Consider the following 57263-nt stretch of genomic DNA (forward strand, 5'->3'; position numbering starts at 1 on the left):
GCACCTCGTTGATTTGTCAATCGGTTGTTTTCATCGTTTGATTCAAGCAATCGTTTTCAAATCACTCTTCCTGTTAGCGATGAATCCTCATCAGTTAACATTGGCTTTCTCGCTGGAGATCGTCCGTGGAAGAGGGGCACATTCTACGCGCTTAACTGCCAAAGTCAATAACAGTTATAAGACAGTAGTCTTTAATAAAACCGCTGATTATGCAAAGTATCGAAAACGCTGCATCTGGTAGGGAACAACCTTCGCTTCAGTCATACCATCCAGCCTTTCCTTTATTAGACGCTGCTCTTCTATTGCCTCTATACCAACGTTTTCATTTTTACTCAGTGGCGACAGATAAATAATATCTTTATTAGATAAGGCCAGCTTATTGATCATCATTATGGTTTGCTTAATATTTTCCTCTCGACTCTCCCCAGAGGCCGCACCCGTCAAAATGGTCAGCCCAATACCAATGCCAGCCGACCTTGCACCCTTTATAAACGCAATACATTTACTCAGATCGCCAGACTTCCCCAGCTTTGCTCTCAACACTTTCCAGCCCGTTTCAAGACCTACAACCACATGGCGAAGCCCAGCCTCTCTTAACTCCACCCAATTCTGCTCACTTCGCCTGGCACTGAAATCCGGATCTGCAAATGTGGCAACTTCTCGATTAAAGCTACCAAGCCTTTCCTTTATCAACTCAAGGCAAAACATCAGACGTCTTTGCGACAGCGCCATTGCATTCGCAGAACCAAGAAACACACCAGGGGAGGATAAAACCTTTGCACCATACAATTGTTTAACAGCCGTCAGATGTTGTTCAATCATATCCTCCTTCAACACCTTGTAGGGTTTATCCTTATAGAAGGCACAAAAAGTACACTGCCGATTGGGACACCCTATGGCCGGCATAATCACAATATCACCATAACGATCTGGCGGAAGGATGGTTACATCCTCTGGATATACAGAACGATAAAGACTGCCAATTTCCTTATAGTTTTCGAGATTCAACCCCTGACTGACTTCTATTGTTTTATTGTGACAGGGAATTGCATCAATCCAACTCTGAAACGCTTGGTGCACAGTCCCGGAACATTGCTCCGATACTGGCTGCGCACTGGCGCCTTCTACAACAGAACCATCCATGCATCGTCGATAGAATGCGTCTCTGATTCGAAACGAACACCAATACCCCTGGCCATTAATTCTTGCCGACATAAAACGCTCACTGTCTTCTATTTTGCAGCCATCACTCAGGTTGCGAAGCTCAATCGCCATTCAATACACTTCATTTGATTTCTGTTATCATAGAGCCAGCTTGAAACCCTTGTTGCGCTAGGGTTAAATACCGAAGGCATACTAAAGGACAAGCTTTTGCGAAAAATTACAGTATTCGTATTATATGTTCTCTTTTCCGGACAATTACTGGCTCAGACTCCTATTTGTAAAGAGATAGTTCTGACCGGCCATCCTGACCTCCCGCCTGTTAGCTGGGGTGATTATCAGAACACCCACGGCGCCGCTTCTGAACTGATCACCGAGATCCTTGAAGAAGAAGGCATCAAAGTCATCAATGATTATTTCGGTGGGGCCAATCGCGTCACCTACAAACTTCGTCAGGGCATCATCCATATAAACCCTGCCATGACCTATCAGCAAAAATACCTGAACGAGGTGTATCACATCTACCCTCCGGTCTACACCCAGAGCTACATGGTCGTGACTCGCAAAGATGATGACCGTGATATCCGAGAATGGACGGATATGATCGACCTCAAAGGCGTTGCACCGCGAAATGTTCGATTCAGCAAAGAATTTGAACGCTTTGCAGAGGACAACCTGAGTATTGTAAAAACATTCAATGCAAAGCAAGGTCTGAAAATGCTGGATGTCGGTCGTGTGGATTATGCCATCTATCCCCAGATTCAGGGTGACCTGTTCGTATCCCTGCTGGATCTGGAAGGTAGACTGGAAAAAATGCCGGTCGAACTGTCGCCTTTTGACCTCTATATAGCTGTCTCCAAAGAGCTGGGTTGCACACTGCCTGTCAATAAAATTTCTCAAGAATTAACCAAACGACAGGAATCCGGTTATGCCGATAAACTATTAAACGACAGTCTTTACAAATGGATGGGATTCAGTCTCGAAAAGAGACAACGCTCTTCAAACTAACCCAGTAGAATCCTTCGAAAACCCTACACCCTCTCAGAATATATTTCTGATTTTCCCACTTTAATCCACCTTAAATATATTTAATTGATCTGGATCATTCCTGAATCAGCCTTCGATTACATACAGTCTTTACATAAACACCATTTTTAAAAAATAGTAGTACAAAGAAGAGTCATTTATGAGTGTCAGTAAAGCCCCTCCAATGCCAGAGCCGATATCAGGCGATTCCAAATTAATGAATCGCTTTCTAAACGCCGTTGAAAAAGCCGGTAACAAACTGCCGGATCCAACATTATTGTTTGTTTATGCGTTGGTCGTCGTATGGGTACTTTCTGCCCTGATGGCTCAGATGAACCTGGATATGGTTCACCCAACCACCGGTCAAAGCGTGACCGTCAACAACCTACTTACTGGCTCTGCACTGGCCGCCTTTCTGGCCAGCATGGTGAAAAACTTTGCCGGTTTTGCGCCGATGGGGATTGTACTGGTAGCTATGCTGGGTATCGGAGTAGCCGAGAAATCGGGCTTCATTAACACAGGCCTGAAGAAAATGCTGGGCGTTACTCCGGCTAAGTTGTTAACGCCAATGCTCATTCTTGTCGCTATCGTCAGTCATACGGCGGCTGACGCTGGTTACGTTCTGGTCATTCCTCTGGGCGGTATCATTTTCCACGCTGCCGGGCGCCACCCACTGGCGGGTATTGCTGCTGCGTTTGCTGGTGTATCCGGTGGTTTCTCTGCCAACTTTATTCCTTCTGGTATTGATCCGCTGCTTCAGGGTTTCACCCAATCCGCTGCACAGATCCTGGATCCTAACTACCTGATGAACCCACTGGCTAACCTGTTCTTTACCGGCGCTTCCAGTATCTTGATTGTTGCTATTGGCTGGTATGTGACCGACAAAGTGGTTGAGCCACGCCTGCAAGCCACCACCACTCTGGATGAAGACGCAGAAAAAGCACCAGACCTAAGCTCTTTTTCTCCGGAAGAAAGCAAGGCATTCAATGCCGCGGGTTTGGCCATGCTGGTCAGCATCGCTCTGCTGGTTGCTGCCGTTATTCCAGAAACCTCCCCCTTGCGCTCACCGAATGGTGAAATCACAGCCTTCTCTGCGCCACTGATGCAGTCCATTGTTCCTCTGATTTTCATCCTGTTTGTGATTCCAGGCATTGTTTACGGCAAGGTTTCCGGTACTTTCAAAACCTCTAAAGACACTGTTTTGGCCATGAACAGCACCATGGCGACCATGGGCTCTTATCTGGTGATGTCGTTCTTCTGCGCCCAGTTCCTTTATGCATTCTCTCAGTCCAATCTCGGTACTGTACTGGCTCTGAGCGGTGCGGAAGTTCTGCAATCCATGAACCTCGCAGGCGAAATCACTGTCGTTGGTATGATTCTACTAACCGCCACCGTTAATCTGGTCATTGGTTCTTCATCCGCAAAATGGGCATTGATTGGTCCAATTCTGGTACCGATGTTGATGGCCGTGGGCATTGCGCCTGAACTGTCCCAGGCCGCTTATCGTGTGGGCGACTCGGTTTCTAACATTATCTCGCCACTGATGGTGTATTTCCCACTGGTTGTGGTTTATTGCCAGCGTTATGTGAAGGATTCCGGCATCGGCTCTCTGGCCTCTATGATGATGCCATTCTCCATCGCCATGCTGATCGGCTGGACCATCTTCCTGCTGGCTTACTGGGCACTGGGTCTGCCACTGGGTATTCAAGCATCCTATACCTACCCAGCGATGTAATAGCTTTCTCACAGAAGACAATCAACTCACTCTTTAAGGGGCTTCGGCCCCTTTTTTTTGTGCTTACACTGGAACGTAATTAACTAAAAAGTGTCTATGCTTCTAGAGCCGTCAGAAATGCGCTGTAGAAGAGGAGTTCCACCCAGTGTTCAACCTGATAAAAATCATTGATGGAATGACCCCCACCAGCTGGATCATCGCTACTGTCTGCCTGCTTTCATGGATTGTGATTATTCATTATGCAGGCAAAGCAACCGAAAAACGCTGGGGGGATCGTGAAACGGGCGCATTAGTGGGTTTTTTTGTTCCTGGTTTCGTTATGATCAGCCTTCTTTACCTTCTATAGTTTTTTCATTTAAAAACCACTTTAGTCACCTCAGGTTTGGAAATAACCCTCCATTATTTCCAAATCGTTGACTTTACGCGTTTGAAAAATCATTACTACCCAGCCAGACTTCTCTACACCTATCACCCCTATCTCTATGAGATAGCTTGTTTTTTTCTCTGTTCGGATTTCCCGAATATCGACGTGTGGAATGAGGTAATCATCCATGGCTGAAACTTCTCCCTCTGGCAGCAGTACGAAAAAGCTCACGGTTGTCACATTGGCAATCATGAACATTGTTGCAGTCGTCAGCCTTCGCGGCTTACCTGCGGAAGCAGAATACGGGCTCAGTTCTATTTTCTACTACATTTTTGCAGCGATATTCTTTTTGATACCGGTATCACTGGTTGCTGCAGAATTGGCAACGGGCTGGCCCGAAAAAGGCGGTGTGTTTCGCTGGGTTGGTGAAGCCTTTGGTCCTCAATGGGCTTTTTTGGCCATGTTCATGCTATTTATTGAAGTCAGTGTGTGGTTTCCCACTGCACTGACGTTTGGCGCTGTTTCCCTGGCCTTTATTGGACCCGATCAAACTTGGGATCAGGCATTGTCTTCCAATAAATTTTTTGTTCTCGCCATCGTGCTGGCTATTTATTGGCTGGCGACATTTATCGCTTTCCGTGGGGTTGATGCTTTTTCCAAGGTTTCAAAATGGGGCGGCATGATCGGCACCATTATTCCTGCCACAATTCTGATTATCCTTGGTTTCAGTTATCTGGGCAGTGGTGAACCGGTTCATATCGAATTGACGTGGGCGGATGTTATCCCTGATTTCAGCAATTTCAGTAATATTGTACTCGCGGCTAGTATTTTCTTGTTCTACGCCGGCATGGAAATGAACGCAATCCATGTCAAAGAACTGGATAATGCGTCTAAATCATACCCAATGGCCATTGCCGTGGCATCGATTGGCACAGTAGCCATTTTCATTCTCGGCACACTGGCCATTGGCTTTGTGATCCCTCAGGCGGACATCAATCTCACCCAATCACTCCTTGTCGCATACTACGATATGTTTCACTGGGCAGGTGTCGGATTTCTTGCCCCCATCATGGCGGTATGTCTGGCCATTGGTGTACTGGCAGGGATCGTTACCTGGGTAGCAGGGCCCTCTTCTGGCTTACTGACCGTTGCCAAAGCGGGCTACCTGCCGCGCTTCTGGCAACATACCAATAAAAACGACATGGCTACGCATATTATGTTGTTACAGGCAGGCTTGGTCACTGTATTATCCATTCTCTTTGTGGTGATGCCTTCTGTTCAGGCAACGTATCAAATACTGAGTCAGCTGACGGTAATTCTTTATCTGGTCATGTATCTACTGATGTTCGCTGCCGCTATTTACCTTCGCTTCTCTCAGCCCAACCGCCCCAGACCTTATAAAATCCCGGGCGGAAAAGCTGGTATGTTTCTGGTGGCCGGTATTGGTTTTATTGGGTCACTGATTGCTTTTATTTTCAGCTTTATCCCTCCAGGCCAAATCGCAGTGGGTAGCCCAACCAACTATGTGTTAATTCTCATTGCTTTGACGGTCTTTTTTGTCGTGCTTCCTTTCATTATTTACGCCAACCGAAAACCTCACTGGAAAGATGAAGAAGCAGACTTTGCCCCATTCACTTGGGAAATTGAAAATTCACACCCAGGCATACCTAATCATTCCGACACACATACCACTCACCTGACAAAGAAACACCTCCAATGGCTGCACAAAAAAAAGGCTGTTAATAGAGGAGAAAATGCATGAGTTACGATATCAGCAAACTCCAAAGCCTTGTGGATGAAGCGTTATCTCTTGGCAAATCCTGCTCTGGTGGCGCCAACGCAAATTACATCCCGTTCCTTGCCAGCGTTCCACCCGAATTGTGTGCAATATCCATAGTCTGCTGCAGTGGAGAGATCGTTCATGCTGGCGATTATGACTACGGTTTTGCCCTGGAGTCCATCAGCAAAGTGTGCTCCATGTCGTTGGCCATGCAGCAAAAAGGCGCTGAACAAGTACGAGAAAAAATAGGTGCAGAACCAACAGGGCTTCCTTTTAACTCGGTTATGGCTCTGACCGTTCATCAGGACAAACCCCTGACCCCTCTGGTCAATGCCGGCGCCATGGCGACTGTCAGCTTTCTGGATGCACCGGATAAAGAATCCCGGTGGCAGCTGGTTTTAGATTTTCAGCGGAAAATGATGTCCAAAAACGTTCACCTTTCTGAGGATGTCAATACATCAGAACAAGAGACAAACTTCCATAACCGTGCCATCGCCTGGTTGCTATATGCAGCCGGCAATTGCTTCAGTGATCCGATGGAAGCCTGTGAGGTTTATACACGACAATGCTCAACTTTGGTGACCTGTGATGACTTAGCCACACTTGGAGGCACTCTGGCCAATGGTGGCGTCAACCCAATCACCAAAGAGAAAGTCATTGACCCAGACAATGTTGCGCCCATTCTTGCAGAAATGACCATGGAAGGTATGTACGACTTTTCCGGAGACTGGGCTTTTCTCGTTGGCTTGCCCAGCAAGAGCGGCGTGGGTGGCGGAGTGATTGCAGTGGTACCCGGAAAGATGGCTATTGCCGGATTCTCCCCCCCACTGAATGAAGTGGGAAACAGTGTACGTGCTCAGAAAATGATCCAGCATATTGCTAACCGCCTGAACCTCAGTGTCTACAGCCCATCACCATCCTTGTGATATTGACAGGAGAGCAGATCATCGATCTGCTTTCCTCACCCCACTAACCATCGTTTGCCGTAAAATACTGTAAGAAGGTAAGCTCAACGGATATGATGGAAGTCGATGGTCTCCTCTTTCACCCCTGCTTCAGGGTCGTAAAAGACATCAACATCCATCGCGCCTTCTGATTTTGCGACAATACAGGTGACTGCACAGTCACCTGTTATATTGACGGCGGTTCTCACCATATCCAAAAGACGATCCACACCCATCACCAGGGCGATTCCTTCCAGTGGCAACCCAACCTGCTTCAATACCATCGCCAGCATAACCATGCCTACACCCGGTACACCTGCCGTTCCTATTGAAGCCAGCGTGGCAGTCAATATGACGGAAAGATAGTCACTGATCGTCAGCTCTATACCAAACGCCTGAGCAATAAAGACCGTCGCAACTCCCTGCATAATGGCTGTACCGTCCATATTAATGGTACTGCCCAGAGGGATGGTGAAGGAGGCAATTCGATTGGAGACACCAAACCGATAGGTCACTGTTTCCATGGTCACGGGGATTGTTGCATTACTGGATGCCGTACTGAATGCAAACATGGCAGCGTCGTCCATTTTCGACAAAAATGTTCTCGGACTGAGCCCCGTGAAAATTTTCAATAAAGAACAATACGTCACCAGTGCATGTATCAGCAGAACACACAACAGTAAGGTAAAGTATTTAGCCAAGCTTACAATGGCTGATAGTTCAATGGTCGTAAACAGCTTGGCCATCAAACAAAACACACCATAAGGCGCAACATTCATTAATAGCGCCACCAACTTCATCATCACATCGTTCAACGCATCAAATAAACGAGCGATCTTGTCGCCAGAATCACCGGCGGCACCAATGGCAATACCAAACAGCACGGCAAATACGATAATTTGTAGTGTATTACCGCTGGCCATGGCTTCTATTGGATTATCAGGAAACAGGTGTATTAACACTTCACTGATAGCTGGTGCTTCTTTGGCAGAAAAGCTGGAAACCGCTTCCAGATTTGCCCCCACACCCGGCTTAACAATCAATGCCGAGACAATGGCTAAGGTGATGGCAACTGCGGTGGTAAATAGATAAAGAGCCAGTGTCTTAAAGCCCAGTCGCCCCAACGTTGAGGCATCCGATAAGGAGCTGGTACCACAAACAATAGAGGTAAATATCAGTGGCACAACGAGCATTTTCAGGGAAGATATAAAAATCTGCCCAATAATATGAAACAAGCCATCCGTTACGTACTGAGAGACAAAAACGTTCTCACTCAGAAACGTTCGAGTCAACACACCTGTCGCTAAACCGGCAACCATGCCAACCAACACTTTTGTGGTTAGCGAATATTGACTCCAGTGCTTAATCATAGGACAACCAGGACGACACTATTTAGGGTAAAAGACAGAAGCAGATGTTTGTCAAATAAGAGACAAACAACAGTGCTCTTACATTGCTTGAAACCAGGCATAGATAATGAACAGCACTACCCATCGACAAAACAGACAGTGAACAGCTGGAATAACACATTCCCGATGATGATTACCCAGTTTAGCAGAAGATAAACCACTGTCTTTTATCGGCATTCTTGGTAATCGAATACCAAAGTCGTCTGGCCTGCGCACAATTTGACTTAGCGCCAGCAGTTTAGCCACATGTCGTCGTGTTTCACCGGGCAGATCCAGCACCCAGAAGCCATTCAGCGTGTAATTCTGCTTAGATTGATTTACCAGCTTTTTAACCCGGTAAAGGCCTGCGTTATAGGCCGCAAATGTCAACAGCCAGTCATTCGTTTTACCATGAACATCCTGAATATAATCTAAAGCTGCTGCCGTTGATTTTTCGAGATCGACTCGTTCATCATCGAGGATTGAAACTTCTAACCCGTAGGCTCGGGCCGTTCTTGGCATCAACTGCCATAGCCCTTTTGCCCGTGCTGATGAATGCGCATTAAGATTCAATTCGCTCTCGATCAGTGGCAAAAGCGCTAACTCTGAAGGCAGCCCTCTTTCCTGAACTTTCAAAATAATAAACTGTTGATAGGATTGAATTCTGTTGGAGTGTCTATTGAAGTAGTATTGAGGAAAGGCTTGCAGCTGATCTTTTACTCTTTTGGCATCATAATGTTCAGCCAGCTCAAAACCATAGCGAAGTGACTGCCAGCCATCACCTGGATTTTTAAGACAAACCGGTCGGCTTATCGTCTTCGGCCACTGACTTTTCTCAGAAAGGTCAGCCTGCAAGGCATACACCTGCGAACAACACCCATTTGTGACATATATAAAGAAAGACAACACTGCTGAGCTAAACAGCCGCTCTGAAATACCAACAGATCGTATCCATTGGAACACCCGTATACATTCATCACATATCAGGATCAGCAGGACTTTCAATGAATGCCCTGTACTCACTAGCATTAACAGATAGTCAGCCTCGCGCATAAAAGAAAACAACCAAAGGCTGCTAAGAACAACATCATCAGGGATGTCTGAAAACAGGAAGCTCATCTAATATAGTCCATACTTTCAAGAACTTGGCTCCCCATGTAGATTAACCAATTGTGATTTTTTTGAAAAAAAGGCCGCTTCCGGTTCAACTGCCACTAAGGCTGTGCCATTATTGAGCAGATCCTATTTAACTTTAATCCTGATAAGGGCACGTGCGTCCTGGCCGATATGGTTCTTTGGCCAAACACAATGGAAACTGATATGAAAAAGGTTATGAGAATTTCTGCCCTGGCTGCGGCCGTGTTATTGGTAGCGGGCTGTCAGGATACTGCGCAAGAAGCGCCAAAAGCAGAAATCAAAACAGAACTGAAGACCGATGAGCAAAAAGCCGCATACGCTATTGGCGCATCCATCGGGAATTTCGCCAGCCAGACCCTAAAGCAGCAAGATGAGCTGGGCGTTGCACTGGATCGTAATCTGGTCAAAACCGGCCTTTTGGACGCACTGGCTGGCCAGGAAATGATGAGCGAAGAAGAAATGGGTGCAGCCCTTCGTGCTCATGAGCAAAAAATGAACACAGTCGTTCAGGAAAAAGCCAAAGAAAAGCGTGAGGCAACTCTGCAATCTGGCGCTAAATACCTGGAAGACAATGCCAAGAAAGAAGGCGTTACTGTCACAGATTCTGGCCTTCAGTATGAAGTGGTTAAGCAGGGCGAAGGCGCCAAGCCAGTGGCCGCAGACACCGTTACTGTTCATTACACCGGCAAGCTGACCGACGGCACTGTATTTGACAGCAGTAAAGAGCGCGGTCAACCCGCAACCTTCCCTCTGGCTAATGTAATCAAAGGCTGGACCGAAGGTGTGGCTCTGATGCCAGTCGGCTCTGAATACCGCCTTACCATCCCTGCTGAGCTAGCTTACGGCGATCAGGAAGTAGGCTCTATTCCTGCCGGCTCCGTTCTGGTGTTTGATGTTGAGCTGATCAGCATTGAAGGCAAATAAGCTTCAACTCTTGATTTGGGCAAAGCGCTTAGCTTTGCCCAATCGTTGTAAAGAATCCTCATGAAACTGATATCAATCCTCGTCATCCTGTTTATCAGCCTGTTTGTTGTCGTCAAACTCACTGAAAAACACGGCAAACCAATGACTGCTGAGCAGCAAAGCAAGCTGTCGCGCATAGCCATGGTTCTCATTTTTGTCATGATAGTCGCCGGACTGATCAAGTCTTGCACATAAAATTCAGTCAAAAATAGTTGAGTTCACATCCCTTCAGGCACTGGCCAAGCCAACAACTCCCAATCACGAAATGATTAACCAAACCTTAACAGCCGTTTGATTCAAGGGGTAACCCATATACAAACCTTTTATTGCCCGTAATAGGGTGTAGCCCTCACATTCAGGATTTTGGAAATAAACTAGGAGGCTGACCGAGAATAGCGCCCGTAGCGAGGATGGTAGAAAATTGAGGATAAAAAATCCGTTCTGTGAAGTGATTAGTGGTGCTATTTGCTGAGCAAAACGGATTTCTTAGACCAATTTACTACCACCGCACGACTGCATGGATGCAGGAGCAGTTGCCGCGTAGGGCAACCTATTCTCGGTCAGACTCCTAGGCTCTTTGCATTTTCCAGCTTCCGTTATCGTTCTGAACCAAGAATCATAAAGGTCTTATAATGTTACGGTTATTTGTTGTCATTATCCTAATCCCGCTCTTTCTTAGCGGGTGCGCTACGTTAAATAAAGAAGAATGCGAAACAGCCAACTGGAATCAGATTGGCTTTGAAGACGGTGTCAGTGGTTCCTCACTGACGATGGTTTCGTCCCATCGAAAAGCCTGTGCGAGCCATGGCATTGGGGTCGACCTCAATGCCTATAAACGCGGTCACGCTGAAGGCGTTCTGGTATTTTGCACACCTCGAAATGGCTTTGAACAAGGAAAATCAGGCTACGCCTATTCCGGAATATGCCCAACAGAGATTGAGCGCAATTTCTTGAAAGCATACGACTCTGGCAAAAAAATCTACAGCGCACGAAGCTTGGTTAGTACGCTTGAGTCTGAAAAATGGAGCAATGAAGAAGACATCAAACGTCTAAAGAAAAAAATCAATAAAAAAACCGGCTTAATGCTTTCAGACCAAACCCGCGTAGAAGACCGGTATCGTCTGAATCAGGAGATATCGGATATGCAGAAGCAGCAAGGGGCTTTGGAGCAAAGAAAGCTTGAACTGATTTCAAAAATCACCAAAGCCAATACCAACCTGAAGCTAACTATCAACAAGTACAGTAACTACTAAGAAGCTGTTCATGATCTTTTGCGAATAGCGAAAACGAGGAGAAAATGTTCCTGTTTTTCAGTTTTTTGAGGCGCATAGTGGTGCTACGCAACGTAGAAAACTGGAAAACAGGAAAACAGGAAAACAGGAAAACAGGAAAACAGGAAAACAGGAAAACAGGGGCGTTTTATCATCGTTTGCAGCTCGCAGAAAGATTGTGAACAGCTTCTAAGTACCCGGCCATTTGGAATCGAATATTTCTGGCTTGTTGATCAAGTTCTCTGCAAGGCGCAACGCCGGGAGCATAGCGAGCTATGTGACCAGAGTTGCAACGCAGCCAGAGAGCCTGATCAATGAGTCAGAAAATATGATTTCATATGGTTGGGTACTTAACTATACCCAAAGGATTTCAAGTTGCTACGCGGCAGCAAGCAAGAGCAACGAACAAAGTAGCAACTTGAAAGGCGACGGCGATAAGTGCGTCATAAAGCGGCGCTATTACCATCGCCTATGCGTCACAACTATATGGGTTTCCGGCATGACGGGCTTTGCATTGCCTCTGGATGCTTGAACCTATTCAGAATCCTTATTCAAAACGTTTCATCCTCTCCTGAACAAATATTGATCTGGATCGATAAAAACACTCGGTCGATAGGTCATGATGATGCATACCTTCGGAAAACATCCCCTGATAAAGGAGCTGCACAATGAGTGACAGTGAAGTGTTTCATCTTGGCCTGAATCGCGAAATGCTTACAGGCGCAGAGCTGGCTATCGTTCCTGGTGATCCGGAGCGGGTTCAACGTATTGCTGAACTGATGGACAACCCTGTCAAACTGGCAAGCCACAGAGAGTTTGTTACCTGGCGAGCGGAAGTGGACGGCAAGTCTGTGGTCGTTTGTTCTACTGGCATTGGAGGCCCTTCTACATCCATTGCCGTTGAAGAACTCGCCCAGCTTGGAATTCGCACCTTTCTTCGGGTCGGTACCACCGGAGCCATTCAGCCACAGATCAATGTTGGTGATGTCATCATCACTACCGGCTCCGTTCGATTAGACGGCGCCAGTCTTCATTTTGGACCACTTAGCTACCCGGCAGTGGCTGACTTTGCCTGCACTCGAGCAATGGTTGATGTCGCCATTGAAAATAATTTGACTTACTGGACAGGCATTACGGCTTCCAGTGACACGTTCTACCCTGGGCAGGAGCGTTACGACACTTATACAAAACGTGTCAGAAAGGAGTACCAGGGGTTGATGGAGGAATGGCAATCCATGGGTGTGCTGAACTACGAAATGGAATCCGCCACCTTGTTAACCATGTGCGCCACCATGGGCCTTCGAGCGGCTTGTGTAGCTGGTGTTATTGTTAATCGCACCTGCAACGAAACACCGGACACAGAAAGACTGGCCAGTGTTGAACCGAACGCCATCAATACCGTGGTAGCGGCAGCACGCTCACTGTTGAAATAATACCAATGGCGTTTTTAAATTTTGGAACGAGCAAATTATTTTGGGCGACTGGGCAATACCCGAGGGCATAAAGGCGAAGAGACGAGCCATAGCCTTTATGCCCTCGGGTAGTAGCTATGGCGAGGAACTTCAACGCAGATCCAGTCGATCAAAATGGCTGCGCAGCCCATAATTTAAAAACAGAATTGGTATAACATTCACTGATACAGAAAAGCCTGCACCGCAGGCTTTTTACGCATAAGAAACACAACTTTTCAAAGACTGATTCAGCGCCCTCAAAATATCCTGCCTGGCAACAATACCAATTAAACGACCATTCTCAACGACTGGGTAAACCTTAGGCTTATTACCAGACATCTTCTGAGCGATATCAATAATCGAATCTTCCGGGCTCACCGATAGAGGGCTTTCGTGCATCACATCTTTCACATGCAACCGGCTATCGCAATGATAAGAGCCACTGATCAAATGTGGAATGCAATCGAACTCGGATAAAAAGCCCACCAACTGTTGATGATCATCCACCACAGGCAGTCCGGAGACATTAGCAGACAACAGCAGATCAACTGCATCACCAAGCTTGCTATCCGATGACAGTGGATTAATATTTCTTCGTAAAATATCCCGGACAATGTTCATACTTACTCACTCCGATCCAGCCATAGGTAATATAACCAGCATGGGAGAACAGTGAGAAAACAGCCAATAATTTCTAGCTTTTCACCCCATAGTTAAAATGCATTGAAGGTAACACGCTCACTGTTTCACAGCTAAGGAACTGTCACAAAACCACTTCCATAATTAACCAGAACCGTTGTCCGTAAAGCCTTGCTGCTTGTGCTTTTACGGTAACCGGAAAACGCTTCTCTGAGCAGTAAAGTTATTCAGGGACAACTCCTAAGGTCCGAACAATATCGGTTGCTACCAGCCCCCACACCTGACTGAGTGTTTCCACATAACCGCTATCAGGCTCAGTGCCTGTAAATGGCTTGTTATACACTGCTTGCCTGTGGGCAACTGCCTGCCCTTCAATATCCTCCAGTGTCCACCCAGCCATAAGGTTAAGCTGTCCGCCGGCGATAGAAATCGATTGAACCTCAATCTTGGCAACCACCTCTGGCCGATGTTTGCGAAGCCAAGGGCCTGGGCTGACCCAAACCTCTGTTCCGGAAGCTTTTTGCAGGTTTTCCGCCATAGCTCGCGTCATTAACTCAGGTAATGGCTCACCCCAGCGGTCCAGAGTCGAGCTGTGAATATTGACGCCACCATCACTCCAGATCACCTGCCTTTTGTCCAGCCAACCAGCAACACTCACAGGAAAAACACCAACAGACGATGGCAGTTTATCCGCTTCTGTTACAACGTTCAGTTCTGAGTCAGCAACAAGCCTGTAGTTGTGGAAAGCAGGATTTGAAGAAACGCATCCCGCCAACACCACAAAAAAACAAACCATCAGGACTTTTTTAAGCATCAAGCGAACCAACAACGGATTATGCGCTCTCACTATTGTTCTCCTAATGACCGACCAAAAATAATAGCATCAGGTTCACGGCGCAGCATATTCGCCAAATCTCCCATGGCACGGGATGCACGACTGATGTCTGTCGCACTCTGTTGCAGCTGGAACATAAGCGGAGAATCAGGATTGAGGGTATCCTGCGCTGCTTCCATGGCTTTCTCCAACTGAACCAATGACCGGTTTAACTGACGGGTGGTTGCTGGCAACTCGGTTTGAAGCAACGTAGTAACCTCACCAGCATCTTTTGCCATGGACGCAAATTCTTCGCGAATACCTGCCATATCCGCACTCATCTCTTCCGACATAGCCCCCATACTGACAAACGCTTTACCCACATCTTCAATCAAATTATTCATGCGAGCATCATGGGTAAGCGCTTCCAGGTTGTCCAGAGTGTCTTTCAGACTTTCCGCCATTTCTGCCAGATTGATACTTTGAAAACGCTCCAGAAATTCATCCAGATCGTTAGGAACCGTCGGAATTTGTGGGTAACGGGTATTATATGGCTGGAGCAAAGGTTTATTTTTAAAAAAGTCTACTTCGATATAGAGCAGCCCGGTTAACAGACTTTGCAGGCCAATCTGGGCACTCAACCCCTGTCGTATTAGCTGCCCTAATACATCATACTCCTCACCGGCTCCCTGCTCGCTGATGGCATCGGGATACATATCAACAGTGACGACATTCAGCACTTTCTGGTGATTGTTGTATAACCGTGTATTAATGCTGACAACTTCACCCAGCTTCACACCCTGAAGCGTGACGGGAGCACCCACATTCAGCCCCTTAATTGACGTATCAAAAAGAATTTGATACCGCTGCACTTCTTTTTTTGAAAAACCATCGGTGTTTAAAAACAGCGCCAAACCAATCATCATGGCGAAAATGGCAACAACAAAGATACCCACAGAGACAGAAACGGACTTTTTATTCATCACCGGTTAAACACCTGCACGACGATCAGCATGTAATGGTTGAGGCTCTGCACCTTTGGCAGACTCACCCGAGTACTCCCCGCGGGAAAGAAACGCTCGAACTGTATTGTGCCGACTGTGATTTAGCATATCTGATGGTGAACCAGTATCCAGTTGAGTTTTAGTTTCGGCATCAAGGTACACACCATTATTGCCAATGGCAAAAATACTGGCCAGTTCATGGGTCACAATCACGATGGTGGCGCCGGTAGAGTCTCGTAATTGCAGTATTAACTCATCGAGTCGACGAGCACTGAGAGGGTCCAGACCGGCGGAAGGTTCGTCAAAGAAAAGAATCTCGGGATCAAGGGCAATGGCTCTGGCCAATCCCGCACGTTTTGCCATACCACCACTGATTTGTGATGGGTAATAATCTTCAAAACCCGCCAATCCCACCAGCGACAATTTATAACGAGCTAATTCTCGAATACTGCGTCGCCCCAGTGACGTGTATTGCTCCAGAGGCAGAGCAATATTTTCCGCCAGAGATTTATCACTGAACAACGCGCCACCCTGATAAGTGACGCCCCAGCGCTTGCGCATTTCTAATTGTTTTTCGGACGTCGCAGAAAAGTAACTTTGTCCCTGAAACAGAATATCCCCTTCTGCCGGCTGAAAAAGGCCAATCATATGTTTGAGCAAGGTGCTTTTGCCGCAACCACTGCCGCCCATAATGACAAACACATCACCTCGATTGATCGTGAAGTTTAAATTGGCCTGAATCAGATTACTGCCATATGTCATGGTCAGGTTTTGGGCTTCAACTATCCCGTTTATCACGTTATTTTCTGATGACGACACGCTTAAACCCCCAACTTAAAGTAAAGAATGTTTAAGCCAGCATCCGCTACCACCAGATAAATAATGGCTGTAACCACAGCATTCGTCGTGGCCTGCCCCACAGCGGCGGAAGAACGACCGCAGGCCAGACCTGCACGACACCCGGCCATGGCAATCAATAAAGCAAAAACGACACTTTTGATCACCCCGGTCAAAATGTCCGTATAAGTAATGGCTTCTCTCAGTTGATGCAGGTACATCAGCCAGGTGACGTCCATACTGGTGGCGACCAAACCACCGCCCACCATCCCCAGCACATTACTGTAGAGCGTCAATAATGGCATCATCAATAACAATGCCAGCGTTCTTGGCAGCACCAGATAATCCATGGGTTTTATGCCCAGCGTGGTCAGGGCATCAATTTCTTCATTAACCTGCATGGTTCCGAGCTGTGCAGCATAGGCGGCACCGGTCCGGCCAGACATGATAACGGCCGTCATCAATGCTCCCATTTCCCGAACCATACCAACGCCCACTAAATCGGACACATAGATTTCAGCACCGAACTGACGCAACTGAACCACCCCGAGATAGGCGAGAATCATGCCGACAAGAACACTCTGCAGAGAAACAATAGGAATGGCTGAGGGACCCGCTTGATGACAAAAACTGACAATATCCAGCCAGCGGGCAGAACCCTTTCCTGCAATCCAGCGAACCATGGTCAATGCGAGCTCACCAAGAAAGGCGAGAAAGTTGATAACACCATCACCCACATGGGTTATCCATTGGGAAGCTGTGCCAGCAAGAGAACGTTTTCTTGTTGGCTGGGCTTTGTTCGCAGGGACAGCGTTCGCCAGCCTGAAAAGATCACCGACATCATCAGGCAATCCCGACAAATCAAAGCGACACTGGGTGTTAGCCTGACAGGCCATTAGATACGCTAACAGCCTGGAATCCCAACAGAAATGGTCACCCGCTTTAAACAACAATGTACCAGACTGCCCATGGGTACGTTTTGAGGCAAGCTCATCCTGACCCGGAATATCCGCCCCTATCGTCCATGAGCCATTCAACGTGACCACAATCTCAGTGTCAGACAGCTGTTTAATGGTCAGTGTCGCCTGATTCATTTTTATTGGGACCTGTAATAATCAGCTGAACAGTTCAGAAATGTTTCTGGTAATCTCATCAACATCCTGAATGGTGGTAGGAACAACAAGAATCGTATCATCTCCGGCAACACAACCCATAATCCCACCCTTGGTGCCAATGGAATCCAGCAACCGTGCAATCATCTGGGCAGCACCAGGGCTGGTTTTGATCACAATCATCGTTTCGTTGTGGGCAATATCTTCAACGAGGTCTTTAACGGCAATACTGGAATCCAGTTTGCCCATTTCCGGAGGCAGGCAGTAAACCAGATCATTGAGCGCATTACGGGCACGAACCGCCCCAAAGCGGCTCAACATTCGTGAGACTTTCGACTGACTGATATTTTCAAAGCCCTGCTCCTGCAGGACGGAAACAATCTGCCCCTGGGAGCCACATCGTTCTTCTTTCAACAACTGGCGAAAAGCCAGAATCAGGGCATCCTGTTTTGGATGGTTCATATCAGCGACACAACCTGTGTAATGTTCATCAATAATAATGACTGATGGTTCTATTGTGAATATTTTTTACCAATCGAAATGAATATTTATTCATTTTTTTCTTGATTTTATCCACCTCAATCGATAACAATTCAGCCATAAACTCAGCGTTTAAGTAGATTCCGGCAATGGGCATCGCAGTACAGAGCCTGAACAAGTCCTTTGGGAACCATCGGGTACTAAAAGACATCAGCTTCAGCATTAATAAAAGTGAAACCACCGTATTACTTGGCTCCAGCGGCGCGGGTAAAAGCACCTTGCTGCGCATGCTGAACCTCTTGGAAACACCGGATGATGGCACTCTCAACGTAGCCAACATGGAATTTTCCTTCCACTGGGGCAGTGCATCTCACTCAAAAAACCGATGCGCTGGAAAAAGCCAATGCCCTGCTGCAACGGATGGGACTCCCTGATAAAGCGCATGCATGGCCATCATCACTTTCCGGTGGTCAGCAGCAAAGAGTCGCCATTGCCCGAGCCCTGATGCTCTCACCTGAAGTGCTGCTGTTCGATGAACCAACGGCCGCTCTGGATCCTGCCATCACCAACCAGGTAGTCGACATTATTCAGGAGCTGGAAAGCGCCGAAATCACCATGGTGGTGGTCACTCACGAGGTAGACTTCGCTCGAAAAATCGCTAATCGCGTAGTCTATATGGAAAACGGTGAAATTGTCGAGAACGGCTCCGCAGAGCGATTCACCGCGCCTCAAACCCCAGCCTTCAAACGCTATTTACAACACTGAACCACAAAACACATATACCCAAAGGATTTCATGTTGCTACGCGGCGGCAATCGAGTGAAGCCCCATGAGCCTACGAGTAGTAGGTGATTGGGGTGAACGAGTGCAGCCAACAAAGTAGCAACTTGAAAGGCGACGGGTATAACCAGAAAATGCTGCCAAAAGCTGCAATAAGGAAAGCCACCATGAAAAAAACGACTATCGCCGTATTATTAGCCTGCACTACCTTCACCGGAGTGACCTTTTCAAAATTTGCGGTAGCTCAGGATACGATTCGCTTTGGTATGGAAGCCACCTACCCTCCTTTTGAGTTCATCAATGAAAACAACGAGCTTGATGGGTTTGATGTAGAACTGGCCAATGCCATTTGCACAGAACTGAAGACCAACTGTGAGTTCAACAACCAACCGTTTGATAGCTTAATTCCCGGCCTGAAATTTCGTCGGTTTGATGCGGTGATCTCCGGTATGGATATTACACCGACAAGACTGGAGCAGGTATCGTTTACCCAGCCTTATTATGAAAACTCCGCCATTTTTGTTGCAAGCAGCAAACAGCCGTTGACCAATCAAGCCGACCTCCACAATAAAACCATCGGCGTACAAAATGGCAGCACCCACCAAAGTTACCTGATTGATAAGCTGGAACAAGATGGTGTGAAAATCCGTCCATACGACAGTTATCAGAATGCACTGTTAGATATGACCAACGGACGTATCGATGCCGTCTTTGCTGACACCGCGGTGGCTCGCGAGTGGCTGGCACAGCAAACACAAGGCGCATTTAAAACGGTCGGTACAGAAGTTAAAGACACCGACTACTTCGGAATGGGGATGGGTATTGCTACACGCAAAGACGATCCTTTGACGGAGAAGCTCAACAAAGCGCTGACTGAAGTAAAAGCCAATGGCATTTACCAACAGCTCCACGCCAAATATTTTAATTCGGCAAAATAAGCATCTGAATCTTGCTCCCATTCTAATGGGAGCACATTACCTGATATTGTGAGGTCCCTGTGAGCCTGTCCGCTCTCTTTGCCGAAGCAACCCTGATGACGCTAGGGCTGGCACTGTCATCTCTAGGAGCCTGTCGGACTTACCACTGACCTACTGCGAAAAAGCCGGATTTGGCCATTTTTTATGCTCCTTTTCGTTGAATAGCTCGCTATTCGCCTCAAATGAGAATAAAAACTGACTCAAACCGGACTTTTTCTCGCTACGGTCGGCTAAGTCCGACAGGCTCCTAGCTCTGGGGATACTGATGGCCATTCTGTTTGCCCTGGCGGAGTTAAGCCGTTTCAAACCTCTGGCACTGGCCACCAGCACGCTGATCGCTTTGCTCCGAGGTCTACCAGAAATATTGGTGGTCTTTTTCGTCTATTTTGGATCAACCCACGCCATATTCTTACTGACCGACGAGTTTGTAGAAATCAGTCCATTTCTCGCCGGTACTATTGCCTTGTCGTGCATCTATTCGGCTTATGCTTCCCAGACACTTCGGGGAGCGCTCCTTGCAGTGCCCAAAGGGCAGCTTGAAGCAGCGATCGCATTGGGCATGAGCAAACCCCATACATTTTTCAAAATCACTCTACCCCAAACCTGGCGCCATGCATTACCCGGCCTTGGCAACCAATGGCTGGTGTTATTGAAAGATACAGCACTGGTTGCGCTCATTGGTGTTAATGAGCTTTTACTGCAAGCAAAAATGACTGCCGCCAGCACTTATGAGCCATTTACCTGGTATGCCACTGCCGCATTGATCTATCTGGGGATTACACTGGTCAGTCAAGCCGCTCTGAAACAGATGCAGGCTCGATCCAACAGACACCTGACGTCCAACACCTCGAACACATTTTCTCAACACCCTGTTATGACGCAGGAGGTTACACCATGAATTGGGACTATTTGCCAGAGCTACTGAAAGGTCTGGGCACCACTCTGGAATTGACCGTGGTCAGCCTGTTAACAGGTTTGGTCTTGGCTATCCTGTTCACCATTGTTCTTTCCCTGAAAGTTCGGGTTCTGGACAGGCTGGTTAAATTGCAGACTCTGCTGTTCACCGGCACACCACTGCTGATTCAGATCTTTTTAATCTACTACGGCCCTGCCCAGTTCGAGACCATCAAAAACAGCGTTCTGTGGCCTTTGCTCAGCCAACCCTGGTTCTGTGCCATGCTGGCATTGGCACTCAACTCCGCCGCCTATTCCACTCAATTGTTTAAAGGCGCGATTGATGCGGTGCCGCGCAGCGACTGGGAAGCCTGTCAGGCACTTGGAATGACTGAGCGACAAGCGTTGATTAAGGTTATACTTCCCCACGCCGCCCGTCGTGCATTACCGGCTTACGGCAATGAAATCATTCTGGTAATGAAAGGTTCTTCTCTGGCCAGTACCATTACTCTGATGGATCTTATGGGCTATGCGGCAAGACTGAACGCCCAAACGTACGACACCCTGACTGTATTCACCATGACAGGCCTGATCTATCTGGCCATGACGGGTGTGCTGACCTTACTGATTCGCTTTATGGAACATAAAGCACTGGCTTTCAGCCGTTGAACGAGAATTTTCTGTGCTCATTAATGATTTGAACTTTGAAAAGTCCCTGTCACCCTCTATTTCCAGGCACTCGATCAACAACCTCTCGATTCTGAAGATTCAGAGCTCGCTCTGTGAAGCGGCTATCTCTTTGCATGGAGGTCATCTCCTGCAATTTAAGCCTGCTGGAGAAAAAGACATTATCTGGCTAAGCGACAAAGCCATATATTCTCCAGAGAAAGCGATTCGGGGTGGTATCCCGGTATGTTGGCCATGGTTTGGTACCATTGGCTCACCATCCCACGGCTTTGCACGAATAAGCCCCTGGCAACTCATGAATTGGCAGGAAAGTGAAGAGGCCGTTGTAATAACGCTTGGCTTATCCGCATCAGAACAAACCAAAGCGATATGGCCCCATGAATTCAGTGCCACACTGACGTTTAGGCTCTCTGCATCATTAAAAACCACACTGACAGTGACGAATACCGGAGCAACACCATGGCGCTGGAGCGGTGCTCTGCACAGCTACTTCCAGATTGCAGAAGCCACAGAGACCTCCATAACCGGCGCTGGAAAGGACTATATCGACAGCCTGCAAAGCGTTGACAAGTGTAAAAGCACAGGTGACTTATTGATCAATCAATCCATTGATCGGGTTTACACCACTCCGGATGAGAGCATTATTATCCATGACAAGGAGAATCAGAGAAGGCTATCCATTCGTAATACTGGCTCTAATGCCGCTGTTATTTGGAACCCGTGGGATGAGATCAGTAAAGGCATGGCGGATATGGACGACGACGGATACAAGACAATGGTGTGCGTTGAATCCACAAACTTTGCTGATAACCTTGAATCCGGCACATTGCTGTCACCTGAAGAAACTCATCAGCTGACCACTGAGATCAGCATTCTGCCGCAGTAAACGGTTTCAGCTGTTGCGTACCACAGGCCGACAAAATCATTTCAACCGCACTTTTGGACATGGCATCGATCGCTCCTTTATCCAGATAGATGCCATCGTTCAATAAACGACTCATTCCGTGCAATGTGCTCCAGCTGACCTGGGCAATACGAAGGCAATCCAAATTACTGTCAACGTAACCCTTAACCTGCCACTGCCGGATAAGATCGACGTAATTATGAAAACAGCTAAAGGAAGCCTTTTTCAACGTTGCTGTGGGAGCCCCATTTTTCCAGATCGTGCGGCCAAACATTAAGTCGTACTGCTCTTGATTCTCACGGGAGAAATTCAAATACCCCTGTACAAAATGGCCTAACCAGACAGACATATCGCCAGATTGCTCATCCATCAATAACGCAAAGTGTGACTGCCACTTTTGAAATCCCTGCTCTGCAATTGCACACAGCAAGGCATTCTTATCTTTAAAGTGGTGATAAGCCGCTGTTCTGGAAACCCCTACATTATCCGCCAGTTTGCGCATAGACAGACCTTCAGCACCACCCAATGCAATCATCCGGGTTGCTTCATCCATCAAGCCCTGACGAAGCGAGCCATGATGATAGTTTTTCTTATCCTTGGGCTTTTTTTCCGCCACTGCTTTACTCACTTTCAGAGGTCAGGTTTACGAATAAGTCTCATTCACAGAATACACAATAGAATAATCTTGACAGTGTCAACATACCCTATTATCTTGACATCGTCCAGATGAGTTAAGCGAAGCAACAATAAACGGCTTATGCCGAATAACTAAGCGGTTAAACGTCAGATCTGATCCTATGAACTACACCACACTTCGAGTTGAACGTGAGGGTCCTGTCACGCAGGTGATCCTCAACCGTCCAGACAAACGCAATGCCATGAACCGAGAGTTCTGGCTGGAATTTCCCAAAGCCATCCGAGCGATAGACGAAGAAGGTAGCACCCGGGTGATTGTCATTTCCGGCGAAGGCAAGATGTTTTCTGCCGGCATGGATCTCACTGTCTTTATGTCGCCTAATCAAAAAATGATTTCCGGTGACCAGGGCCGTAAAAGTGAGAATCTTCGTCGTACCGTGCTTCAGCTTCAGGAATGCTTTAACGTTCTGGAAGAGGTTCGCATGCCAGTGCTGGCTGCGGTTCATGGTGGTTGTATTGGCGGTGCTATCAATCTTGTCAGTGCCTGTGACTGCCGTTATGCAACCGAAGACGCCTATTTTTCGATTAAAGAAACGGAACTGGGTATGACGGCTGACCTTGGCGTTTTGCAGCGCCTTGGCAAACTCATGCCGGAAGGGCTGGTTCGTGAACTGGCTTATACCGCTCGCAAGCTGCCTGCCGATGAAGCCCTAAGAACCGGATTGGTGAATGCGGTCTTTGCTGATCAGGACAGTCTGATGGCTCATGTTATGGACATTGCACGACAAATTTCCAGCAATTCACCACTGGCCGTGATGGGCAGCAAAGAAGTGATCAATTTTTCCAGAGATCATAGTGTTTCCGATTCTTTGAGATACATGGCAGCCTGGCAGAGTGGTATGTTCCAGCCCGGTGAAATGATGGTGGGTTTTCAGGCCAAGATGCAGAAGTCAGAACCCGAATATCAGGATCTCTGGCCAGTTGAAGAGCCCTTCTCTTAAAGAAAGCCAGCACAGAATAATAATTTGCGAATCACGTTTTAACGTAATGGGGAGAATACAATGACAACTCAATACCCACACCTTCTGGAGCCACTGGATCTTGGCTTCACTACTCTGAAGAACCGCGTTCTGATGGGTTCCATGCACACCAGCCTGGAAGAACAACCTAACGGCTTTACACGACTGGCGAAGTTTTATGCCGAACGTGCTGCCGGTGGTGTTGGCCTGATCGTCACTGGCGGTATCGCACCCAATATGGAAAGCGGCGGCATGCCCGGCGCAGCCCTGATGAAAACCATGGAAGATGTGGAACATCATCGGGAAGTGACCGACGCCGTGCATAAAGAAGGCGGCAAAATCTGCATGCAGATTCTGCACACCGGTCGTTACGCTTATCATCCAATGAGCATTGCGCCCAGTGCCATTCAAGCACCGATCAACCCTTTCAAACCAAAAGAACTCTCGGCAGACGAAGTTGAAGGTCAGATAGACGACTTCGTTAACTGTACGGCACTGGCTAAAGAAGCCGGTTACGACGGTGTTGAAATCATGGGTTCTGAAGGCTACTTCATTAACCAGTTCATCGTTAAGCGCACCAACCACCGTGAAGATGAGTGGGGCGGCGAATATGAGCAGCGTATCCGCCTGGCCGTTGAAGTGGTTCGCAGAACCCGTGAGCGCGTTGGTAAAGAGTTTATTATCATCTATCGCCTTTCCATGCTGGATCTGGTTGACGGCGGAAGCACCTGGGATGAAATCGTGCAGCTGGGCAAAGAGATTGAAAAAGCCGGCGCCACCATCATCAATACCGGCATCGGCTGGCACGAAGCTCGCGTACCTACCATTGCCACCATTGTTCCTCGTGCCGCCTTCACTTGGGTAACTGCACGAATCCGTAAAGAGCTGAATGTTCCAGTGGTCACTTCCAACCGGATCAATATGCCGGAAACCGCGGAAGAAGTTTTGGCCCGAGGTGATGCGGACATGGTTTCCATGGCTCGCCCATTACTGGCTGACGCCGACTGGGTGAACAAAGCCGCTGACAATAAGTCGGATGAAATCAACACCTGTATTGGTTGTAATCAGGCTTGCCTTGACCACGTATTTGAGTTGAAAGCCATCAGCTGCCTGGTTAATCCAAGGGCTTGTCACGAAACAGAATTGAATTACCTGCCAACGGACAAGCCTAAAAAGCTAGCAGTTGTTGGTGCTGGCCCAGCTGGTCTCGCTTTTGCGACCACTGCCGCTTACCGTGGTCATAAGGTGACATTGTTTGATGCGGCTGATCAGATTGGCGGGCAGTTTAACATCGCCAAAAAAGTGCCCGGCAAAGAAGAGTTTGAAGAAACGATTCGTTACTTTAAACGTCAGATTGAGTTAACCGGCGTTGAACTGAAACTGAACCAGCGCGTTTCTGCCCAGGATCTGGACAATAGTGATTTCGATGAAGTGATTGTCGCCACGGGTATCGCGCCAAGAAAGCTGGATATTGAAGGCTTTGATAACGCCAAGGTACTGAACTATCTGGACGTCTTTAAAGGCGCACCGGTTGGTGAGAAAGTGGCCGTTATCGGTGCTGGCGGAATCGGTTTCGACCTTTGTGAGCTGATCACTCAGGAAGGCCCGTCCACCAGTCTGGACATCCCGGCCTTTATGAAAGAATGGGGCGTGGATATGGAAATGGAAAACCGTGGTGGTCTGCTGCCAGAGTCCGGACATCACAAGACAGAGAAAGAAGTCTTCCTGCTGCAGCGTAAACGCAGCAAGCCGGGCTCCAAGCTCGGTAAAACTACTGGCTGGATTCACCGTTCTTCTCTGGCTAACCGTGGTGTGAAGATGATTCCATCCTGTGAGTATCACAAAATTGATGATCAGGGGCTGCACTTATCCATTGCTGGCGCGCCGGAGTTACTGGAAGTGGATACCGTGGTGATCTGTGCCGGTCAGGAGCCTATGCGCGAACTGGCGGATAACATTCAGAGCAAAACGGTTCATCTAATTGGTGGTGCTGACGTTGCAGCTGAACTGGATGCCAAGCGGGCTATTAATCAAGGTTGCCGATTGGCTGCTGAGATTTAATGAACTGAGTTGAACTGATCTGCGTAGCTTCCCGATAGAAAATTCTATCGGGAAGTTTTCTTTCTTAATGCGATTGTTTGTCAGTCCATTGAAAACAACCGATAAATCAGTGGAACTTTTTAACAACCTGAAAGTCATTGTTCTGTATTGAGCTTGAGTTACTTTTACAGGTTACCCCATGAGTTTCCGCATTCTATTTATTCTTATTGCATTTTTCCTACCCACATTCGCTATGGGTTTCGAAGACTATAACTACTCATTTATTAATGCGGGGCTTGGGTACAATCAACAAAGCCAGGGTGTTGAATCTATTGATGGAACCGCCTGGTACATCAATGCAGCCTATCGACTCTCATCGTCACCCCTTATTCTTAATGCTGGCTATGCCTACTCACAGGTGGATAGAGGTGAACTTGCCGACAACACTGCCATCAAAAGCAACGCCTATTTTGCCGGTTTCAGTTTACTTATCCAGCCAACTGAGCGCTTTCACATACTGCCTGCACTATCCAGCGGCTCACTGATCAACCGCCTGGTTGAAGACACCAACGAAGCGAAAGAAAGAACCACGGTATACAGTGGCTCTATTTCCGCACGCTACCATCTGGAAAGGGGGCTTTGGCTGTATTCCGGCTACATTCATCAAGAGTATGAAGAGAAAACTGACGCTCAAACCAACCTCTTTACTGCCGGTGCCGAGTATCAAGTTGATAAAAGCTGGGGGCTTGGCCTGGGTTATAAAGGCAACTCAGACCAGTATTCGACGCATTTATTCGTTAAGTGGTTTTTATAGATTTTTATGTTAACAGAGCTTATGACGCCTTCTTGCGAGCACTTGTTGTTCGTTTACGACCTTTTCGTTTGAATGATTGTTTGGTGGGCGCTGCGATTCCTGCCACGGTTTGAAGCCCATCCGTCATAGTTTTTGTTAACAAGGCTCGCAGCTCATAATCAAGGTTTCCCATAAACTGTGCATAGCTGCCTTTTCGTTCAACAATGCTGTTCAATGCAGATTCCCAACGAGCCGTCATATCCGGAGTCGTAATGGCTTCCGGTAGCGCCTTGATCAATGCCCTTCCCGTAGCAGTCGCATGAATGTTCCGCCCACGCCTTTCCAGAAACTGTCGCTTAAACAGCAGTTCAATAATATTGGCGCGGGTGGCTTCTGTACCTAACCCATCGGTGTCTCTGAGCACCTTACGAATATCTTTGTCCTGAACATATCGCGCAATGCCTGTCATGGCAGAAAGCAATGATGCATCATTGAAAGGCTTGGGTGGTTGAGTCTGTTTTTCTTTCAGCTCAGCGTCTTTGCAATTAAGAACATCGCCTTTTTTAAGTTCTGGCAAAAACGCTTGTTCTTCTGCGTCTGCGCCTGAGTTTTTATCGCTTTTACCGGTTTGGATCAGTTGCTTCCAACCTTCCTCCACAGTCTGGCGACTGGTGGCGCGGAACAATCCTTTTTCTATTTCAACATCAACGGTTCTTTTTCTGAAACGATGATCCGGGTAGAACTGTGCGACATATTGTCGTGCAATCAATTGATAGAGCTTTCGATCCATCTCCGGTAAACGTTCAAGATCCATTCTTAACGCGGTAGGAATAATGGCGTGGTGAGCGCCTACTTTCTTATCATTCCACGCCGATGTTTTTCGATCGGGCAGCGCTTGATCAACCGCCTTACTTAATGAAAAGGCATTATGTCGAACCGCCGCCAATACCTCTGGCGCTTGCTGCAGATGTTCTTCAGGAAGATAACGACAGTCCGAGCGCGGGTAGGTCACCAGCTTTTGTTCATAAAGACGCTGGCAACTATCCAGTACTTTTTTGGCATCCATTTTCAGTTGCTTAGCGGCATCAATCTGCAACGCGGATAAAGAATAGGGTAATGGTGGGGTTTCTTTCCCTTGCTTATCATCGACTCGCTGCACCGTTCCGGGCTTTCCGATGACACGATCGACGACATTTTGCGCCAGTCGTCGATCGAGCACCCTTCCCTCTTCATCCATCCAGGGCTGACAAGAGTCACTGGGAATCCACTTGGCTTTGAAGGTTTCCCCTTGTTCTGTGACCAGCATTGCCAGCACTTCAAAAAACGGCTTAGGTTGAAAGTGTTCTATTTCTTCATCCCGACGAGCCACCAACCCAAGAATCGGGGTTTGCACCCGCCCAATAGAGAGCAAACCGTTATAACCCACTTTACGACCCAACAATGTGCAACCACGGGTAAGGTTTATGCCATAAAGCCAATCGGCACGAGAGCGGGCAAGGGCTGAAACCGCCAGAGGAACGTAATCTTGATTAGAAGCCATACGCTCAAGCGCCTGAGAGACTGCTGAAGGATTCAGATCACTGATCAATAAACGACGGACTTCTTTTTTTCGGGCAGGTGACATTTTCAGGTAATCAAGCACTTCATCCACCAGCAGCTGACCTTCACGGTCCGGGTCGCCAGCGTTCACCACAACATCTGCACGTTTGAGCAACTTTCCAATGACAGTCAGTTGCGTACGAACACCCTTTCTTGGACGAAGCTTCCACTGAACCGGCACAATGGGTAAGTGCTCAAGCTTCCAGGTTTTATACGCCGGGTCGTAAGCCTCTGGCTCTTCCTGCTCTAACAGATGACCGATACACCACGTCACCACATCGCCCGATGCAGATTCGATATAGCCCTCATGCCTTTTCAAAGGCTTTTTCAGCACATCAGCAATGGCTCGCCCCAGACTGGGCTTTTCAGCAATAAACAAGCGCATTCAGGATCAGTCCAATCACACCACTTCAAAACACTGTTTTTTTATACAGCATTATTGAAGAATTAGCGAGCTACACATGACCTTAATTCTGTCATAGAGAAAGATAGAGCTGACCATTCCGATTCTTCCAGAACTTCTGTTTCTTTTTTGCTGCCGGGTTATCCGAATCAGAATGCTGAGTACTCACCTCATGTTTGGGATCAACTGGTTCTGGTAATGGTACCGTTTCAATATGAACAGCTTCACTTACAGGCACTTCTACAACATCATCCTGAACAATGTATGAAACTAAATCATCAGTTACCTGACGGCTTTCAGGAATTGGATGCGCTGTATCAATATCAGATTCGGAATCATCAGGCCTTATTAGCACCTCAACCTCAGCTGGAACCGACAAGTGTTCAACGTCATAAACCTCTCGCCCGCACAATCGCTCCCGCGCATCCCTTTCACTTTCCAATGTGTGGAAAATCTCATAAGGCGCCTGACACACGGAGGTTGATAGTCGTGGAATCAAATAGGTTTCCATCACCTCTTCAGGAATCTCCGGGCGAGCCAACTCAAGGGCTTCAATGGTTAACCCGGTGCTCTTGTCAATTTGTAACTGCTCCAATCTTTCTTTCAGCCGTTGCTTGAACAGAGGAAACTCAGTCAAAAAAATGGATTCAATGGTCATCTGACGACAAAGGTGACGCACTCCCTGAATAACCGGCTCAACCACCAGTGACTCTTCATACTTAGCGCCATAATTTGTCACCACTGGTAATACAGATTCAGGTGTAATTTGATGCTTAACCATGAGCTTAGGAATCGAAAGGCTAAACCCTTCCACCGTCACACAAGGGACACGCTGAAGAAGCCTTACCACGGGCTCAATACTGATGGAAAAACCCTCATCTCCTGGCCATGCGCTGTAGGTTCCTGGTTGATATACCTCATCGTAAAAAATACCCTGGTTTCTGAAAACCCCAACACTCCCTTCTGGCACCGTATAGCGATAAGGCAAAAAACCACCCTGCGCACAATGGCTAAAAACGAACAACGCTACAAAGAAAATCTGTACCAGACACACACGCCGACTCATCACACAGCATCCTTATTTGATTAAAATTATTCGTGATGAATAGTTATAGACTACACTGGCAATGGCCTGTTTATGGAACGTTAAATAAAGGGTAAAGTAATGATGTTTAAACTTTCTGGCCTTGCCGTTACGGCTATTGTACTGTCCATCAATGCACATGCTGCAACGAAACAAAAAGCAGACCCCTCCTCCGGAAAACCCGCCAAACCCATATCAAGCTGGACCTGTGAAGACTTCATCTCACTACAGGAAAACTACCAACCCTATGCCATTGCCTGGGCAACAGCTTACAGCAAAGCCGGCAAACCAGAGGGAACTGACTTTGATACCGAGGGCATGGAGACCATCCGGCCAACATTGCTGCAGTTCTGCAACCGAAACCCTAAAGCTTCATTCTGGGATAAAGTAAAAGCGGAAACCAAAAAGGTCTTTTGAGCACCGCTTTCATCTTCTTAAGTCCCTCTTGCCACAACATCTTTATACTCAACCAACTGCAGCCGAAAGATATGGTAATCTCTTAACTATCAACTCTTTTGGCTGCCAACTATGGATACCATTGATTACCGCTCAAAATTGACCTGCGATCGCCCTCAACCCCGGACGCACGATCAGCCAAGAGACCTGATTACAGAAACGGAAAGTAACCGTGGTCGTATTATTCAATCCGCTGCACTCCGAAGACTTCAGCAGAAAACTCAAGTCTATCCGTTGGAAACCAATGCTTCCGTCCGAAGTCGCTTAACTCATTCTCTGGAAGTACAACAAACCGCACGCTACCTTTCAAAAACCATTCTTGACCAACTGAAGCACAGCGGAAAATTAGTAAACTATGGATTGGCAGGTATCGAAACGGCATTTACCAATCTGGTTGAGATGTCCTGCCTGTTACACGATGTGGGCAATCCACCTTTTGGGCACTTTGGTGAAGTGGCGTTCAGTCGATGGGTTCAGGAACATGGTCAAGATTGCCACCGAAAAGCCATCGCCAGACAAACGATGATCCAACAGGGTAAGCCAGATTCTCATGACCAAAATGGGCACTCTGACTTATTTACCCATGTTCTTTTCCCAGACCTCTGTGTGTTTGAAGGCAATGCGCAAGGGTTACGCATCATTCACAGCCTGCAATCCCTGAATCTCACTTGGTCACAACTGGCAGCGACCATCAAATACACTCGAGCACCTTACCAGGATGCACAAACAGGATTTCATTATCGCCAGAAGAAACCCGGCTTTTATTATTCTGAACAGGGTTTAATTGAGGATATTTGTCAGTATCTTAAAATAGAGAAACATTGTCGTTTTCCGTTGGTTTACATTATGGAAGCGGCGGATGATATTTCGTACTGCATTGCCGACCTTGAAGATGCGATGGACAAAGGAATTCTCACCCTGAGAGGCCTTAGCTATTGGTTGAACGAAGTTTGGCAGGAACATTCCGCCACCAGCGACTATCTGCCTAAGTTGATCAAGTCCGCAGAAACCTTCGCCAGTGATAACCCTCAGGATTTTATTCGACATCTGCGATCTCACCTGGTGAGAGATCTGGTTAGTTATGCCGCCAATCGGTATCTGGATCAACACGACGCGGTTTTCAATGGCACATTAGATGAGCCTTTAATTGATGGCGGCTCTGATCAGCATCTGGCTCTGAAAACGCTGAAAGCCGTTGCCATACGTCATGTGTTCAGCAGTCAGGAAAAAGAAACACCAGAATTAAGAGGCCATGCTGCTCTGCGGGGATTATTGGACATCTATCGTCCAATTCTGGAGTTACCCAGAGACGACTTTGCCAAACTTGGCCAATTGGATAATAGCGAGCATTTTATTGAATACCGCCTGAACCATCGCCTGTCCCGAAAATACAAAGCGGCTTACCTGCGTGCCATCCAGCAGGTGGAACAAGAAAATCACTCACCGGCAGAAGCCAATGATCTCGAATGGTATTTCCGCACCCGACTGATCCTGGATTATATTTCCGGCATGACGGATCATTTTGTGTTGACGGAGTATCAGACGCTGTCGGCCATTTAGTCGAAATTACTGGTTAACGGGAATTTGAACCAACTGCTTTTCTTTTTATCCACACCCTGCATTTTCTCCAACCATAATGCGCCTTCACTTTCAAAGTGCTTTTTGGAGGCGCTGTAACCCATATCATAAATAGATTTCAGCTGATCAGGCTTCACCATAAATGCACTGCAATCTTCAATTCCTTCCGGCGCCAGAGAGATTTCTGGCAAACTGATGTTTGAGAATTGTCTGGCAGAGCTGAAAATCTGAAAAACGCGATCCAGCACATCAAAGGTGTTTTCAAAGTGCTCGCTGGGTCTTGACACAATAGGCGACAGATACATGCCAATATGATGACGACACTGGTCGTTAATCAGATCAGCAGGGTAATTATTGATGATACCGCCGTCGGCATACACCGTGTTATTCCACCTTAGCGGTGTAAACATTCCCGGGTAAGCGGAAGAAGCCGCCAGAGCGTTGATCAATGGCCCACTGTTAAACACCACCTGCTGTGCCCGGTTCAGATCCGTTGCTACCACGTGGAGTGGCTTGTTCAGCGCCTCAAAGCGATCTTCCCGAAAATAGGGTATTAAGTTTTTTGCCGCTTTTTCCGAATCAATTAGTCCAAGAGAGTTAAACGACAGATTTCGTAAACTGAACATTTTAGTGGAAATAAAAAACTCAAGTATCTCATCCGGCTCATAGCCAGCACAGTACAAAGCACCCACCATAGCGCCACCACTGGTGCCTGCGACGATATCCGGTGCAATATCCTGCTCTTTAAGGTATTGCAACAGACCTATCTGTGCCATGCACTTGGCACCACCGCCAGAAAGCGTTAGTCCAAGTCGGTAAGGTTTTGTTTTGAATAACTCAGTCGAAAACATAGTCAGTCCTGAAACCTTTGAATCCTATCGTTTGCCTCATGGGTTATAAATCGATCTGCCAACTATTATACCCGTCGCCTTTCAAGTTGCTACTTTGTTGGCCGCGCTTGCTCACCCCGATCACCTACTCATTGTAGGCTCACGGGACCCGAGGGGCCTAAAGGCCTCGCTTACTTGCCGCCGCGTAGCAACTTGAAATCCTTTGGGTATATGTCACGTTCGATGTTCTACACTAGACTTATTCCAAAAAAAGACAGGGAGGATACAATGACAGACCTATCCATTATCGACCCGCTGCCCCTCCACGACACACTGCTTCCGAAGTTTATTTATGGCACTGCCTGGAAAGAAGCGGCCACCAAAGACCTTACTCTAAAGGCTTTGGAAAATGGCTTTACCGCTATCGACACAGCCAACCAGAGAAAGCATTACTTTGAACAAGGCGTGGGTGAAGCACTGCAACATTTTTACCACAATAGCGGCGCTAGCCGGGATCAGCTTTTCCTTCAGAGCAAGTTCACCTATCAGGAAGGTCAGGATGAGCGTCTGCCCTATGACCCAAGCGCCAGTTGCACAACTCAGGTCGAACAGTCTTTCCTGTCGTCACTGGAGCATTTGGGCACCGATTATCTGGACGCTTATTTGCTCCACGGTCCATCACAGCGGGAAGGGTTGAGCGAGCGGGATTTTGAAGTATGGGAAGCCATGGAGAGTTTCTACCGATCCGGGCACATCAAGCTGCTAGGCGTTAGCAATATTTCCCACGACCAGCTCGAATACCTGCAGACCAGAGCCTCCATTAAGCCGATGCTGGTGCAAAATCGGTGTTTCGCCCATTCAGGCTGGGATACCCATGTTCGTAAACTTTGTCTGCGCCATGGTATTCATTATCAGGGGTTTTCACTGCTGACCGCCAATACCGCTGTTGTTAATCAACCTGACTTTCTGTCCATTGTGCAACGAACCGGATTAACTGCGCCTCAGGTAATTTTTCAGTTTGCCCTGAAAGTAGGCATGGTGGTGTTAACCGGTACGTCTGATGAAAAGCATATGCAAGAGGATCTTCAATGTATGAAGAACTCATTGATGGATGAGGAAATCATCATTATTGAACAATTATTGATGACAAAATAACAGGCAAAAAAAAGCCGACAATGACGTCGGCTAATCAATAATGGTCGGGGTAGAGAGATTCGAACTCCCGACATCCTGCTCCCAAAGCAGGCGCGCTACCAGACTGCGCTATACCCCGTAAGAGTGTCCCGGACAACATGGCGGCTGTACAACTTGATCAGCCTCCATACCGGAACACAACATACTTTACTCGCTTACCGATTGATCCATCAGTCGCACCTTCCGAAGTTTCATTTCGGCAAATACTCAGATCCGTTTACGGCTAACTAAAAAGGCTCGCGTTTTTAGGCGAGCCTTTAAAATCTGGTCGGGGTAGAGAGATTCGAACTCCCGACATCCTGCTCCCAAAGCAGGCGCGCTACCAGACTGCGCTATACCCCGTTGATCACTGATTCATCGCTGAGCCAGTGGTCGGCAATTATGCGGATTTTCTGGTCGGCGTCAATACTAATTAAGCAAAACCGATAACTTTTCCTGAGACATGTACAAAACATCCTTCCGTGTCATGTCACTCACCGATGGAATCCGGGAGATATCCACATGGTGAAGATGGAGATAAGGATGGCTCTGACGAAACTCCCTTAAATCCCCACGGGTCACAATCGGGCAAAACTTTTGCCCGAATTTGGCTTGGAACTGACGGGCAATCTGTTGAAACCCAGTTTTAGCCGGCAATAATACTCGACGCTTCTGACTGTCACGTACCGAAATATAAAAGCCCTCTTTGCCAATACATTCTCCAGGTATCAGAAATATACCCGTCTGTTTGGCTGCAGAGAGATCAAGCTGCTGGATAGTCCAGAGATGTTCTGAGAAATCAGGCATAACCACCAGTTTCTCTCTCTGAGACGTTCCCCAGTACACACTGTACCTTCCGTATAAACTCTGAGCTCCCGGCGAATAAACGCACAATGCAGAGCTGAGTGAATCAAAAAAGTCTGCCGCCTTTTTTTGCTGGCTGAATCTGGAAAGACTCCAGATCACTGTTTTTTGATGGTCAATTGTGCTCATATTTTTTTTGTGAACTTCATCACATAATCATATTAAAACGAATCATAACAGCAAAAAAACTAACGTCCTAATCCAAATGGACCAGTCCGCTGTAATTTTTTCAAGATTTTGAAAGCTGCTCATCATTTATTCAGACAACATGCATAAATACTGCACATCTTTCAGAATCACAAGATTAACCCTAAGAAACTGTCCCGAAATAAGACCCACATTTACCGAGACCTTGAAGCATCGTTGAAACTATTGCCCGCTATCCGTAGCCCACAAAAGCGCCAGAGACTCCAGCTTTTTCTGACAACGGACAACGTCAATTGACATGTGAAAGTTATTCCAGGACAAACCCCAAAATCAAATTGATTCCAATAAGAAAACCTTACCGCTGTCCGTGGAAAAATAAAGATAACCATCAGGACTGACAGCAATGTCTCTTATGCGCTCACCCAAATCCGTCATTAATCGTTGAGATTCAGAGAGCCCGCTCTCGTCAGTAGAGACAATATTAATATGCGTTAATTTTAATGCACCGGCTAAAAAATGATTGTTGAGTTCAGGGTATTGGTCGCCCCGATAAAGCATCAAATTACCGGGCGCAATGGAAGGAATATAAACCAGCTTCGGATCCTCCATCTCGGGCAGCGAGATTGCATCACCCACATTGATTGGCCCCCAATATTCTTTTCCGTGGGAAACTGTCGCCCAGCCGTAGTTCGCACCTTTTTCAATGAGGTTAATTTCATCACCCCCTCTTGGCCCATGCTCACTGGACCAGAGCTGCCCGGTTGGTGCGTCGTAAAAAAGCCCCTGAGGATTTCGGTGGCCGTAGCTCCAAATTTCTCTCAAACCTTCCGCTTTTTGAAACGGATTATCGTCAGGAACTGAACCATCAAGGTTAAGGCGCAAGATAGAACCCGCATGGGTGTTTTTATCCTGACCATTCTCGCGCTCACCCCGGTCACCAATGGAGAAAAAGACATACCCATCCACAAATGCTATTCGACTACCAAAGTGACGCCCCGTGCTTGATACCGCATCAGCAACGAATAACTCCTGCCACTGGCTTAACTGATTGTTTTCTACATGCGCACGAGCCAATGCCACCGTTGTGCCTTTAGCCGTTTGCTTGCTATAGGTGAAATAAAGCAGTGGCCTTTCAGGGTCACTGTCAGGCGCCAACGCCACATCAAGCAAGCCACCCTGCCCATGATCATCAACCGAGTTAACGACAAAAAGCGTTTGCCTTAACCCAGTGTGAATATTGAGGAGAGAAACAGTGCCATTCTTTTCATTGATGACCATTCGCTCCGAATCCAGAAACTCGATGGCCCATGGTATACGAAAACCCTCGGCTATTTGCCGTGCACGATATTCAGCGGAGTAAGCGGCAGTTGTCAGGCAACTGAGTAGGATAATTATTATCGCTTTCATGTTTTATTCCAGTGAGCCCATCAGCATCACTGGAAATCTAACACGATAATACATTAACTGTCAGGAGAGCAGCGATAAGGAAAACGCTATGCGGCATCACTGCTTCCACTTAAAAATCAAGCTAACTGTATCAGCTAACGCTGAAAGCCATTATTAAACGCATTCACTTCCCGGTCATGCTGAATGGGAATAACTGCCGGTTCCTTGAAGTAATGACTTTCAACCCAATCCACTGCAACCTGAAAAGCCTGCTCGCCATAAGCCGCAAAACTGAAACGACGGGACAATCTTTTTCCAAGACCATTGACCGCCGCGCTGTATGCCTGCCATCCTGCTTGCCCATCACTGAGCGTATATTTTTCAATTTTCATCATAGCCAGAGGCCAAATTCAATTCTTATTGATAGTGACTGCGATTTGTCATGAGCGTTCAGAGTACTCAGACTCTGTTACAACTTGATGACCGTCTCGCATAATTTAAAGGTGGGTGATTATTAACCAGATGCAGGTATCGCACATTGATACGTATCAATACTTATTAGCAACAATTCTATCGCAAACTGCAATAATGGAAATGCGAGCGCAAAGAAAAAATAAAACTAGAAAGAAAGGTAACGACAGGAGAGATAAAAACGACAAAAGGGAAAATGGTCGGGGTAGAGAGATTCGAACTCCCGACATCCTGCTCCCAAAGCAGGCGCGCTACCAGACTGCGCTATACCCCGTAAGACGACTATCTTATTGTTTTTGATGGATATGTCAACAGTAGAATCAGATAATTATTGATTCAACATAATTGCCACACACATCCATCATGGGCCGATAAGAGCCGCAAATGCGGCTACCCATCACTAACCCGGATATTTCACAAACGTGCTCCTGATCTCACCTTGCCCCTTACCGCTCTAAGGGAGTTTTGCTCAGTCGACCGTACTCCCCGGTATTTATGCCCTGTGGGTACGGCGCTCCCTCGCAAAATCCCTTAGAGCGACAAGTTCCGGCGCGAGATTCAGGGCTGTTTATGAAATATCCGGGCTAAGAAGCTCGAAGCTTCCGGCACTTCTTCAAGGTTTCAGCAATCATAAATGCTAATTCCAAAGCCTGATCTGCATTAAGCCTTGGATCACAATGGGTGTGATAACGGTTACCCAAATGATCTTCGGTGACCGTTCTAGCACCACCGACACATTCAGTGACGTTCTGCCCCGTCATTTCAAAATGAACACCGCCGGCATAAGTACCTTCCGCCTGATGTACGGCAAAAAACTGCTCGACTTCTGCAAGAATGCTAGACACTTCGCGGGTCTTATAACCATTACCGGCTTTATAGGTGTTGCCATGCATTGGATCGCAACTCCAGAGCACATGTCGTCCTTCCCGTTGAACCGCCTGCAACAATGCCGGCAGACCTTTCTCAACATTATCAGCCCCCATACGAACAATGACGTTTAACTTGCCAGGTTCGTTTTCCGGGTTGATAAGATCAATCAACTGAATCAGCTCATCCGGATTCAATGTCGGGCCTGCTTTTAACCCAATCGGGTTTTGAATGCCGCGCACGTATTCAACATGACCACCATCCACCTGACGGGTACGATCCCCTACCCAAAGCATATGAGCAGAACAGTCATACCAGTTGCCAGACAAACTATCACGGCGGGTCAGTGCCTGTTCGTAAGGCAGAAGCAGTGCTTCATGGGAGGTATAGAAAGACGTTTCACGAATGGTTGACGCGTTTTCAGCGGAAATCCCACAAGCTCGCATAAAGCCCAATGTTTCATCAATTCGATCCGCCAGATTTGTATACTGCTCGGATTGTGGGCTGCTGGAAATAAAGTCCAGATTCCAGGCGTGGACTTGCTCAAGTGAGGCCAAGCCTCCCTGGGCAAATGCACGAATCAAATTGAGCGTCGATGCGGCCTGATGATAAGCCTGCAACATTCTCTCAGGATCAGGCGTGCGGGATTGCGCCGAAAACTCCATGCCGTTAATGATGTCACCCCGATAAATAGGCAGCTCAACACCATCAACAGTTTCTGTGCCAGAGGATCTTGGCTTGGCAAACTGCCCGGCCATTCGCCCGACTTTAATCACCGGACAAGCTGCGCCAAACGTCAGCGCAACCGCCATCTGCATCATAACCTTAAAGGTGTCGCGAATATTGACCGCGGAAAACTCAAGGAAGCTTTCAGCACAATCACCACCCTGCAGCAAAAACGCCTTACCTGCCGTAGCATCCGCAAAACGGCTCTTCAGCTCATTAACTTCTCCCGCAAACACCAGAGGCGGCATCGCAGCCAGTCTGCTCTCGACCTGTGTCAGCTTTTCCTGATCGGGATACTCTGGCAGCTGGAGCAAAGGCATGCTTCTCCAGCTATCCACATTCCATGATGTCATTCAATCACCAGCTTATTTCACGCATTGATTGTGCGTAATTCTACCTTAAGAACATGGGTAAAGCGCACTAAATACTTATACCGTGAGCGGTAAACTATCGTTTGGATACTCTTTTGCTACCGCTCTATGGATCTGCGGATCCTTAAGCCCTTCCTCAAATCAGTTAAACGAAGCTTGAAGGTAACTTTAAGCTCCCTGCTTGAACATATAGAACCACACAAATTTGACCTATTTGAGAAAAATTCACCCTTTCAATATTTACAGCTCGAAGCAGCTTTGCTATAAGTTCAACTGTTTATTTTATAAGTAGTAGTACATAGACAAATGATTCTTTCTCAGGTTTTCATGACGATTATTAAACTCGGCAAAATTATGATGTGCCGAGGGGGATCTCGTGGCTAGCTGAAAAGCAAAAAACGAGCCCCCGCACCTTCAACGGTCCGGGGGCTTTTTTATGTATAAGGGTATAAAAGCGTGAACGAACTGAATCTTCGACTGACCACTGTTAACGACCCCTCGTGCCTTGAACAGGTTCTCCATGGCAGCAGCGAAAATGGCTTGCACCTGAAGAGCTTTGCCGCAGAGCTGAACCGTGACAAAAATCAGTACGAAATTAAAATGTGTGTTTGCGGCTTCACCCATCAGCACCAGATTGTGGGATGGTTAGCGCAACAGGAATATATTCGTGAACTGAGCCCGTTAAAATCTTCGACTGGGCTAGTATGACTGAACGATTTCCTCACCCTTGGCAACTGGCCGTCCGGGGGCTGTAATCCATTCGCTCCATGAGCCGGGATAAAGTACGGCTCCGGGAAGCCCGGCGTATTCCATAGCCAGAATATTGTGGCAGGCCGTTACTCCGGAGCCACAATAGAAGACAGGGCTGGTACTTCCAGTTGTGAGTGATGAGAAAATTTCATTCAGCTGTTCAGGCGGCAAAAAACGTCCATTGTCGTTCAGGTTATCGGTAAAGGGATGACAAGTAGCACCGGGAATATGGCCAGCGATAGGGTCAATACTTTCTTCTTCACCTCTGAAACGTTCGTGGGCTCGAGCATCCACCAGTGGGTTAAGAAGGCCGTCACTGACTATTTGCGCTTTCAGGTCGTCAGCAGAGATCACCGGCATATGACCGGTAGTCAGGTGATTAAGCGCAGGAATCGTTTCAGAAGTATCAGCGGTCACCGGATAACGACCTCCCAACCAGGCTTTCATACCGCCATGAAGCACCGACACATGCCTCAAATCGGCCCAGCGCAGCAACCACCAGGCTCTTGCAGCCATGGCATGCCCGCCGTCATCGTAGACGACAATCTGTGAGTGTTCGGTGATTCCCCACCGACTCAGCGTCTCCAGCCAATCAGAAGATTCTGGTAAAGGGTGCCGGCCTGTTTGGCCCGGAATGATGTCACCGGATAGGTCTTTTTCCAGATCCGCATAAATCGCTCCGGGGATATGCCCTTGGTCATACATCACTCGGCCAAGCTTTATATCTGCAAGACTAAAGCGCGCATCAAGCACCACCAATTGCTCATCATTGAGCAAAGTTGCCAGCATTTCAGGCTCGATTAACAGAGTCATTGCCTTACCTCAGGATCGACCATTAATAATGCCAATTCTGCTTTTAAATTACGGGCTGCGCAGCCATTTTGGTCGACTGGATCTGTGTTGAAGTTCCTCGCCATAGCTACAGCTATGACTCGTCTCTTCGCCTTTATGCCCTGTGGGTATTGCCCAGTCGGCCAAAATAACTTGCTCACTCCACAATTTAAAAACGCCATTGGTATAATTTATGACAGGACAATGACACAGTAAAAAAAACATGCGTGGTTTGCAAGAAACGAGGTCAGAATTGACCATGGTTATTGTCATTAAAACGTTGTGACAGAAGGGGAAACAGGAAAGAGCAAGGTAAAACCCACCAGCAGAACTGGTGGGATCACATCCATGTGATCAGTGCGTCCTTGCACTATCTACGTTACCAGTCAGCAAGATTGAGAAACAGTCGACATTTTCACCAATTGACGTGAGACATATCTCACAACTCATTCATTTACCTTTGACGTTTTATCCACAATCTGATCATTACGTATGACTTTTTCAGAAAGCAGGTTTGTGAGTTCATCCTCTTCCGGCTCTACCAAAATAATGCGGGTTTCATCGGTTAACTCATCAAACTCAAGTTCAGGAAAGTTTTTTTCTCCCTCAAGATCAGACACTTCACCGTCGTCTTCTACAGAGATCACCTCAGACAGTGGCAGTTCTTGAACCTCTTCACTGCCGGAGAACAGCAACCAGCCTGCTACGCCAACCATTAGCACGGCAACTAATAATGCGACAACTGTTTTGCTTCCCATCCTCACTCTCCTTCTTAAGAACTACCAGAACTACCGATATCAATAAGCTCTGACCACTCGAGTGGTATTACCCTGAGTTAAGATTTTCACCTTATCACCTATCTGCAGCGGCGCATTTGGGTTCGCTTCCTGAACCACTGAAATATAACTGCCACTATCAAGGCGAATGGTCATTTCAATGCCCTGCTGCTCGGTCAGTTCTTTTTCGGTCATACTGCCAAGCACGCCACCGGCAACACCACCAAGCACGGCAGCTATATCACTGCCTCTGCCGCCACCAACTGTTGATCCGGCAATGCCACCAATGGCAGCGCCAGCAATGGTGCCCACAGCACCTTCTGTACCTTCAATTTTCACATACTGAAGTTCAGAAATAGTGCCAAAACTCACTTGCTGAATGCGCCGGGCTTCACCACTGGAATACGTTGTACCAGTAGTATCCGTCATGCACCCGGTAAGAAAAATCACCAGAAAAGCGGTAGCCAGTTGTTTCATCATATTCATTACTCTTCAGTATTCCCGTACTCCACAAAATCGGGGCACGGAAATAAACACTAACAATTATATTCGCCTAACCTATCCAGGCACGGGCATTGCGGAACATCCTCATCAATGGCGCATCTTCGCCCCAATGCTCCGGATGCCAGCTGTTCTGCACTTTACGGAACACTCGCTCCGGGTGCGGCATCATAATAGTGACACGACCATCGGCACTGGTTAAACCCGTAACCCCTTGAGGCGAACCGTTCGGATTATAAGGATAACGAACGGTTGGCTTGCCAAGATTATCCACAAACCTCAACGATACCTGCTCATTCGTGAACAGCTGGTCAACATGGGATGGATTGGCAAATTCAGCATGACCTTCTCCATGGGCAACCGCAATCGGCATTCTCGCCCCTTCCATACCCTGGAAGAAGATGGAACGGCTCTTCTGAACTTCCACCATAGAAACTCGAGCTTCAAACTGCTCCGACTGATTGCGAACAAAATGCGGCCATAAGTCTGCGCCAGGGATCAAGTCATGAAGATTAGACAACATCTGACAACCATTACAAACACCCAGCGCAAAACTGTCCCGCCGTTCAAAGAATTGGGCAAACTGTTCCCTTGCCTGTTCGTTAAAAAGAATGGATTTAGCCCAGCCTTCACCAGCGCCCAGGACATCACCGTAAGAGAAGCCACCACAAGCCACTAGCCCTTTGAACTCCTCCAGGCTACGTCGTCCAGAGAGAATATCACTCATATGAACGTCATAGGTTTTAAAACCGGCCCGATCAAATGCAGCGGCCATCTCAACCTGACCATTTACACCCTGCTCCCGCAGAATGGCCATGGCAGGTCGAACACCGGTATTAATGTAAGGTGCGGCAATGTCTTTGGTGATGTCAAAAGGCAACGAAGCATGGAGCCCCAGATCTTTGTCGTCCAGCAGGTTATCGAACTCTTGTCGTGCACATTCCGGGTTATCCCGAAGTGCCTGAATGCGATAACTGGTTTCTGCCCACCAGCGCTGGAACTTCACTCGACTTTCACTGATCAATTCTGCTCCGTTAAAGCGGAACTTCACTTGCTGGGCATCCGCCAACGTACCGATAGTGTGTGAGCAAGCCGCCAGCCCATATTGAGCGAGAATGTCTTTTACAATGCCTTTGTCGCTGTGACGAACCTGAATCACTGCACCAAGCTCTTCATTAAACAGCGCTGGCAGAATCATGGATTTATTGCCCGCCAGTTTATCGAGATCCACCGCAATGCCGGTATGTCCAGCAAATGCCATCTCGATCAATGTGGTAAACAGGCCACCATCAGAACGATCGTGATAAGCAAGCAGCAAGTCCTTAGCCATCATTTCCTGAATGGCATTGAAGAAGGCTTTAAGGTCTTCAGGAGAATCCACATCCGGAGCCTGGTCACCTACTTGACCATAAACCTGAGCCAGCGCTGAACCACCAAGGCGGTTATGATCCCGCCCCAGATCAATCAGAAGCAGATCGGTATTGCCCTGATCGGTTTTCAATTGGGGAGTTAGGGTTTTTCGAATATCCTGAACCGGCGCAAAAGCCGTAATGACCAGAGATAAAGGCGAAGTAACGCTTTTAGTTTCGCCATCTTCCTGCCACTGAGTTCTCATGGACATGGAATCTTTGCCTACCGGAATAGCAATACCCAACGCAGGGCATAATTCCATTCCAACTGTTTTCACCGTCTCATAAAGATTTTCATCTTCCCCCGGATGCCCTGCTGCGGCCATCCAGTTAGCAGAAAGTTTGATATCGCCCATTTTTTCGATGCGGGCACTGGCAATATTGGTGATCGATTCGCCAACTGCCATACGACCAGAGGCCGGTGAATTAATCAGGGCAAGCGGTGTTCGCTCTCCCATGGACATGGCTTCGCCGGTATAACGGTCAAAACTGGAGGCGGTCACTGCGCAATCTGCCACCGGCACCTGCCACGGACCCACCATCTGATCACGATTGACCAGACCGGTAATGGTTCTGTCGCCAATGGTGATCAAAAAACTTTTGCTGGCTACAGAAGGCAGCTTCAGCACACGTTCCATGGCTTCCAACATTGGGACGCCATCAAGGTTCAGTGGTTCACGTTCGAATGATTGCCTCTGAATTTCCCGATGCATTTTAGGTGGTTTGCCCAATAATACATCCAGGGGCATATCCACCGGCTGGTTGTCAAAATGACTGTCATCAACTAGCAGGTTCAGTTCTTCCGTCGCTTCACCCACCACCGCATAAGGGCAACGCTCTTGCTGGCAGATATCTTCAAAACGACTCAGGTCGTCTGTGGCCACCGCGAGCACATAACGTTCCTGGGATTCATTACACCACAGCGCCAGTGGCGACATGCCCGGTTCATCATTATTGATGGCCCGAAGCTGGAAGTGACCACCACGGCCACCATCGCTCACCAGTTCCGGCAGTGCATTGGACAAACCACCTGCGCCGACATCATGAATAAAGGCAATCGGATTATTATCACCCTGCTGCCAGCAGCGATCGATGACTTCCTGACAACGGCGCTCCATCTCCGGGTTATCCCGTTGCACACTGGCGAAATCCAAATCTTCCTGACCATCCGCAGAGGTCATGGAAGACGCTGCACCACCACCCAGGCCGATCTGCATCGCCGGCCCACCAAGGACAATCAGTTTGGCGCCAACAGGGATTTCACCTTTTTCCACATGTTCCGCTTTGATATTGCCAAGACCACCGGCCAACATGATGGGCTTATGGTATCCGCGAACTTCATAACCGGCAGCGCCATTCACATGAGCTTCGAAGGTTCTGAAATACCCACAAAGATTTGGACGGCCAAACTCGTTGTTAAAACCGGCGCCACCCAGCGGGCCATGAACCATGATATCCAGTGGAGAAACAATGCGATCCGGCTTGCCATAACTCTGCTCCCACGGCTGCTCATAACCCGGAATTTGCAGGTTAGACACCGTAAAACCGGTTAAGCCTGCTTTTGGTTTGGAGCCTTTACCCGTGGCGCCTTCATCACGAATTTCGCCACCAGATCCAGTCGCAGCGCCAGCCCATGGCGCAATCGCCGTTGGGTGGTTGTGGGTTTCCACCTTCATCAGGATATGGATGGCTTCTTCGTTGAAGCCATATTCACGACTCTCCGCTTGCGGATAAAAACGCTTGGAATGGAAGCCTTCGATGACCGAGGCGTTGTCTTTATAGGCAGAAAGAACACCTTCACCGTTCATGGCGTGGGTGTTTCGAATCATCTTGAACAGGGAAAGATCCTGCTCTTCGCCATCAATACTCCAGGACGCGTTAAAAATTTTGTGGCGACAATGTTCAGAGTTTGCCTGGGCAAACATCATTAACTCAACGTCGGAAGGGTCTCGCTCAAGCTTTTGATAACTTTCAACCAGATAATCGATTTCGTCATCGGCCAGTGCTAATCCTAATGACTGGTTGGCACTCACCAGTGCGTCTCTGCCACCTTCTAACACCGCCACCGTCTTCATTGGGACGGGTTCAGAAACAGCAAACAGCTGGGGAATCTCGTCTTCACTGTGGAATACAGACTGGGTCATCCGATCATGAAGCCCGGAAATGACAGCCGCTTCTTGCTCCGAAGACAGTTCAGCATCCGCATAAACCACAAACCTCACACCACGTTCAATCCGCTGAATCATGGATAGGCCACAGTTCCTTGCTATTTCAGACGCTTTGCTGGACCAAGGGGAAATAGTACCAGGGCGGGGAACCACCAGATACTCACCTTTCCATGAAACACTATCTGGGACTCTTTGCTGAATCGTTGGTCCATAGGTGAGCAACTTTTCCAGAATGGCTGCTTGATTATCATCCAGCTCTGACAATTTTTTGACGTAATGCTGAAACTCAGCAAAGACAGCAGTGATTGCAGGAACTTTGCCCTGAAGCTGGGCAAGCAGCTTTTGACTGCGAAAGTAGGAAAGTGCAGGAGCGCCACGCAGTATCAGCATGTTCTGGTCTGTCCTCGGGACTTGTCTATTAATAACGTGTCACAACAGGACTGCAGCCAGGAGCGAATAATTAAAATCAGAAAGCTCACAGGTGGTCACTTCCTGATTTGGATTACACGCAGTCCTTGTGCTGCAGTCTCTCAACTCAGGGGAATGATCAAAGGTCGCTATGATAATCGAAACTAGCCTCAGGAAACCAGCGGTCAACCGCCATAAATTTCGGCTTTTACTGCATTATCAGCGAAGAGGTTTACCTTTTTGCTCTCGGATTTGCCTGCGGCGGTCGCGAAAGAAACTACTAATCATCGTACTGCACTCATCCTGCAGCACACCGCCCACCAACTCCACCCGGTGATTCACCCAAGGTTGATCAAACACCCTTGAAGCACTGACCGCTGCGCCAGCTTTAGGTTCCATTGCACCGAAGATTAAACGTCGGATCCGGCTGTGAATAATCGCGCCAGCACACATGGTGCAAGGCTCCAGGGTGACATAAAGATCGCAGTCCACCAGCCGGTAATTACCGATAACCTCAGCGGCCAGTTGCAGAACAAGGATTTCTGCATGGGCCACCGGATTGCAGGATGAAATAGGCTGATTACAGGATCGTGCCAGTATCTGGCCATCTTTTACCACCACCGCACCAACAGGCACCTCGCCTTTTTGACGCCCTTTATCCGCTTCCAGCAGCGCTTCTCTCATCCAGATGTCGTCATTAATCACTAATCAGGGTCTCAATAAAAGAGGTAAAACCGTTACTTTGCAGCTAATTTTCACCCGAGCTTCAGAAAATTCAAAACCCAGCCGATCAATTCCATAGAATTTTTTCGCAACCGGGCAGTCTGAGCTATACATAGTGTCTAAGCTATAAATGACTAACATTATAAAACAGCTCAACGTTTAACAATAAAACAGCAAAATAAATCAGTGGAGGAAGGACCTGATGTCTTTCAAGCAGAATGTAGAACAACATCTACAACACTTTGCCCAGAGCATCGGTCTGGGTGAGCTTAAGCTCAACGAGCATGATGCCTGCGGTTTGTGCTTTGACGACACCCTCATCGTTAACATGGAATACCTCGAAGACGATGAAGCCTTGGTCTTTGTCGCTTCTGTACGCCCGATGGATGCCCACGATTCGGCCAAAACCGAACTGTTTGAAAAGATGCTGTCGCTCAACCTTCAGCATCACAGCATGCAGGGCGCATTTCTGGCACTGAATCATGATAAGTCAGAAGTACTGCTGATTCGTTCACTTCAGGCTTCATGTGACTACGGTCTGTTCGAATCCACCCTTGAGAAGTTTGTGAACACACTGGAATGGTGTGTCAGCGAACTGGATCTTTCTAAACAAGGTCAGCCCGTAACACCAAAAACACCACCTCGTCAGCAGAATAACCAGAGCGGCCCTGGAGGCCCAGGTGGTCCTGGCGACATGGGCATGATGGTGTAAACACCAACATTGGTGTTGCATAAAAGTGGGCTTTATGCCCACTTTTTTTATGCTAACTCCTACCTCTGATCAGCCATTAGGCACATGTTCATTAAGACCCATGCCTCAAGGTCGAATACAGGAAATAGAAAACCATAATCTCCTCACGACAATGGAGGCTACAAGTTGGCACAAGCATTTAATTATTTAACCAATGCTCTCCAGGGAACGGTTGAAAGTAGCCGGCTTGTAGATATCCGGGGCCGGGTGACTGAAGTTCAGGGGATGATTATCAAAGCGGCGGTTCCTGGCGTGAAGATTGGCGAACTTTGCCAACTGGTTTCGCCGAACGATCCCAGTGATAAACAATCCTTTGCCGAAGTGGTCGGATTTCAGGGACATGAAACCGTGCTTTCTCCTCTGGGTGAGATCATGGGCATTTCATCAACAACAGAAGTATTACCTACAGGCAAAGTTCATCATGTTGCCGTAGGCCCTCACTTATTGGGTCATGTGTTGGATGGTATGGGCAGCCCTCTGCAGCCAGATGCCTTTGAAGGTATCGAACCAGAAGCACATTATCCCGTCTATGCCGACGCCCCCGACCCACTCACCCGACAAATCATCGATCATCAGATCCCTTTGGGCGTTCGAGCCATCGACGGTCTTCTCAGTTGCGGTGAAGGTCAGAGAATGGGCATTTTCGCAGCGGCTGGTGGTGGTAAAAGTACCTTGCTCTCCATGCTGGTAAAAGGCGCTGAGGTGGATGTTACGGTTCTGGCACTGATTGGTGAACGGGGACGGGAACTCCGAGAATTTATCGAACACGACCTTGGGCCTGAAGGCGTTAAAAAATCCGTTATTATCGTGGCTACCTCTGATAAATCCTCCATGGAACGGACCAAGGCCGCCTATACAGCAACAGCAGTAGCAGAATATTTTCGCGACAAAGGACAGCGGGTCTTGTTGCTAATGGATTCCGTCACACGATTTGCCAGGGCACAGAGGGAGATTGGTCTGGCGGCCGGTGAGCCGCCAACACGAAGAGGTTTTCCACCTTCTGTTTTCGCCACACTGCCCAAACTGATGGAAAGAACGGGGATGTCTGATGTTGGTTCAATCACCGCACTTTACACCGTGCTTGTAGAAGGTGATGACATGACTGAGCCGGTGGCTGACGAAACCCGCTCAATTCTGGATGGCCACATCATCATGTCCCGAAAACTGGCATCCGCTGGTCACTACCCAGCCATCGACGTGTTGGCCAGTGCCAGCCGGGTAATGACAGCAATCACTGACCAGGAACATCAGGCCGCAGCCATCCGAATGAGGGAGCTGATGTCCAAGTACGAAGAGATTGAGCTACTGGTGAAAGTGGGTGAATACAAGCCCGGCACTGACCCAACCGCCGATGAAGCCATACAGAAAATAGAAACCATTCGAACCTATCTAAAGCAAAAAACCGATGAGCTCACCACCGTTGATGAAGCCATCCAGCACCTTCGCCACATTGTAGGTCGCTGAGTCAATGCTCAAGGAACTGCTCAAGGTCAAAAAGATCCGTGAAGAGTCGGCCGAGCGAGAAGTCCGTCGATGTGAAGACACCCTTGAGCAACGCAAGAAAGAAGTAGCAGACCGTAAACGGGAACTGGCCGAGTACATTGACTGGCGATGTAAAGAAGAACAACAGCTTTACGATAACATAATGAATACTTCTGTCGTGCAGAACGATCTGGATAAGTTGAAACAGAAAGTGGCCATCATGCGAGAAAAAGACGTGGCCATGGAAGAAGCCATTTCGGAAGCAGAAAAACAAGTCGTCAGCGCCGAAGAAGCTCTGGAATCTGCAAAAGAGAAACACGTACAGGCAAAACTCGCCGTAGAAAAATTTGAAGAGTTCTGCAAAGTCCAGGATGAAGAGGCAGCAAAAGAAGCATTACGCCTTGAAGACCTGGAAATGGAAGAGTTCACCGGTAAATCAAAGCAATAGGAACCAGCAAATATGGATAGTCTGACCCCAGGTGGAAAATCACAGTTAACACCGTCAGCACAGGACTACAACAAGCAAAGTCGTCAGGTATCTGAACGGCAGGCCAGTGACTTTGCAGATCGTATGGTCAAAGAAAGACGCGCCAAAGAGAAAAATGCTGAGAACAACAAAAACAACCCTGAAGCCAAAAAAACAGACGACGGCGATCAAAGTCTGGAAAGCCTGCTTGCTGAGCGCAGCCAGAAATCCAAAGATGCCATTAAAGAGCGGGAAGGGGGCCAAGAATTTCAAAACGAACAGGATGGCGCTGAACACGCCTTGCTCCAAAGTACAAAAGAAGGACAAATAAAATCGGATCTTCAGCTTAGAGAGATTCAACAGACGAACAACGTCAAAGAAGTCGAAGCGGCTCTCAACAAGCTGGCAGACCAGATCAAAGTCTCCGCCAAGGACGCCATTAATGGTGCTGAAGTCAGAATTTCCATGAAGGACAGCGTGCTTCCCGGTACGGAGATTCGCATTCAAAGAGGTGCTGGCGAACTGACCGTTACCATGAATACCAGCTCTGCAGAAGCCGGTAACTTTCTGGCACAACACGAAGCAGGTCTGCAAAAACTGCTGGCTGACCGTTTCTCAAACGACCGGGTTCAAGTCAATGTCAATCTTGCTGGCAGCAATAATCAGGATACTGATGGCCGCTCCAGAAACCAGTATGTTGCAGAAGAAAACGATCAAAACTCCAGTAACCGTCAGGCATGAGTTAAACAACAATGGCAAATGATCTTCTGGATCTACCCTCAGTCTCTCCATCGGAGCTGTTACTCAGCAAGCTTCTGGGCGAGCGTCAATCCAGTATCTCAATGCCTGTTGACGGACAACCCTGGGAGCTGGCACTGAGTAACGGTGCTCCCGCAAAAGCCCCGCCGTTAAAATTACAACTGGAAGTGAACCAACAGCCAGTGACGTTTTTTACCGGTGAGGCCTTTATTGATCAAATAATGCCTGCCGATTTATCCTCCTCTGTGCTCACTTCCCTGCCAAGCGATTTAGTTCAGGCTGCGATGGAGAGCAAACTTCATGTTATTTTCCAGAGCCTTATTAATGCCACCGGCATTGCCATCAAGTTTATCAGCCTGACATCCAGTGACGGGCAATCACCTCACGCAGATTTCACCATTAACATTCAAGTGGGCGGCACCCGGTATCCGGTGTTTATGGAATCCAGCCCGATCATTTTCGAGTTAATCAAATTACTGCCTGTTCAGCATCCGACAGATCAACCGTCTGATATTCCCGTATGGGCCGGGCTGGAACTTGGGCAGGCAAAACTGTCTAAGGTGGAGGTCGAGCAACTTGGCACCGGTGACGTTGTTTTTTTCAATTACCATGTCACCGGGCAGCAGCTGATCGTCCGCATCAACCCTAAGCTAGCTTTTGTAGGTGAGGCGGAAGGGACAAAAATCACCATCAAAAGCAGGATGGATACGATGGAAGAAGATCAATTCGCCGATAACGAACAAGTCAGCCTGTCAGATCTTGAGCTGGAATTGCTTTTTGAGGTAGGTCGGCAGCAATTCAGCGCCCAGGAAATTCAGATGCTGAAGCCAGGCCATGTGTTCGACCTGGAAAGACCAATTGAACAACCAGTGAATGTTCGAGCCAATGGCAAACTTATCGCAGAGTGCCAGCTGGTGCAGGTCAATAATCGACTGGGTGCGCGTATTACCAGAATTGTGAACTGATTCTGATCACCAGAGTCACAGCAAACCTCCTTCGAGGTTAAAGGCAGCCATGGAAACCGGCGCAATTACGCTTACCAGTCCCTTTTATTTGATGCTTCCGCTGGCGCTGATTGCGCTGGTGCCATTTTTTGCCGTGATGGGGACATCCTTTTTAAAGCTGGTGGTGGTTTTTTCCATTCTTCGAAATGCCACAGGTCTTCAGCAAATCCCGCCCAATATCGCCATGAACGCACTGGCCATTATTTTAACTTTTTACATTATGGCGCCCATTGGGTTTGAAACCTGGGAGATGATTCAAGAGCAGGAGATCAGCTTTGAAATGGAAGACGCTGATCAACTATCAGAAAATATTGAACTGTTGATCACGCCCTACCGGGATTTTCTAAAAAAGAACACATCCGAGCGGGAAAGAAATTTCTTCCTGCGAACTGCTCGAAAAATCTGGCCTGAAGCCTATCAGGCCCAGCTTGATGCCGATGACCTGATTGTCCTGATGCCTTCTTTTTGCATCAGTGAGCTGACAAAAGCCTTTGAGATCGGTTTTCTGCTGTACCTGCCGTTTATCATCATTGATTTGATCGTCTCCAATATTCTCTTGGCCATGGGTATGATGATGGTCTCGCCCATGACCATATCACTGCCGTTTAAGTTGTTACTGTTCGTTCTGATTGATGGTTGGACCCGATTAATTCACGGGCTGGTGTTAAGCTATGCATGATCCCCAGATCCTGACGCTGACTGCACAGTCTCTCTGGCTGACCTTGATTCTTTCCATGCCGCCCATCATCGCGGCGACAGCCATTGGTCTGATAATCAGTCTTATTCAGGCTCTGACTCAAATTCAGGAGCAAACTCTACCTTTCGCCTTCAAACTGATCGCTGTTGTGATCAGCATCTTCCTCACTTCCCGTTGGATGGGCATAGAGCTCTACAACTTCACCATCATGATGATGAATATGATTGAAAGGCTCTGATCATGATTATTCCCATTGACGACCTGAAAGAATGGTTTTACATCCTCTCAATGGGCACCCCGAGAATCATAGCTCTGTTCACTGTTCTGCCTATATTGCATAAGCGAAACCTCGGCGGCGCCATGATTCGTAATGGCATTGCCGTCTGCCTGGTCATGTTCATGCACCCTATGCTCACCGAAACCTATTCTGGTGAAGAACCTACTATCTATAACACCGCCGGGATTGTGATCAAAGAAGCATTCATTGGTGGGATTATCGGGTTCTGTCTGGCCATTCCCTATTGGGCACTGGAGTCTGCCGGCTTTTTCATCGATAACCAACGGGGTGCATCAAGCGCCAGTATACTTAACCCATTCTCAGGGGCTGAAACCTCACCAATGGGGATTCTGTTCATGCAAGCGGTCATTGCATTGGTCATGACCAGTGGACTATTTCTGCTGATGTTGGAAGGCATCATCATTTCTTACAAAATCTGGCCGGTATTTTCTTACACGCCGCAAGTCAATCTGGGTGCTACTACCTTTTTCCTATCTCAGTTTGACATGATTATCCGGCTTTCCATGTGGCTCTCTGCGCCCGTTATTATTTGTATGTTTATCAGTGAGTTTGGTCTTGCCCTGATCAGCCGAGCGGCACCACAGCTCAACGTCTTCATTCTGGCCATGCCTATTAAATCCGCTGTTGCCTGTGCGATTCTTGTCGTTTACATGGACACGATTCTGATCCTAACCAGAAAAGAAATGATGAGCCTGCCCCAGCTGTTTGATTCCCTGGGAGTCATCTGGAAATGAGTGACGAAAAAACCGAAGACCCCACCCCCAAAAAACTCCGGGATGCCAGAGAGAAAGGACAAGTTGCTCAGAGTAAAGAGGTAACCGGTACATTCACTCTTGTGGCCGTTCTTGCTCTACTCTGGGCAAAAAGTGATGATTTTATCAGCGCCATTGAAGAAATGGTTATTCTACCTTCACAATATTATAACGAGCCTTTTGGTCAAGCCTTCAAATTAGTAACTGAAGGTCTTTTGACCAAAACAATAGACTTACTCTTGCCGCTGGTCGCTGTTACCGCCGTAGCAGCTATTGCTGGTAACATAATCCAGTTTGGCTTTCTTTTTTCCGGTGAATCCGTAAAGCCGGACATAAAAAAAATAAATCCAATAGAAGGCGCAAAGAAAATATTTGCACTAAAAAATCTTATAGAATTTATCAAATCGATTATTAAAGTTATCTTTTTATCATTTGTGGTTTATTACGTTCTTACCAGCAGCCTCAGAGATATGGTCAACATGCCTTACTGCGGTAGCAGCTGCATATTACCAATAACCGGCGTGTTGATAAAAAAGCTCCTTTTGTACTCGTTAATTGCCTTCATGGTGATTGCTGTGCTCGATTACATGTTTGAACGCTGGAATTTCATGAAGCAAAACCGGATGACGAAAGATGAAGTCAAACGGGAGCATAAGGAAAGTGAAGGCAGCCCAGAGATAAAAGGCAAGCGAAAAGAGATTCATCAGGAAATTCTGAGCCAGGCTGAAAACACAGGAAAATCTGACGTTGTTATTAAAAACCCAACTCACCTGGCCATAGGCCTGCAATACCGTCAGGGTAAAACCCCATTACCCATTGTTACTGTTAAAGGTCGAGGTGGTCATGCTCGCTTCATTATCAAAATTGCTGAAAAAGAGGGCATTCCTGTTCTTGAAAACGTCCCCCTTGCTCATGCCCTATTTCACCTGAACATTACAGATTTTATTCCGGGGGATCTCATTGAACCCGTTGCCGAAGTCTTCCGCTGGGTTCAGGAAATTAAAGAGCAGCAGGAGAAAAATGAAACACCGGCTGACGACTAACGTCAGCCATTTGAACCACTTATATCAAGCCCTTTTCTTTTGCCATCGTTAGCGCCAGATCTTCAATCATATCTTCCTGGCCGCCCACCGTTCCACGACGACCTAACTCTGCCAGAATATCCCGAGCCGATACGCCGTACTTGGCAGAGGCACGCTTAGCAAACAGCAAGAAAGAAGAATAAACGCCGGCATACCCTAGCGTTAGTGCATCACGATCAATTCGAATGGGCTGATCCATCATAGGCACTACCAAATCTTCAGCTACATCACTGATTTTATACAGATCCACGCCACTCTCGACACCCATTCTGTTCAACACCGCGACAAAGACTTCCAACGGCGTGTTCCCAGCTCCAGCACCAAGGCCCGCAGCCGAACCGTCAATTCGAGCAGCACCAGCCTCAATAGCCGACAGTGAGTTGGCAATTCCCATGCCCAAATTGTGATGACCGTGAAAGCCGATTTCAGTTTCAGGCTTAAGCTCTGAGCGTAACAAACCAATTTTCGCAGTCACTTCATCCGGCAGCATATAGCCGGCAGAGTCCGTACAATAAATGCAGTTCGCGCCATAACTTTCCATCAGCCGGGCCTGCTCCAGAATTTTCTCCGGGCTAACCATATGTGCCATCATCAAGAAGCCCACGGTATCCATGCCCATTTTCGCAGACATCCCAATATGCTGCTCTGAAACATCCGCTTCAGTACAGTGAGTAGCCACACGAATAGTGGACACGCCGAAATCTTTCGCCATTCGCAAATGATCCAGAGTGCCAATACCAGGCAGCTGTAATGCGGATACTTTGGCATTTTTCATTTTAGGAATAACGGCATCCAAATACTCTTCATCGCTGTGAGCAGGAAAACCATAGTTGACCGAGGCGCCACCCAAACCATCACCATGAGTCACTTCAATTAAAGGAATACCTGCGTCGTCCATTGCGGTGGCGATATTCACCATCTCATCCAGAGAAATTTGATGACGCTTGGCGTGCATGCCATCCCGCAGGCACATATCGTGGAGAGTGACTTTTTTTCCATTCAGGTTCATTGTTATTCTCCACGTGCCGGAAGGGTGATGGCGCCGTTAGCCGCTTCTTCAGCAAACATTTCTGCCGTTCGTAAACCCGCAGCAGTCATAATATCCAGATTACCCGCATACTTAGGCAGGAAATCACCAAGCCCTTCCACCTCCATAAACATGGTTACTCGATTACCATCGAAGACCGGACCATTAACCAGACGATAGCCCGGCACATATTTCTGAACTTCTGCCACCATATCGTGTACCGACCGGGTGATTGCCACTTGATCTGGTTCATCTTCCGTCAGACAGTGAATCGTGTCCCGCATCATTAATGGAGGTTCTGCGGGATTAATGACAATGATCGCCTTGCCTTTTTTAGCACCACCCACTTTCTCAACAGCACCAGACGTGGTTCTGGTAAATTCATCAATATTTTGTCGTGTACCTGGACCGACAGAACGTGAGGAAACCGTAGCCACAATTTCACCGTATTCTACGGTCTGTACTTGTGACACCGCTGCCACCATAGGAATGGTCGCTTGACCACCACAAGTCACCATATTCACATTCAGCTTAAGCGTTTCCGTATGCTCTTTCAGATTAACCGGTGGCACACAGAACGGGCCAATAGCCGCTGGTGTCAGATCCACCATGATCACACCAAGCTCATTTAATTTACGACTGTTCTCCCCATGGACATAGGCTGACGTCGCATCAAATGCGATGCGAATGTCGTCTTTAATCACATAAGGCAATACGCCATCAACACCTTCCGCCGAGGTATTAATTCCCATTTCACGGGCACGCTTCAATCCTTCAGACTCCGGATCTATCCCCACCATCCAAACCGGTTCAATCCACTCTGAACGCTGCATTTTCATCAATAAATCAGTACCAATATTACCTGGCCCGATAATCACGGCTTTCAATTTTTTAGTCATTATTCTTATTCTCCAAACGACACCGCAGATCGGCCAAGGCCTTCAATCTCGAGTTCCATAACATCCCCCGCCTGCACAGGTTCAAGAGGCACCAGAGAACCGGAAAGAATAATTTCCCCCGCTTTGAAGGGAATACCAAATTCACCGAGGGTATTTGCTAACCAGGCGACGGCTGTCAAAGGATTACCTTGAACCGCGGAACCCAAACCTTCGCTGATTAACTGACCATTTTTATAGACTTTCATTTGTGCTGATGGCAGGTCGATAGTTGCTGGGTCAACCTCCGTATCCCCCAATACAAACACTCCGCAAGAAGCGTTATCTGCCACTGTGTCCTGAATATTGATTTGCCAGTTATGAATCCGTGAGTCTACGATTTCGAAGCAAGGCATGACACACTCTGTTGCCTCCAGAACATCCTGTTCTGTGATGCCCGGACCAACCAAATCTTGTTTCAATTTAAATGCAATTTCCCCTTCTGCACGGGGTTGAATTAACTTATTTTCTGAGCAAGAAATGGTGTCACCGTTTTTGAACCACATCTCTTCTGTGATAAAACCAAAATCCGGCTGGTGTACATTGAGTATGTCTTGAACCGCTTTGGAGGTCACACCAATCTTTTTCCCAATAACCCGATCTCCAGACTCTACCCGTCGTTTAACCACATAAAGGGAAATGTGATACGCATCCTCTACCGTGATATCGCTCTCACGGCTGGTTAATGGTTCAACGGTTTTTCCTGTCGTAAGAGCCCTATAAAGCTCATCGCCATACTTCACTCTGCTCTGATTATCCATTGTGTTCTTATTCTTATTGAAATTTCCAGTTACAAGCATTCTTCCAATGGCACGGTACAGTTTCATCGTCCAACAAGACTAATACAGCCCGAAATCGAATCAGTAACATCTCTAGGAGGCTGACCGAGAATAGGTTGCGCTACGCGGCAACTGCTCCTGCGTTGCTCTAGCTCCTGCATCCATGCAGTCGTGCGTGGTAGTAAACTGGTCTAAAAATTCCGTTTTGTTCAGCAAATAGCACCACTATTCACTTCACAAAACAGAATTTCTATCCTCAATTTTCTACCATCCTCGCTACGGGCGCTATTCTCAGTCAGCCTCCTACAACGATATTTAGAGATCAAGGCAGGATGTCGAATGAACAACCCATTGGATTTTTCAGGCAAAGTAGTACTTGTCACCGGCGGTGGTAAAGGTGTTGGTAAAGGAATTTCTGAACGCTATCTCGAACAGGGAGCCAGTGTCGTTATCTGTGGTCGGAGGGAGCCAGAAGAACTACCAGCAGCAAAAGATCAAAACGGAAATATTAATACTGCAACCTTTTTCTCCTGTGATGTCCGCGACCTCGAGCAAGTCGATACGCTAATTCACTCAACCATCGAACAATTTGGCCGCCTGGATGTATTGGTCAATAACGCCGGTGGTGCACCCCATGCGGATGCGGCGACTGTTTCTCCACGGTTTTCTGAATCTATTCTTAGATTAAACCTGATCGCTCCCTTGAACCTCTGCCAAAAAGCTAATGCTGTCATGCAGAAGCAGGCTGAGGGTGGAAACATAATCAATATCTGTAGTGTAAGTGCTAAAAGACCATCGCCAGGCACCGCCGCGTACGGTGCTGCAAAAGCCGGATTATTAAACCTATCTCAATCTTTGGCGGTGGAATGGGCGC

Annotated in this window: 59 protein-coding genes and 3 tRNA genes (1 of these 62 running past the window's edge); 33 read left to right on the forward strand and 29 right to left on the reverse strand. The window is 47.6% G+C overall.

Going from position 1 to position 57263, the window contains the following annotated elements; translation table 11 throughout:
* Positions 1-241, forward strand: a 241-nt coding sequence (locus Q1B11_RS11770; RefSeq protein ID WP_299732672.1) for a hypothetical protein, incomplete at its 5' end; no start/stop codon positions are given.
* On the opposite strand, the gene Q1B11_RS11775 is transcribed toward Q1B11_RS11770, so the two are convergent.
* Positions 208-1275, reverse strand: coding sequence for a radical SAM protein (locus tag Q1B11_RS11775; RefSeq protein WP_299732675.1), 1068 nt, complete (start codon positions 1273-1275; stop codon positions 208-210). The genes Q1B11_RS11770 and Q1B11_RS11775 overlap by 34 nt on opposite strands.
* Before the next feature lie 96 nt (positions 1276-1371).
* Here Q1B11_RS11775 and Q1B11_RS11780 point away from each other — a divergent pair, with 96 nt between their 5' ends.
* From Q1B11_RS11780 to Q1B11_RS11790, 3 genes are all read left to right on the forward strand, one after another.
* Positions 1372-2169, forward strand: a complete 798-nt coding sequence (locus Q1B11_RS11780) for a transporter substrate-binding domain-containing protein (RefSeq protein ID WP_299732678.1) — start codon at positions 1372-1374, stop codon at positions 2167-2169.
* Between the two features lie 178 nt (positions 2170-2347).
* A complete protein-coding gene (locus Q1B11_RS11785; RefSeq protein WP_299732681.1) occupies positions 2348-3922 on the forward strand; it encodes an AbgT family transporter in 1575 nt (524 codons plus the stop codon).
* Positions 3923-4067: 145 nt separating this feature from the next.
* A complete protein-coding gene (locus Q1B11_RS11790; RefSeq protein WP_299732684.1) occupies positions 4068-4268 on the forward strand; it encodes a hypothetical protein in 201 nt (66 codons plus the stop codon).
* A 30-nt stretch (positions 4269-4298) separates the two neighbouring features.
* Here Q1B11_RS11790 and Q1B11_RS11795 read toward each other — a convergent pair whose 3' ends face one another.
* The gene (locus tag Q1B11_RS11795) at positions 4299-4475 is read right to left on the reverse strand and encodes a hypothetical protein (RefSeq protein ID WP_299732687.1); all 177 of its coding nucleotides are present in this window, start codon (positions 4473-4475) and stop codon (positions 4299-4301) included.
* On the opposite strand from Q1B11_RS11795, the gene gadC reads away from it, so the two are divergent.
* Both gadC and glsA read left to right on the forward strand, forming a co-directional pair.
* Entirely contained in the window at positions 4474-6048 is a 1575-nt protein-coding gene (gene gadC / locus Q1B11_RS11800) for a putative glutamine/gamma-aminobutyrate antiporter GadC (protein WP_299732690.1), read from the forward strand. The two genes, Q1B11_RS11795 and gadC, sit on opposite strands and share 2 nt — an antisense overlap.
* Positions 6045-6992 (forward strand): glutaminase A, encoded by a 948-nt coding sequence (gene glsA, locus Q1B11_RS11805; RefSeq protein WP_299732693.1) that lies wholly within the window; start codon positions 6045-6047, stop codon positions 6990-6992. Before gadC ends, glsA begins: the two co-directional genes overlap by 4 nt.
* 83 nt (positions 6993-7075) lie before the next feature.
* Here the strand turns inward: glsA and Q1B11_RS11810 are convergent, their stop codons facing one another.
* Positions 7076-8380 carry a dicarboxylate/amino acid:cation symporter gene (locus Q1B11_RS11810; RefSeq protein WP_299732696.1) on the reverse strand — a complete coding sequence of 435 codons (1305 nt, stop codon included), beginning with the start codon at positions 8378-8380 and terminating at the stop codon, positions 7076-7078.
* A 78-nt stretch (positions 8381-8458) separates the two neighbouring features.
* Positions 8459-9517 (reverse strand): lytic transglycosylase domain-containing protein, encoded by a 1059-nt coding sequence (locus Q1B11_RS11815; protein WP_299732699.1) that lies wholly within the window; start codon positions 9515-9517, stop codon positions 8459-8461.
* A gap of 201 nt (positions 9518-9718) precedes the next feature.
* On the opposite strand from Q1B11_RS11815, the gene fkpA reads away from it, so the two are divergent.
* The 4 genes from fkpA to udp all read left to right on the forward strand — a co-directional run bounded on the left by fkpA (position 9719) and on the right by udp (position 13202).
* Positions 9719-10459: an FKBP-type peptidyl-prolyl cis-trans isomerase gene (fkpA, locus tag Q1B11_RS11820; protein ID WP_299732702.1), complete on the forward strand. Its 741-nt coding sequence runs from the start codon at positions 9719-9721 to the stop codon at positions 10457-10459.
* Positions 10460-10519: 60 nt separating this feature from the next.
* Entirely contained in the window at positions 10520-10693 is a 174-nt protein-coding gene (locus tag Q1B11_RS11825; RefSeq protein WP_299732705.1) for a hypothetical protein, read from the forward strand.
* Between the two features lie 437 nt (positions 10694-11130).
* A complete protein-coding gene (locus tag Q1B11_RS11830; protein ID WP_299732708.1) occupies positions 11131-11751 on the forward strand; it encodes a DUF2799 domain-containing protein in 621 nt (206 codons plus the stop codon).
* 686 nt (positions 11752-12437) lie between these two features.
* Positions 12438-13202, forward strand: a complete 765-nt coding sequence (gene udp / locus Q1B11_RS11835; protein ID WP_299732711.1) for a uridine phosphorylase — start codon at positions 12438-12440, stop codon at positions 13200-13202.
* A gap of 231 nt (positions 13203-13433) precedes the next feature.
* Here udp and Q1B11_RS11840 read toward each other — a convergent pair whose 3' ends face one another.
* From Q1B11_RS11840 to argR, 6 genes are all read right to left on the reverse strand, one after another.
* Positions 13434-13841, reverse strand: a complete 408-nt coding sequence (locus Q1B11_RS11840; protein WP_067585028.1) for a CBS domain-containing protein — start codon at positions 13839-13841, stop codon at positions 13434-13436.
* Positions 13842-14082: 241 nt separating this feature from the next.
* Positions 14083-14706: a PqiC family protein gene (locus Q1B11_RS11845; protein ID WP_299732716.1), complete on the reverse strand. Its 624-nt coding sequence runs from the start codon at positions 14704-14706 to the stop codon at positions 14083-14085.
* Positions 14706-15656, reverse strand: coding sequence for an MlaD family protein (locus Q1B11_RS11850; protein WP_299732719.1), 951 nt, complete (start codon positions 15654-15656; stop codon positions 14706-14708). The genes Q1B11_RS11845 and Q1B11_RS11850 overlap by 1 nt, the downstream gene beginning before the upstream one ends.
* A gap of 6 nt (positions 15657-15662) precedes the next feature.
* On the reverse strand, positions 15663-16475 hold the full coding sequence (locus Q1B11_RS11855) for an ATP-binding cassette domain-containing protein (protein ID WP_299732722.1): 813 nt from the start codon (positions 16473-16475) through the stop codon (positions 15663-15665).
* 23 nt (positions 16476-16498) lie between these two features.
* Complete coding sequence (locus tag Q1B11_RS11860; RefSeq protein WP_299732725.1) at positions 16499-17608, reverse strand: ABC transporter permease; 1110 nt, start codon at positions 17606-17608, stop codon at positions 16499-16501.
* Between the two features lie 21 nt (positions 17609-17629).
* Positions 17630-18088 carry a transcriptional regulator ArgR gene (gene argR, locus Q1B11_RS11865; RefSeq protein ID WP_067520267.1) on the reverse strand — a complete coding sequence of 153 codons (459 nt, stop codon included), beginning with the start codon at positions 18086-18088 and terminating at the stop codon, positions 17630-17632.
* A 167-nt stretch (positions 18089-18255) separates the two neighbouring features.
* On the opposite strand from argR, the gene Q1B11_RS20450 reads away from it, so the two are divergent.
* The 6 genes from Q1B11_RS20450 (at position 18256) to Q1B11_RS11890 (ending at position 22330) form a co-directional block, all read left to right on the forward strand.
* Positions 18256-18540 (forward strand): ATP-binding cassette domain-containing protein, encoded by a 285-nt coding sequence (locus Q1B11_RS20450; protein ID WP_366139457.1) that lies wholly within the window; start codon positions 18256-18258, stop codon positions 18538-18540.
* The gene (locus Q1B11_RS11870) at positions 18470-18871 is read left to right on the forward strand and encodes an ATP-binding cassette domain-containing protein (protein ID WP_366139458.1); all 402 of its coding nucleotides are present in this window, start codon (positions 18470-18472) and stop codon (positions 18869-18871) included. Before Q1B11_RS20450 ends, Q1B11_RS11870 begins: the two co-directional genes overlap by 71 nt.
* Before the next feature lie 182 nt (positions 18872-19053).
* Entirely contained in the window at positions 19054-19824 is a 771-nt protein-coding gene (locus Q1B11_RS11875) for a transporter substrate-binding domain-containing protein (protein ID WP_299732735.1), read from the forward strand.
* Between the two features lie 292 nt (positions 19825-20116).
* A complete protein-coding gene (artQ, locus tag Q1B11_RS11880) occupies positions 20117-20761 on the forward strand; it encodes an arginine ABC transporter permease ArtQ (RefSeq protein ID WP_299732952.1) in 645 nt (214 codons plus the stop codon).
* Positions 20758-21426: an arginine ABC transporter permease ArtM gene (gene artM, locus Q1B11_RS11885; RefSeq protein WP_299732738.1), complete on the forward strand. Its 669-nt coding sequence runs from the start codon at positions 20758-20760 to the stop codon at positions 21424-21426. The genes artQ and artM overlap by 4 nt, the downstream gene beginning before the upstream one ends.
* 13 nt (positions 21427-21439) lie before the next feature.
* Complete coding sequence (locus Q1B11_RS11890; RefSeq protein ID WP_299732741.1) at positions 21440-22330, forward strand: D-hexose-6-phosphate mutarotase; 891 nt, start codon at positions 21440-21442, stop codon at positions 22328-22330.
* Here Q1B11_RS11890 and Q1B11_RS11895 read toward each other — a convergent pair.
* On the reverse strand, positions 22311-22964 hold the full coding sequence (locus Q1B11_RS11895; protein ID WP_299732744.1) for a TetR/AcrR family transcriptional regulator: 654 nt from the start codon (positions 22962-22964) through the stop codon (positions 22311-22313). The genes Q1B11_RS11890 and Q1B11_RS11895 overlap by 20 nt on opposite strands.
* 181 nt (positions 22965-23145) lie before the next feature.
* Between Q1B11_RS11895 and Q1B11_RS11900 the strand changes: the two genes are divergently transcribed.
* From Q1B11_RS11900 to Q1B11_RS11910, 3 genes are all read left to right on the forward strand, one after another.
* A complete protein-coding gene (locus Q1B11_RS11900; protein WP_299732747.1) occupies positions 23146-23985 on the forward strand; it encodes a crotonase/enoyl-CoA hydratase family protein in 840 nt (279 codons plus the stop codon).
* A gap of 60 nt (positions 23986-24045) precedes the next feature.
* The gene (locus Q1B11_RS11905; RefSeq protein WP_299732750.1) at positions 24046-26064 is read left to right on the forward strand and encodes an NADPH-dependent 2,4-dienoyl-CoA reductase; all 2019 of its coding nucleotides are present in this window, start codon (positions 24046-24048) and stop codon (positions 26062-26064) included.
* A gap of 178 nt (positions 26065-26242) precedes the next feature.
* Positions 26243-26857, forward strand: coding sequence for a hypothetical protein (locus tag Q1B11_RS11910; protein ID WP_299732753.1), 615 nt, complete (start codon positions 26243-26245; stop codon positions 26855-26857).
* 19 nt (positions 26858-26876) lie between these two features.
* Here Q1B11_RS11910 and Q1B11_RS11915 read toward each other — a convergent pair whose 3' ends face one another.
* Complete coding sequence (locus tag Q1B11_RS11915; protein ID WP_299732756.1) at positions 26877-28820, reverse strand: DNA topoisomerase III; 1944 nt, start codon at positions 28818-28820, stop codon at positions 26877-26879.
* A 91-nt stretch (positions 28821-28911) separates the two neighbouring features.
* Entirely contained in the window at positions 28912-29904 is a 993-nt protein-coding gene (locus Q1B11_RS11920) for an SPFH domain-containing protein (protein WP_299732759.1), read from the reverse strand.
* A gap of 99 nt (positions 29905-30003) precedes the next feature.
* Between Q1B11_RS11920 and hdeA the strand changes: the two genes are divergently transcribed.
* Positions 30004-30339 carry an acid-activated periplasmic chaperone HdeA gene (hdeA, locus tag Q1B11_RS11925; protein ID WP_299732761.1) on the forward strand — a complete coding sequence of 112 codons (336 nt, stop codon included), beginning with the start codon at positions 30004-30006 and terminating at the stop codon, positions 30337-30339.
* A gap of 111 nt (positions 30340-30450) precedes the next feature.
* Positions 30451-31938 (forward strand): dGTPase, encoded by a 1488-nt coding sequence (gene dgt / locus Q1B11_RS11930; RefSeq protein WP_299732764.1) that lies wholly within the window; start codon positions 30451-30453, stop codon positions 31936-31938.
* On the opposite strand, the gene Q1B11_RS11935 is transcribed toward dgt, so the two are convergent.
* A complete protein-coding gene (locus tag Q1B11_RS11935) occupies positions 31935-32807 on the reverse strand; it encodes a patatin-like phospholipase family protein (RefSeq protein ID WP_299732767.1) in 873 nt (290 codons plus the stop codon). The genes dgt and Q1B11_RS11935 overlap by 4 nt on opposite strands.
* A 267-nt stretch (positions 32808-33074) precedes the next feature.
* Between Q1B11_RS11935 and Q1B11_RS11940 the strand changes: the two genes are divergently transcribed.
* Complete coding sequence (locus Q1B11_RS11940; protein ID WP_299732770.1) at positions 33075-33941, forward strand: aldo/keto reductase; 867 nt, start codon at positions 33075-33077, stop codon at positions 33939-33941.
* 41 nt (positions 33942-33982) lie between these two features.
* Here the strand turns inward: Q1B11_RS11940 and Q1B11_RS11945 are convergent.
* The 7 genes from Q1B11_RS11945 to Q1B11_RS11975 all read right to left on the reverse strand — a co-directional run bounded on the left by Q1B11_RS11945 (position 33983) and on the right by Q1B11_RS11975 (position 38773).
* A tRNA-Pro gene (locus Q1B11_RS11945) sits at positions 33983-34059 on the reverse strand.
* Between the two features lie 186 nt (positions 34060-34245).
* A tRNA-Pro gene (locus tag Q1B11_RS11950) sits at positions 34246-34322 on the reverse strand.
* Between the two features lie 66 nt (positions 34323-34388).
* A complete protein-coding gene (locus Q1B11_RS11955) occupies positions 34389-34952 on the reverse strand; it encodes a hypothetical protein (RefSeq protein ID WP_299732773.1) in 564 nt (187 codons plus the stop codon).
* A 348-nt stretch (positions 34953-35300) separates the two neighbouring features.
* Positions 35301-36377, reverse strand: a complete 1077-nt coding sequence (locus Q1B11_RS11960; protein ID WP_299732776.1) for a PQQ-dependent sugar dehydrogenase — start codon at positions 36375-36377, stop codon at positions 35301-35303.
* A 134-nt stretch (positions 36378-36511) separates the two neighbouring features.
* Positions 36512-36751: a hypothetical protein gene (locus tag Q1B11_RS11965; RefSeq protein ID WP_299732779.1), complete on the reverse strand. Its 240-nt coding sequence runs from the start codon at positions 36749-36751 to the stop codon at positions 36512-36514.
* 273 nt (positions 36752-37024) lie between these two features.
* A tRNA-Pro gene (locus Q1B11_RS11970) sits at positions 37025-37101 on the reverse strand.
* 310 nt (positions 37102-37411) lie between these two features.
* The gene (locus tag Q1B11_RS11975; RefSeq protein WP_299732782.1) at positions 37412-38773 is read right to left on the reverse strand and encodes a class II 3-deoxy-7-phosphoheptulonate synthase; all 1362 of its coding nucleotides are present in this window, start codon (positions 38771-38773) and stop codon (positions 37412-37414) included.
* A gap of 474 nt (positions 38774-39247) precedes the next feature.
* Here Q1B11_RS11975 and Q1B11_RS11980 point away from each other — a divergent pair, with 474 nt between their 5' ends.
* Positions 39248-39499, forward strand: a complete 252-nt coding sequence (locus Q1B11_RS11980) for a hypothetical protein (protein ID WP_299732785.1) — start codon at positions 39248-39250, stop codon at positions 39497-39499.
* Here the strand turns inward: Q1B11_RS11980 and Q1B11_RS11985 are convergent.
* The 5 genes from Q1B11_RS11985 to tadA form a co-directional block, all read right to left on the reverse strand.
* Positions 39491-40354, reverse strand: a complete 864-nt coding sequence (locus Q1B11_RS11985) for a sulfurtransferase (RefSeq protein WP_299732788.1) — start codon at positions 40352-40354, stop codon at positions 39491-39493. The genes Q1B11_RS11980 and Q1B11_RS11985 overlap by 9 nt on opposite strands.
* Positions 40355-40818: 464 nt before the next feature.
* On the reverse strand, positions 40819-41130 hold the full coding sequence (locus tag Q1B11_RS11990; protein WP_299732791.1) for a hypothetical protein: 312 nt from the start codon (positions 41128-41130) through the stop codon (positions 40819-40821).
* A gap of 39 nt (positions 41131-41169) precedes the next feature.
* Positions 41170-41628: a glycine zipper 2TM domain-containing protein gene (locus tag Q1B11_RS11995; RefSeq protein WP_299732794.1), complete on the reverse strand. Its 459-nt coding sequence runs from the start codon at positions 41626-41628 to the stop codon at positions 41170-41172.
* 73 nt (positions 41629-41701) lie between these two features.
* On the reverse strand, positions 41702-45616 hold the full coding sequence (purL, locus tag Q1B11_RS12000) for a phosphoribosylformylglycinamidine synthase (protein ID WP_299732797.1): 3915 nt from the start codon (positions 45614-45616) through the stop codon (positions 41702-41704).
* Positions 45617-45853: 237 nt separating this feature from the next.
* Positions 45854-46339, reverse strand: coding sequence for a tRNA adenosine(34) deaminase TadA (gene tadA / locus Q1B11_RS12005; RefSeq protein ID WP_299732800.1), 486 nt, complete (start codon positions 46337-46339; stop codon positions 45854-45856).
* A gap of 220 nt (positions 46340-46559) precedes the next feature.
* Here tadA and Q1B11_RS12010 point away from each other — a divergent pair, with 220 nt between their 5' ends.
* The 9 genes from Q1B11_RS12010 (at position 46560) to sctU (ending at position 53609) form a co-directional block, all read left to right on the forward strand.
* Positions 46560-47069: a type III secretion system chaperone gene (locus Q1B11_RS12010; protein ID WP_299732803.1), complete on the forward strand. Its 510-nt coding sequence runs from the start codon at positions 46560-46562 to the stop codon at positions 47067-47069.
* A 165-nt stretch (positions 47070-47234) separates the two neighbouring features.
* The gene (gene sctN, locus Q1B11_RS12015; RefSeq protein ID WP_299732806.1) at positions 47235-48572 is read left to right on the forward strand and encodes a type III secretion system ATPase SctN; all 1338 of its coding nucleotides are present in this window, start codon (positions 47235-47237) and stop codon (positions 48570-48572) included.
* Positions 48573-48576: 4 nt separating this feature from the next.
* Positions 48577-49038, forward strand: a complete 462-nt coding sequence (locus tag Q1B11_RS12020; protein ID WP_299732809.1) for a YscO family type III secretion system apparatus protein — start codon at positions 48577-48579, stop codon at positions 49036-49038.
* A 12-nt stretch (positions 49039-49050) separates the two neighbouring features.
* On the forward strand, positions 49051-49797 hold the full coding sequence (locus tag Q1B11_RS12025) for a type III secretion HpaP family protein (protein ID WP_299732812.1): 747 nt from the start codon (positions 49051-49053) through the stop codon (positions 49795-49797).
* Between the two features lie 11 nt (positions 49798-49808).
* Positions 49809-50780 (forward strand): type III secretion system cytoplasmic ring protein SctQ, encoded by a 972-nt coding sequence (gene sctQ, locus Q1B11_RS12030; protein WP_299732815.1) that lies wholly within the window; start codon positions 49809-49811, stop codon positions 50778-50780.
* 49 nt (positions 50781-50829) lie between these two features.
* Positions 50830-51498, forward strand: coding sequence for a type III secretion system export apparatus subunit SctR (gene sctR / locus Q1B11_RS12035; RefSeq protein WP_067520324.1), 669 nt, complete (start codon positions 50830-50832; stop codon positions 51496-51498).
* Positions 51491-51754 (forward strand): type III secretion system export apparatus subunit SctS, encoded by a 264-nt coding sequence (gene sctS, locus Q1B11_RS12040; RefSeq protein WP_067520326.1) that lies wholly within the window; start codon positions 51491-51493, stop codon positions 51752-51754. The genes sctR and sctS overlap by 8 nt, the downstream gene beginning before the upstream one ends.
* A gap of 2 nt (positions 51755-51756) precedes the next feature.
* Complete coding sequence (gene sctT, locus Q1B11_RS12045; protein WP_299732824.1) at positions 51757-52548, forward strand: type III secretion system export apparatus subunit SctT; 792 nt, start codon at positions 51757-51759, stop codon at positions 52546-52548.
* On the forward strand, positions 52545-53609 hold the full coding sequence (gene sctU, locus Q1B11_RS12050) for a type III secretion system export apparatus subunit SctU (RefSeq protein WP_299732827.1): 1065 nt from the start codon (positions 52545-52547) through the stop codon (positions 53607-53609). Before sctT ends, sctU begins: the two co-directional genes overlap by 4 nt.
* 19 nt (positions 53610-53628) lie before the next feature.
* Here the strand turns inward: sctU and dmpG are convergent, their stop codons facing one another.
* Genes dmpG through Q1B11_RS12065 form a run of 3 tightly spaced genes read right to left on the reverse strand, consistent with a single transcriptional unit; the run spans position 53629 to position 56371 of the window.
* Positions 53629-54657 (reverse strand): 4-hydroxy-2-oxovalerate aldolase, encoded by a 1029-nt coding sequence (gene dmpG, locus Q1B11_RS12055; RefSeq protein WP_299732830.1) that lies wholly within the window; start codon positions 54655-54657, stop codon positions 53629-53631.
* 2 nt (positions 54658-54659) lie between these two features.
* The gene (locus Q1B11_RS12060) at positions 54660-55574 is read right to left on the reverse strand and encodes an acetaldehyde dehydrogenase (acetylating) (protein ID WP_299732833.1); all 915 of its coding nucleotides are present in this window, start codon (positions 55572-55574) and stop codon (positions 54660-54662) included.
* A gap of 5 nt (positions 55575-55579) precedes the next feature.
* Entirely contained in the window at positions 55580-56371 is a 792-nt protein-coding gene (locus tag Q1B11_RS12065; RefSeq protein ID WP_299732836.1) for a fumarylacetoacetate hydrolase family protein, read from the reverse strand.
* 357 nt (positions 56372-56728) lie between these two features.
* On the opposite strand from Q1B11_RS12065, the gene Q1B11_RS12070 reads away from it, so the two are divergent.
* On the forward strand, positions 56729-57263 hold the 5' portion of the coding sequence (locus Q1B11_RS12070) for an SDR family oxidoreductase (RefSeq protein ID WP_299732839.1). It continues 251 nt past the right edge of the window; only the first 535 of its 786 coding nucleotides appear in the window; the start codon lies at positions 56729-56731; the stop codon falls past the right edge of the window.

Origin of the sequence: uncultured Endozoicomonas sp. (assembly GCF_947495845.1) — a bacterium.
Taxonomy (GTDB): Bacteria; Pseudomonadota; Gammaproteobacteria; order Pseudomonadales; family Endozoicomonadaceae; genus Endozoicomonas.

Excerpts from the sequence above, each read along its gene's own strand:
- Q1B11_RS12020 (WP_299732809.1), top strand. The coding sequence starts at position 48,577 with ATGCTCAAGGAACTGCTCAAGGTCAAAAAGATCCGTGAAGAGTCGGCC.
- dmpG (WP_299732830.1), bottom strand. The coding sequence starts at position 54,657 with ATGAACCTGAATGGAAAAAAAGTCACTCTCCACGATATGTGCCTGCGG.
- artM (WP_299732738.1), top strand. The coding sequence starts at position 20,758 with ATGAATTGGGACTATTTGCCAGAGCTACTGAAAGGTCTGGGCACCACT.
- purL (WP_299732797.1), bottom strand. The coding sequence starts at position 45,616 with ATGCTGATACTGCGTGGCGCTCCTGCACTTTCCTACTTTCGCAGTCAA.
- Q1B11_RS11965 (WP_299732779.1), bottom strand. The coding sequence starts at position 36,751 with ATGATGAAAATTGAAAAATATACGCTCAGTGATGGGCAAGCAGGATGG.
- hdeA (WP_299732761.1), top strand. The coding sequence starts at position 30,004 with ATGATGTTTAAACTTTCTGGCCTTGCCGTTACGGCTATTGTACTGTCC.
- sctT (WP_299732824.1), top strand. The coding sequence starts at position 51,757 with ATGATTATTCCCATTGACGACCTGAAAGAATGGTTTTACATCCTCTCA.
- Q1B11_RS12025 (WP_299732812.1), top strand. The coding sequence starts at position 49,051 with ATGGATAGTCTGACCCCAGGTGGAAAATCACAGTTAACACCGTCAGCA.
- Q1B11_RS11830 (WP_299732708.1), top strand. The coding sequence starts at position 11,131 with ATGTTACGGTTATTTGTTGTCATTATCCTAATCCCGCTCTTTCTTAGC.
- Q1B11_RS11985 (WP_299732788.1), bottom strand. The coding sequence starts at position 40,354 with ATGACTCTGTTAATCGAGCCTGAAATGCTGGCAACTTTGCTCAATGAT.
- Q1B11_RS11795 (WP_299732687.1), bottom strand. The coding sequence starts at position 4,475 with ATGGATGATTACCTCATTCCACACGTCGATATTCGGGAAATCCGAACA.
- argR (WP_067520267.1), bottom strand. The coding sequence starts at position 18,088 with ATGAACCATCCAAAACAGGATGCCCTGATTCTGGCTTTTCGCCAGTTG.
- gadC (WP_299732690.1), top strand. The coding sequence starts at position 4,474 with ATGGCTGAAACTTCTCCCTCTGGCAGCAGTACGAAAAAGCTCACGGTT.
- Q1B11_RS11905 (WP_299732750.1), top strand. The coding sequence starts at position 24,046 with ATGACAACTCAATACCCACACCTTCTGGAGCCACTGGATCTTGGCTTC.
- Q1B11_RS11995 (WP_299732794.1), bottom strand. The coding sequence starts at position 41,628 with ATGATGAAACAACTGGCTACCGCTTTTCTGGTGATTTTTCTTACCGGG.
- fkpA (WP_299732702.1), top strand. The coding sequence starts at position 9,719 with ATGAAAAAGGTTATGAGAATTTCTGCCCTGGCTGCGGCCGTGTTATTG.
- Q1B11_RS11910 (WP_299732753.1), top strand. The coding sequence starts at position 26,243 with ATGAGTTTCCGCATTCTATTTATTCTTATTGCATTTTTCCTACCCACA.
- Q1B11_RS11775 (WP_299732675.1), bottom strand. The coding sequence starts at position 1,275 with ATGGCGATTGAGCTTCGCAACCTGAGTGATGGCTGCAAAATAGAAGAC.
- Q1B11_RS12065 (WP_299732836.1), bottom strand. The coding sequence starts at position 56,371 with ATGGATAATCAGAGCAGAGTGAAGTATGGCGATGAGCTTTATAGGGCT.
- udp (WP_299732711.1), top strand. The coding sequence starts at position 12,438 with ATGAGTGACAGTGAAGTGTTTCATCTTGGCCTGAATCGCGAAATGCTT.
- Q1B11_RS20450 (WP_366139457.1), top strand. The coding sequence starts at position 18,256 with ATGGGCATCGCAGTACAGAGCCTGAACAAGTCCTTTGGGAACCATCGG.
- Q1B11_RS11860 (WP_299732725.1), bottom strand. The coding sequence starts at position 17,608 with ATGAATCAGGCGACACTGACCATTAAACAGCTGTCTGACACTGAGATT.
- Q1B11_RS11850 (WP_299732719.1), bottom strand. The coding sequence starts at position 15,656 with ATGAATAAAAAGTCCGTTTCTGTCTCTGTGGGTATCTTTGTTGTTGCC.
- Q1B11_RS11940 (WP_299732770.1), top strand. The coding sequence starts at position 33,075 with ATGACAGACCTATCCATTATCGACCCGCTGCCCCTCCACGACACACTG.
- Q1B11_RS11915 (WP_299732756.1), bottom strand. The coding sequence starts at position 28,820 with ATGCGCTTGTTTATTGCTGAAAAGCCCAGTCTGGGGCGAGCCATTGCT.
- Q1B11_RS11935 (WP_299732767.1), bottom strand. The coding sequence starts at position 32,807 with ATGTTTTCGACTGAGTTATTCAAAACAAAACCTTACCGACTTGGACTA.
- Q1B11_RS12010 (WP_299732803.1), top strand. The coding sequence starts at position 46,560 with ATGTCTTTCAAGCAGAATGTAGAACAACATCTACAACACTTTGCCCAG.
- Q1B11_RS11815 (WP_299732699.1), bottom strand. The coding sequence starts at position 9,517 with ATGAGCTTCCTGTTTTCAGACATCCCTGATGATGTTGTTCTTAGCAGC.
- Q1B11_RS12060 (WP_299732833.1), bottom strand. The coding sequence starts at position 55,574 with ATGACTAAAAAATTGAAAGCCGTGATTATCGGGCCAGGTAATATTGGT.
- Q1B11_RS11975 (WP_299732782.1), bottom strand. The coding sequence starts at position 38,773 with ATGACATCATGGAATGTGGATAGCTGGAGAAGCATGCCTTTGCTCCAG.
- Q1B11_RS11810 (WP_299732696.1), bottom strand. The coding sequence starts at position 8,380 with ATGATTAAGCACTGGAGTCAATATTCGCTAACCACAAAAGTGTTGGTT.
- glsA (WP_299732693.1), top strand. The coding sequence starts at position 6,045 with ATGAGTTACGATATCAGCAAACTCCAAAGCCTTGTGGATGAAGCGTTA.
- dgt (WP_299732764.1), top strand. The coding sequence starts at position 30,451 with ATGGATACCATTGATTACCGCTCAAAATTGACCTGCGATCGCCCTCAA.
- Q1B11_RS11825 (WP_299732705.1), top strand. The coding sequence starts at position 10,520 with ATGAAACTGATATCAATCCTCGTCATCCTGTTTATCAGCCTGTTTGTT.
- Q1B11_RS11960 (WP_299732776.1), bottom strand. The coding sequence starts at position 36,377 with ATGAAAGCGATAATAATTATCCTACTCAGTTGCCTGACAACTGCCGCT.
- Q1B11_RS11875 (WP_299732735.1), top strand. The coding sequence starts at position 19,054 with ATGAAAAAAACGACTATCGCCGTATTATTAGCCTGCACTACCTTCACC.
- sctR (WP_067520324.1), top strand. The coding sequence starts at position 50,830 with ATGGAAACCGGCGCAATTACGCTTACCAGTCCCTTTTATTTGATGCTT.
- Q1B11_RS11785 (WP_299732681.1), top strand. The coding sequence starts at position 2,348 with ATGAGTGTCAGTAAAGCCCCTCCAATGCCAGAGCCGATATCAGGCGAT.
- Q1B11_RS11900 (WP_299732747.1), top strand. The coding sequence starts at position 23,146 with ATGAACTACACCACACTTCGAGTTGAACGTGAGGGTCCTGTCACGCAG.
- sctS (WP_067520326.1), top strand. The coding sequence starts at position 51,491 with ATGCATGATCCCCAGATCCTGACGCTGACTGCACAGTCTCTCTGGCTG.
- Q1B11_RS11955 (WP_299732773.1), bottom strand. The coding sequence starts at position 34,952 with ATGAGCACAATTGACCATCAAAAAACAGTGATCTGGAGTCTTTCCAGA.
- Q1B11_RS11840 (WP_067585028.1), bottom strand. The coding sequence starts at position 13,841 with ATGAACATTGTCCGGGATATTTTACGAAGAAATATTAATCCACTGTCA.
- Q1B11_RS11990 (WP_299732791.1), bottom strand. The coding sequence starts at position 41,130 with ATGGGAAGCAAAACAGTTGTCGCATTATTAGTTGCCGTGCTAATGGTT.
- sctQ (WP_299732815.1), top strand. The coding sequence starts at position 49,809 with ATGGCAAATGATCTTCTGGATCTACCCTCAGTCTCTCCATCGGAGCTG.
- sctU (WP_299732827.1), top strand. The coding sequence starts at position 52,545 with ATGAGTGACGAAAAAACCGAAGACCCCACCCCCAAAAAACTCCGGGAT.
- Q1B11_RS11920 (WP_299732759.1), bottom strand. The coding sequence starts at position 29,904 with ATGAGTCGGCGTGTGTGTCTGGTACAGATTTTCTTTGTAGCGTTGTTC.